At 48.2% G+C, this 57,257-nt stretch carries 55 protein-coding genes (2 of these 55 cut by a window edge); 25 read left to right on the forward strand and 30 right to left on the reverse strand.

Going from position 1 to position 57,257, the window contains the following annotated elements; translation table 11 throughout:
* Positions 1-244 carry the 3' portion of a Ppx/GppA phosphatase family protein gene (locus DEU29_RS06485; protein WP_133539442.1) on the forward strand. The gene continues 683 nt to the left of window position 1, outside the view, so only the last 244 of its 927 coding nucleotides appear in the window; its start codon lies beyond the left edge, outside the window; its stop codon occupies positions 242-244.
* Between the two features lie 5 nt (positions 245-249).
* Here DEU29_RS06485 and hemB read toward each other — a convergent pair whose 3' ends face one another.
* The 12 genes from hemB to DEU29_RS06545 form a co-directional block, all read right to left on the reverse strand.
* Positions 250-1,251, reverse strand: a complete 1,002-nt coding sequence (gene hemB / locus DEU29_RS06490; protein WP_133539443.1) for a porphobilinogen synthase — start codon at positions 1,249-1,251, stop codon at positions 250-252.
* 32 nt (positions 1,252-1,283) lie between these two features.
* Positions 1,284-3,053, reverse strand: a complete 1,770-nt coding sequence (locus DEU29_RS06495) for a sensor domain-containing diguanylate cyclase (RefSeq protein WP_133539444.1) — start codon at positions 3,051-3,053, stop codon at positions 1,284-1,286.
* Complete coding sequence (locus DEU29_RS06500) at positions 3,050-3,841, reverse strand: TatD family hydrolase (RefSeq protein ID WP_133539445.1); 792 nt, start codon at positions 3,839-3,841, stop codon at positions 3,050-3,052. Before DEU29_RS06500 ends, DEU29_RS06495 begins: the two co-directional genes overlap by 4 nt.
* Before the next feature lie 9 nt (positions 3,842-3,850).
* On the reverse strand, positions 3,851-4,573 hold the full coding sequence (gene tatC, locus DEU29_RS06505) for a twin-arginine translocase subunit TatC (protein ID WP_133539446.1): 723 nt from the start codon (positions 4,571-4,573) through the stop codon (positions 3,851-3,853).
* On the reverse strand, positions 4,570-4,929 hold the full coding sequence (gene tatB, locus DEU29_RS06510; RefSeq protein WP_133539447.1) for a Sec-independent protein translocase protein TatB: 360 nt from the start codon (positions 4,927-4,929) through the stop codon (positions 4,570-4,572). The genes tatC and tatB overlap by 4 nt, the downstream gene beginning before the upstream one ends.
* A 2-nt stretch (positions 4,930-4,931) precedes the next feature.
* Positions 4,932-5,192, reverse strand: coding sequence for a Sec-independent protein translocase subunit TatA (gene tatA / locus DEU29_RS06515; RefSeq protein ID WP_133539448.1), 261 nt, complete (start codon positions 5,190-5,192; stop codon positions 4,932-4,934).
* A 16-nt stretch (positions 5,193-5,208) separates the two neighbouring features.
* Positions 5,209-6,861 (reverse strand): ubiquinone biosynthesis regulatory protein kinase UbiB, encoded by a 1,653-nt coding sequence (gene ubiB, locus DEU29_RS06520; protein ID WP_133539449.1) that lies wholly within the window; start codon positions 6,859-6,861, stop codon positions 5,209-5,211.
* Positions 6,861-7,463 carry a ubiquinone biosynthesis accessory factor UbiJ gene (locus tag DEU29_RS06525; protein ID WP_133539450.1) on the reverse strand — a complete coding sequence of 201 codons (603 nt, stop codon included), beginning with the start codon at positions 7,461-7,463 and terminating at the stop codon, positions 6,861-6,863. The genes ubiB and DEU29_RS06525 overlap by 1 nt, the downstream gene beginning before the upstream one ends.
* Complete coding sequence (gene ubiE / locus DEU29_RS06530) at positions 7,463-8,236, reverse strand: bifunctional demethylmenaquinone methyltransferase/2-methoxy-6-polyprenyl-1,4-benzoquinol methylase UbiE (RefSeq protein WP_133539451.1); 774 nt, start codon at positions 8,234-8,236, stop codon at positions 7,463-7,465. Before ubiE ends, DEU29_RS06525 begins: the two co-directional genes overlap by 1 nt.
* 78 nt (positions 8,237-8,314) lie before the next feature.
* A complete protein-coding gene (gene recG, locus DEU29_RS06535; protein WP_133539452.1) occupies positions 8,315-10,399 on the reverse strand; it encodes an ATP-dependent DNA helicase RecG in 2,085 nt (694 codons plus the stop codon).
* Positions 10,400-10,405: 6 nt separating this feature from the next.
* Positions 10,406-11,089: a tRNA (guanosine(18)-2'-O)-methyltransferase TrmH gene (trmH, locus tag DEU29_RS06540; RefSeq protein ID WP_133539453.1), complete on the reverse strand. Its 684-nt coding sequence runs from the start codon at positions 11,087-11,089 to the stop codon at positions 10,406-10,408.
* 36 nt (positions 11,090-11,125) lie between these two features.
* Positions 11,126-12,655 carry a bifunctional GNAT family N-acetyltransferase/carbon-nitrogen hydrolase family protein gene (locus DEU29_RS06545; protein ID WP_133539454.1) on the reverse strand — a complete coding sequence of 510 codons (1,530 nt, stop codon included), beginning with the start codon at positions 12,653-12,655 and terminating at the stop codon, positions 11,126-11,128.
* A 122-nt stretch (positions 12,656-12,777) separates the two neighbouring features.
* Here DEU29_RS06545 and DEU29_RS06550 point away from each other — a divergent pair, with 122 nt between their 5' ends.
* Complete coding sequence (locus DEU29_RS06550; RefSeq protein ID WP_133539455.1) at positions 12,778-14,127, forward strand: Na+/H+ antiporter NhaC family protein; 1,350 nt, start codon at positions 12,778-12,780, stop codon at positions 14,125-14,127.
* 38 nt (positions 14,128-14,165) lie between these two features.
* Here DEU29_RS06550 and DEU29_RS06555 read toward each other — a convergent pair whose 3' ends face one another.
* From DEU29_RS06555 to gmk, 4 genes are all read right to left on the reverse strand, one after another.
* Positions 14,166-14,558 (reverse strand): RidA family protein, encoded by a 393-nt coding sequence (locus tag DEU29_RS06555; RefSeq protein ID WP_133539456.1) that lies wholly within the window; start codon positions 14,556-14,558, stop codon positions 14,166-14,168.
* Between the two features lie 2 nt (positions 14,559-14,560).
* Positions 14,561-16,666, reverse strand: a complete 2,106-nt coding sequence (gene spoT, locus DEU29_RS06560) for a bifunctional GTP diphosphokinase/guanosine-3',5'-bis pyrophosphate 3'-pyrophosphohydrolase (protein ID WP_133539457.1) — start codon at positions 16,664-16,666, stop codon at positions 14,561-14,563.
* A 130-nt stretch (positions 16,667-16,796) separates the two neighbouring features.
* Positions 16,797-17,069: a DNA-directed RNA polymerase subunit omega gene (gene rpoZ / locus DEU29_RS06565; protein ID WP_133539458.1), complete on the reverse strand. Its 273-nt coding sequence runs from the start codon at positions 17,067-17,069 to the stop codon at positions 16,797-16,799.
* 68 nt (positions 17,070-17,137) lie between these two features.
* Positions 17,138-17,764 (reverse strand): guanylate kinase, encoded by a 627-nt coding sequence (gene gmk / locus DEU29_RS06570; protein ID WP_133539459.1) that lies wholly within the window; start codon positions 17,762-17,764, stop codon positions 17,138-17,140.
* A gap of 166 nt (positions 17,765-17,930) precedes the next feature.
* Here gmk and DEU29_RS06575 point away from each other — a divergent pair, with 166 nt between their 5' ends.
* Positions 17,931-19,133, forward strand: a complete 1,203-nt coding sequence (locus tag DEU29_RS06575) for a cyanate transporter (protein ID WP_133539460.1) — start codon at positions 17,931-17,933, stop codon at positions 19,131-19,133.
* On the opposite strand, the gene DEU29_RS06580 is transcribed toward DEU29_RS06575, so the two are convergent.
* Positions 19,130-19,726: a TetR/AcrR family transcriptional regulator gene (locus DEU29_RS06580; RefSeq protein WP_133539461.1), complete on the reverse strand. Its 597-nt coding sequence runs from the start codon at positions 19,724-19,726 to the stop codon at positions 19,130-19,132. The two genes, DEU29_RS06575 and DEU29_RS06580, sit on opposite strands and share 4 nt — an antisense overlap.
* A gap of 154 nt (positions 19,727-19,880) precedes the next feature.
* Between DEU29_RS06580 and DEU29_RS06585 the strand changes: the two genes are divergently transcribed.
* From DEU29_RS06585 to DEU29_RS06600, 4 genes are all read left to right on the forward strand, one after another.
* On the forward strand, positions 19,881-21,920 hold the full coding sequence (locus DEU29_RS06585) for a BCCT family transporter (protein WP_133539462.1): 2,040 nt from the start codon (positions 19,881-19,883) through the stop codon (positions 21,918-21,920).
* A 93-nt stretch (positions 21,921-22,013) separates the two neighbouring features.
* Positions 22,014-23,156: an exonuclease SbcCD subunit D gene (locus DEU29_RS06590; RefSeq protein WP_133539463.1), complete on the forward strand. Its 1,143-nt coding sequence runs from the start codon at positions 22,014-22,016 to the stop codon at positions 23,154-23,156.
* A complete protein-coding gene (locus tag DEU29_RS06595; protein WP_133539464.1) occupies positions 23,153-26,221 on the forward strand; it encodes an AAA family ATPase in 3,069 nt (1,022 codons plus the stop codon). The genes DEU29_RS06590 and DEU29_RS06595 overlap by 4 nt, the downstream gene beginning before the upstream one ends.
* Positions 26,222-26,224: 3 nt before the next feature.
* Positions 26,225-27,115 (forward strand): MaoC family dehydratase, encoded by an 891-nt coding sequence (locus DEU29_RS06600; protein ID WP_133539465.1) that lies wholly within the window; start codon positions 26,225-26,227, stop codon positions 27,113-27,115.
* Here the strand turns inward: DEU29_RS06600 and DEU29_RS06605 are convergent.
* The 4 genes from DEU29_RS06605 to DEU29_RS06620 are packed head-to-tail and all read right to left on the reverse strand — an operon-like array spanning position 27,112 to position 30,313.
* Positions 27,112-28,380, reverse strand: coding sequence for a metal-dependent hydrolase family protein (locus DEU29_RS06605; RefSeq protein ID WP_133539466.1), 1,269 nt, complete (start codon positions 28,378-28,380; stop codon positions 27,112-27,114). The two genes, DEU29_RS06600 and DEU29_RS06605, sit on opposite strands and share 4 nt — an antisense overlap.
* 17 nt (positions 28,381-28,397) lie before the next feature.
* A complete protein-coding gene (locus DEU29_RS06610) occupies positions 28,398-28,838 on the reverse strand; it encodes an Rrf2 family transcriptional regulator (RefSeq protein WP_133539467.1) in 441 nt (146 codons plus the stop codon).
* Positions 28,839-28,859: 21 nt separating this feature from the next.
* Positions 28,860-29,792, reverse strand: coding sequence for an META domain-containing protein (locus DEU29_RS06615; protein ID WP_133539468.1), 933 nt, complete (start codon positions 29,790-29,792; stop codon positions 28,860-28,862).
* Positions 29,793-29,794: 2 nt separating this feature from the next.
* A complete protein-coding gene (locus DEU29_RS06620; protein ID WP_133539469.1) occupies positions 29,795-30,313 on the reverse strand; it encodes a GAF domain-containing protein in 519 nt (172 codons plus the stop codon).
* Positions 30,314-30,476: 163 nt separating this feature from the next.
* On the opposite strand from DEU29_RS06620, the gene DEU29_RS06625 reads away from it, so the two are divergent.
* Positions 30,477-32,621 (forward strand): TonB-dependent receptor family protein, encoded by a 2,145-nt coding sequence (locus DEU29_RS06625; protein WP_133539470.1) that lies wholly within the window; start codon positions 30,477-30,479, stop codon positions 32,619-32,621.
* A 69-nt stretch (positions 32,622-32,690) separates the two neighbouring features.
* Here the strand turns inward: DEU29_RS06625 and DEU29_RS06630 are convergent, their stop codons facing one another.
* A complete protein-coding gene (locus tag DEU29_RS06630) occupies positions 32,691-33,620 on the reverse strand; it encodes an ATP-grasp domain-containing protein (RefSeq protein ID WP_133539471.1) in 930 nt (309 codons plus the stop codon).
* 75 nt (positions 33,621-33,695) lie between these two features.
* On the opposite strand from DEU29_RS06630, the gene DEU29_RS06635 reads away from it, so the two are divergent.
* The 10 genes from DEU29_RS06635 (at position 33,696) to DEU29_RS06680 (ending at position 45,501) form a co-directional block, all read left to right on the forward strand.
* Positions 33,696-35,060 (forward strand): SLC13 family permease, encoded by a 1,365-nt coding sequence (locus DEU29_RS06635; RefSeq protein WP_133539472.1) that lies wholly within the window; start codon positions 33,696-33,698, stop codon positions 35,058-35,060.
* Between the two features lie 65 nt (positions 35,061-35,125).
* Complete coding sequence (locus DEU29_RS06640) at positions 35,126-35,464, forward strand: zinc ribbon domain-containing protein YjdM (protein ID WP_133539473.1); 339 nt, start codon at positions 35,126-35,128, stop codon at positions 35,462-35,464.
* Between the two features lie 22 nt (positions 35,465-35,486).
* Positions 35,487-36,689 (forward strand): ectonucleotide pyrophosphatase/phosphodiesterase, encoded by a 1,203-nt coding sequence (locus tag DEU29_RS06645; RefSeq protein ID WP_133539474.1) that lies wholly within the window; start codon positions 35,487-35,489, stop codon positions 36,687-36,689.
* Positions 36,690-36,785: 96 nt separating this feature from the next.
* Positions 36,786-37,994: a poly-gamma-glutamate synthase PgsB gene (gene pgsB, locus DEU29_RS06650; protein ID WP_243734503.1), complete on the forward strand. Its 1,209-nt coding sequence runs from the start codon at positions 36,786-36,788 to the stop codon at positions 37,992-37,994.
* Entirely contained in the window at positions 37,991-38,566 is a 576-nt protein-coding gene (pgsC, locus tag DEU29_RS06655; protein WP_133539475.1) for a poly-gamma-glutamate biosynthesis protein PgsC, read from the forward strand. Before pgsB ends, pgsC begins: the two co-directional genes overlap by 4 nt.
* 14 nt (positions 38,567-38,580) lie before the next feature.
* Positions 38,581-39,732, forward strand: a complete 1,152-nt coding sequence (gene pgsW / locus DEU29_RS06660; protein ID WP_133539476.1) for a poly-gamma-glutamate system protein — start codon at positions 38,581-38,583, stop codon at positions 39,730-39,732.
* Positions 39,733-39,842: 110 nt separating this feature from the next.
* Positions 39,843-40,610 (forward strand): SDR family NAD(P)-dependent oxidoreductase, encoded by a 768-nt coding sequence (locus tag DEU29_RS06665; RefSeq protein WP_133539477.1) that lies wholly within the window; start codon positions 39,843-39,845, stop codon positions 40,608-40,610.
* On the forward strand, positions 40,607-41,662 hold the full coding sequence (locus DEU29_RS06670) for an HlyD family secretion protein (protein WP_133539478.1): 1,056 nt from the start codon (positions 40,607-40,609) through the stop codon (positions 41,660-41,662). The genes DEU29_RS06665 and DEU29_RS06670 overlap by 4 nt, the downstream gene beginning before the upstream one ends.
* The gene (gene rbbA / locus DEU29_RS06675) at positions 41,662-44,385 is read left to right on the forward strand and encodes a ribosome-associated ATPase/putative transporter RbbA (protein WP_133539479.1); all 2,724 of its coding nucleotides are present in this window, start codon (positions 41,662-41,664) and stop codon (positions 44,383-44,385) included. The genes DEU29_RS06670 and rbbA overlap by 1 nt, the downstream gene beginning before the upstream one ends.
* Complete coding sequence (locus DEU29_RS06680) at positions 44,386-45,501, forward strand: ABC transporter permease (RefSeq protein ID WP_133539480.1); 1,116 nt, start codon at positions 44,386-44,388, stop codon at positions 45,499-45,501.
* Between the two features lie 2 nt (positions 45,502-45,503).
* On the opposite strand, the gene DEU29_RS06685 is transcribed toward DEU29_RS06680, so the two are convergent.
* Complete coding sequence (locus DEU29_RS06685) at positions 45,504-46,397, reverse strand: TIGR00730 family Rossman fold protein (RefSeq protein ID WP_133539481.1); 894 nt, start codon at positions 46,395-46,397, stop codon at positions 45,504-45,506.
* A gap of 147 nt (positions 46,398-46,544) precedes the next feature.
* On the opposite strand from DEU29_RS06685, the gene DEU29_RS06690 reads away from it, so the two are divergent.
* Entirely contained in the window at positions 46,545-47,855 is a 1,311-nt protein-coding gene (locus DEU29_RS06690; protein WP_133539482.1) for a methyl-accepting chemotaxis protein, read from the forward strand.
* Between the two features lie 3 nt (positions 47,856-47,858).
* Here the strand turns inward: DEU29_RS06690 and DEU29_RS06695 are convergent, their stop codons facing one another.
* Entirely contained in the window at positions 47,859-48,308 is a 450-nt protein-coding gene (locus DEU29_RS06695; RefSeq protein WP_432206873.1) for a secondary thiamine-phosphate synthase enzyme YjbQ, read from the reverse strand.
* 49 nt (positions 48,309-48,357) lie between these two features.
* On the opposite strand from DEU29_RS06695, the gene DEU29_RS06700 reads away from it, so the two are divergent.
* On the forward strand, positions 48,358-48,792 hold the full coding sequence (locus DEU29_RS06700; RefSeq protein WP_133539484.1) for a nuclear transport factor 2 family protein: 435 nt from the start codon (positions 48,358-48,360) through the stop codon (positions 48,790-48,792).
* Here DEU29_RS06700 and DEU29_RS06705 read toward each other — a convergent pair.
* Positions 48,789-49,238, reverse strand: coding sequence for a GNAT family N-acetyltransferase (locus DEU29_RS06705; protein ID WP_133539485.1), 450 nt, complete (start codon positions 49,236-49,238; stop codon positions 48,789-48,791). The genes DEU29_RS06700 and DEU29_RS06705 overlap by 4 nt on opposite strands.
* A gap of 65 nt (positions 49,239-49,303) precedes the next feature.
* Here DEU29_RS06705 and DEU29_RS06710 point away from each other — a divergent pair, with 65 nt between their 5' ends.
* Complete coding sequence (locus tag DEU29_RS06710) at positions 49,304-50,320, forward strand: GGDEF domain-containing protein (protein ID WP_133539486.1); 1,017 nt, start codon at positions 49,304-49,306, stop codon at positions 50,318-50,320.
* On the opposite strand, the gene DEU29_RS06715 is transcribed toward DEU29_RS06710, so the two are convergent.
* On the reverse strand, positions 50,301-50,558 hold the full coding sequence (locus DEU29_RS06715; protein ID WP_133539487.1) for a YkoF family thiamine/hydroxymethylpyrimidine-binding protein: 258 nt from the start codon (positions 50,556-50,558) through the stop codon (positions 50,301-50,303). The two genes, DEU29_RS06710 and DEU29_RS06715, sit on opposite strands and share 20 nt — an antisense overlap.
* Before the next feature lie 73 nt (positions 50,559-50,631).
* Between DEU29_RS06715 and DEU29_RS06720 the strand changes: the two genes are divergently transcribed.
* Positions 50,632-51,669: an MFS transporter gene (locus DEU29_RS06720; RefSeq protein WP_133539488.1), complete on the forward strand. Its 1,038-nt coding sequence runs from the start codon at positions 50,632-50,634 to the stop codon at positions 51,667-51,669.
* A 111-nt stretch (positions 51,670-51,780) separates the two neighbouring features.
* Positions 51,781-52,410 carry a uracil phosphoribosyltransferase gene (upp, locus tag DEU29_RS06725; protein ID WP_133539489.1) on the forward strand — a complete coding sequence of 210 codons (630 nt, stop codon included), beginning with the start codon at positions 51,781-51,783 and terminating at the stop codon, positions 52,408-52,410.
* Here the strand turns inward: upp and DEU29_RS06730 are convergent.
* The gene (locus DEU29_RS06730) at positions 52,407-53,084 is read right to left on the reverse strand and encodes a DNA-3-methyladenine glycosylase I (protein ID WP_133539490.1); all 678 of its coding nucleotides are present in this window, start codon (positions 53,082-53,084) and stop codon (positions 52,407-52,409) included. The genes upp and DEU29_RS06730 overlap by 4 nt on opposite strands.
* A 113-nt stretch (positions 53,085-53,197) precedes the next feature.
* On the opposite strand from DEU29_RS06730, the gene DEU29_RS06735 reads away from it, so the two are divergent.
* Positions 53,198-53,476 carry a peptidylprolyl isomerase gene (locus DEU29_RS06735; protein ID WP_133539491.1) on the forward strand — a complete coding sequence of 93 codons (279 nt, stop codon included), beginning with the start codon at positions 53,198-53,200 and terminating at the stop codon, positions 53,474-53,476.
* A gap of 6 nt (positions 53,477-53,482) precedes the next feature.
* Here DEU29_RS06735 and DEU29_RS06740 read toward each other — a convergent pair whose 3' ends face one another.
* A complete protein-coding gene (locus DEU29_RS06740) occupies positions 53,483-53,926 on the reverse strand; it encodes a YaiI/YqxD family protein (RefSeq protein ID WP_133539503.1) in 444 nt (147 codons plus the stop codon).
* A 62-nt stretch (positions 53,927-53,988) separates the two neighbouring features.
* Between DEU29_RS06740 and DEU29_RS06745 the strand changes: the two genes are divergently transcribed.
* On the forward strand, positions 53,989-54,879 hold the full coding sequence (locus tag DEU29_RS06745; RefSeq protein ID WP_243734504.1) for a sensor domain-containing diguanylate cyclase: 891 nt from the start codon (positions 53,989-53,991) through the stop codon (positions 54,877-54,879).
* A 23-nt stretch (positions 54,880-54,902) separates the two neighbouring features.
* On the opposite strand, the gene DEU29_RS06750 is transcribed toward DEU29_RS06745, so the two are convergent.
* A complete protein-coding gene (locus DEU29_RS06750; protein WP_133539492.1) occupies positions 54,903-56,771 on the reverse strand; it encodes a DUF885 domain-containing protein in 1,869 nt (622 codons plus the stop codon).
* Positions 56,772-56,870: 99 nt separating this feature from the next.
* Positions 56,871-57,257, reverse strand: partial view of a nuclear transport factor 2 family protein gene (locus DEU29_RS06755; RefSeq protein ID WP_133539493.1) — the 3' portion only. The gene runs 36 nt beyond the window's last position; the window shows 387 of its 423 coding nt (coding positions 37-423); its start codon lies off the right edge, out of view — the gene reads right to left on this strand; its stop codon occupies positions 56,871-56,873.

Consider the following 57,257-nt stretch of genomic DNA (forward strand, 5'->3'; position numbering starts at 1 on the left):
GGAAAATCATGCCCAATTAACGACCGATTGGTTGGCTGTACTGATAGAACGATGTGTTGCCGCAGGCCACGTACAAAAACTAGACTTTGCCGGCCTTCGCGATGACCGCCGCGCAATTTTGTGCGGCGGTTTGGCTATCTTAATGGGAATACTAACCGAATTACAAATAAGCCATTTTGGAGTCACCAACGGTGCTCTTCGCGAGGGCCTCCTGGCCGAGCTTGTGGCCACCGAAACAGCCTAGTTTAATTACTTTTTCGCCATTTTTTTAGCAACTGTCTTAGCAAAGTACGTCAAAATACCATCGGCTCCGGCACGCTTGAATGCCAGCAGACTTTCCTCTATCACGTCCTCACCGAGCCAACCATTTTGAATGGCAGCATTCAACATCGCATACTCGCCACTCACCTGATAAGCAAACGTAGGCACACCAAAACGGTCTTTTACTTCCCGAACAACGTCTAAATAGGGCATTCCCGGCTTTACCATCACCATATCTGCACCTTCCTGGATGTCGAGACCAACTTCACGTATAGCCTCTAGCCGGTTGGCAGGGTCCATTTGGTAGGTTTTTTTATCAGCGCCCTTTAAATTCCCCGAAGAGCCGACCGCATCCCGGAATGGCCCGTAAAACGCGCTGGCATATTTAGCGGAGTAGGCCATTATCGCGGTATTAACAAAGCCATTTTCTTCTAATGCCTCACGAATGCAAGCGATACGACCGTCCATCATGTCGGACGGTGCAACAACATCAGCTCCGACACGCGCATGCGATAACGCCTGCTTTACCAACACCTCCGTGGTGATGTCATTTTGCACGTAGCCCTGTTCATCGATAATGCCGTCCTGCCCGTGAGTAGTAAAAGGGTCCAGCGCCACATCGGTCATTACACCGAGCTCGGGAAAAGCGGCTTTTATTGCTTTAACCGCACGTTGTGCCAGCCCATTATCATCATAGGCTGCTTCGGCCATCAATGACTTGGCGGACCCTGGCGTGACCGGAAATATCGCCACCATCGGAATTCCCAGTTCGACTAACTCTTCACATTCCTTAACCAGCAAATCGATACTTAGTCGCTCGACACCGGGCATTGACGCAACCGTTTCACGTTGCTGTTGCCCTTCTAAGACGAACATTGGATAGATAAAATCATTGACGCTAAGTGCATGTTCAGCGACTAGGCGTCGACGGAAATCACTGGCCCGATTGCGGCGCATACGACTGAAAGGGAAATGGCCTAATTCGGTCATAACAACAAACTCCTTAACATAAAATTGACCGGCTACACCGTAACGACTTGATCGCGACCTTCGCGTTTAGCACGATACAGCGCTTCGTCTGCCGCCTTAAACAAGTGTTCGGTGGATTGTCCTGACTGACTATTCAACTCTGCCACGCCAACGCTAATGGTAATGTGACGGGGGCCTGAGTCGGTATTGAATGGCTGGCTTCTTACTTGCGTGACAAGACGGTCAGCGAACGCTTCGGCTTGTGCCTGTGAGCAATCGGCCAAAATAACCGCAAACTCCTCGCCACCATACCGACAAACAATATCGCCGGGGCGCTTTGCACTATCTTTTAGTCTATCAGCCATGCCTTTCAGAATTTGGTCACCAATAAAATGACCATGGGTATCATTCACTTTCTTAAAGTGATCAATATCGACCATCAACAGGCTGAGTGGTCGCTTACTGCGGTAGGCGCGCCGATATTCTTTCTCTATCTGCTGACTAAAATAACGGCGATTATAAAGACCGGTTAACGAGTCTTCATAATTGCGTTTTTCAAGCTCAGCATTTACATCCTGTAACTCACGTAACGCAATTTGCAACTCAAAGGTTCGCTCTTCTACGCTCCCTTCCAGCTCCTCGTTGTAGCGTTGTTGGGCCTCAAGTTTCTCGCGTCGCTGCTCGTTATATCTAACAGCCAACACCCAGGAAAGTAATAATATCTCGATGCCGGAGCCCAACATGATGGCATGTCGTTGAATAAACATGCTATCAATCACTCCCAGGTATCCCAGCGACTTGGCCATTACAGATAGCAGTAAAGTGCCCCAGGCAATGGTGAACATGCGCGCGTAGACAAAGCCCTTACGCCACAAGTAAGCTCCTACAATCAACAAATACAGACAGCCTGGTGCGGCCAACGTAAGTAATACGTGGATACTGATTCGATAGCTCGCGAAAATACCTACTAACAAGGTAAAAAAGGACAAACCAGCCATAATAAACAGACCCCGGGCCAGGGTACGACGGTACTGTTTTAAACGCAGCAGCTGATAGGCAAAAAGTGCGGCTGTTAAAAGAGTTAAACTACCAAAAATTGGGATGCCTTTGTCCTGCAGAAACAGCGATTCCGGCCACAGGTAACGAAAGCCTAAGCCGTCCAGCGACAACATCAACCCGCCAAAAAACAGGGTGTACAAAGAGTAGAGACCAAACTCCGGCTCTCGTGACGCAACAAACCCGAACAGGTTATAAACAGCCATACATAACAGGACACCAAAATAGATGCCTTCAGCTAATCTTTTTTGCATTTGCGTATCAAAAAACTGGGTTTCGCTGCGCATTGATAATGGCAGTCGCATAGAGCTTTCTGTACGCGCACTAAAGTACATAACACCAGCTTGACCAGCCGGAATTGGCACGGAAAACTCAGAAGTTAAAATCGGCCGTTGGTAATAAGGTTGGCGGTCGCCTAGCTTATAGGTCGTTATGTCGTTAGCTTTTACCCAGTACAGGTTAAGATAATCGATTAACGGATAACCTACGTGAAGTACTCGGTCGTAGCTTGCGCTGTCAATCGAGAGCCTGAACCAATATTCGTCCTTGGTATAACCAAAAGAGGCCCGCTGACTTTGTAATGGTTCCCACGTCACCGAGTCGTTATCATAAACATCCGCCAAGGTTAGCTGCTGTTCGCTGCTCAGATACCAGATATCAAGTTCATTGCCTGCCTGTGGCGCCTCGGCTTGAGCATTAACGCCAAACCAAAGCGTAAGCAGCAACACTAATCCGACGCCAAATATGCCATATAACCAACGCATCATCCGCTTGCCTCCGACAACGCAAACAGGCGACACGCATTATCAGTAGTTAATTTAGCTACTTCTTCCTGCTTTAAGTTTAAGTGCTGAGCCAGCGCACAGCCAACTTCCGGCAGCCATTGTGGTTCGTTAAGTTTAGGTCGGGGACGTAACGTACGAGGCAACAAGAAGGGCGCATCAGTTTCAATCAATAACTGATCTTGGGGCAGCAGTGGTAATGCCGCTACTAGCGCCTGGTTGCGGCGATCATCACACAACCAACCTGTTATTCCAAACCAGTGTCCTCTTGCTTTGTAGGCTTTAGCATCCTCCGGCCCCCCGGTAAAACAGTGAGAGATACATTCAGTCGATGCTGAGCACAATTTATCAAGCAATTGGATCTGCTTTTCACGCGCATCGCGCTCATGCAGGTACAAAGGTAAGCCAAGCCGATTAGCCAGCTGAATTTGTTCGCTAAACACCTTAATCTGTTGTTCTGGCGGCGAATAATTTCGGTTAAAGTCCAGGCCGCACTCACCAATAGCGACTACTGCAGGATGTTTTGCAAGTTCCGTCAAACGCTCAAGGTAGTTTGCACTGACCCCGGCTGCGTCATGAGGATGCACACCTACAGTAGTTACCAGCTGCTCAGGGTGTCGTTCGCATAGTGTAATGGCTGCCTGCGCTTCGCTTTCGTTAGTCGCGATAATAAGTTGCCGCGTTACACCTGCCGCCCGGGCACGCTCCATCACGCCGTCTAAATTGGTTAGCAGGCGTGTATTGGTTAAGTTAACTCCAGCATCAAACCACATCAGTGTTTATTATTCTTGTTCCTTTTTGGGTTGATACCACCGTCCTATGACCAGCCCCAATTCAAATAATAGCCACATTGGAATCGCTAACAATGTTTGCGAAATAATATCAGGGGGAGTCAGCAACATGCCCAACGTGAATGCCCCAACAATAATGTACGGGCGCTTTTTACTGAGTGACTCCGGCGTACTCACCCCACTCCATATCAATAATACAATAGCGACTGGTGTTTCAAAGGCAATACCAAAAGCAATAAATATAGCTAAAACAAAATCAAGATAACGCGAAATATCGGTGGCTATAGCCACGTCAGCCGGGGCAACACTGGTAAAAAATCCCATCGCAAGCGGCAAAACGACAAAGTACGCGAACGCAATACCGGCGTAAAATAGCATGGTACTGCTCGCCAATAAGGGCACCACTAAGCGTTTTTCTGAACGATAAAGCCCAGGTGCAATAAAGGCCCAGATTTGCCAAAGCAAAAAGGGAATAGCGAGAGCAACCGCAATCACAAAAGTTAGCTTAAACGGCGTAAAGAAAGGCGCTGCCACGTCAGTGGCAATCATTTGTGTGCCGGCAGGCAGGTGTGCAATTAGCGGGTCAGCTAATAATCGGTACAGGTCATTGGCAAAATAAGCCAATGCGGCGAATACGATGACAATGACAACAATAGCCCGCAATAGCCGGTTTCGTAATTCCAGTAAATGATCTAGCAGTGGCGAATCGCTCATACATCCGAACCACGCTTACCGTCAGTTGAATCGTCAGAACAAGTAGACGCCTCATCGTCGGTGCGCTGATAAGGCCTTTGCACGCTATCTGCCGCGCTTTGTAACTCTACAATTGAGCGCTGTAACTCCGGGCTTAAATCGCTAAAATCGCTGGCCTCTGCCTTTTTGAGGTTTTCGTGCAACTCTTTAATGCGCAACTCGTGGTCAAGCTCATTTTGCATTCGCTGCCCATAGCTACGGATACCGGAAAGCGTTCGCTGAGCGCTGCGAAGCGCAGAGGGCAATCGTTCGGGGCCGAGCACCAATAGGCCGACTATCGCTATTAACAACAGTTCCCAGAAGCCGATATCAAACATGGTTACTTCCGCGAGGAATCAGTTTCTGATCGGTCAGATTCAGTTTTATGTGATTCGTTTTTTTGCTCAGATAGCTGGCTATCAGGCTTGCCTTCTTTATCTGATTCCGCCTCATCCGCTTTATCACTGTCACCCATCGAGTTTTTAAACCCTTTAACGGCACTACCCATATCACTACCTAAGTTGCGCAAACGTTTGGTGCCGAAAAGCAGTACCACAATGACCAATAGAATAAGCAGTTGCCAAATACTAATGCCGCCCATAATTCACCTATCTTGATTAAAGATTGTTAGCGCGGGGTCGCGACCGCCACGCCAAAGATCCCAGTATAACAGTAATCACACCGAAAGTGATCGGCCACAGAGGGGTGCTACTTTCTGTTACCAGCCATGCTGTACTTACCACACCGCTAGCTGCTAACAGAGACCAGAAGGAGCTGCGTGACGCCTGCTGCTGATGCATCAACTGCTGTTGATGTTGGCGCTCGAGCTGACGCTGAATATGTTGCTGAGAATTCAGGTTTTCATAGAGCAAATTAGGCAACTCCGGCAACTTCTCAGCCCAGTAGGGGGCGTTCTCTTTGACCGAACGAACCACAGCCCGCCATCCAAGCTGCTCGTTCATCCAACGCTCTAAAAATGGCTTGGCAGTTTTCCATAAATCCAGCTCCGGATAAAGCTGACGGCCTAACCCCTCGATGTACAATAAGGTTTTTTGCAATAACACCAGTTGCGGCTGTACTTCCATTTCAAATCGTCTGGCCGTATTAAATAAATTAATCAATACATGTCCGAACGAAATTTCGGCTAACGGCTTCTCGAAGATAGGCTCACAAACGGTACGTATGGCGGACTCGAATTCTTCAATATTGGTGTGCCGTGGCACCCAGCCTGAATCTACATGCAGCTCCGCAACTTTACGATAGTCACGATTAAAAAAGGCCAAAAAGTTTTCCGCAAGATAGCGTTTGTCTTCACGGTTTAAGGTGCCAACAATGCCAAAGTCAATGCCGATGTAGCGTGGGTTTAACGGTTCATCCTTGGCAACAAAAATGTTGCCCGGGTGCATATCTGCGTGAAAGAAACTGTCCCGAAACACTTGCGTGAAAAACACTTCGACGCCACGTTCGGCAAGCTTCTTCATATCTACGCCACGGGCTTGCAACACCTCAACATCACTAACGGGTATGCCATCAATTCGTTCCATCACCATCACGTTATGACGGCTGTAATCACTGTAAACAGTCGGAATATAAAGTAGTTCTGACTCTTCAAAATTACGTTTTAACTGAATTGCATTAGCTGCTTCACGCAATAAATCCAACTCATCGAGTAATGTTTTACGGTACTCCTTTACCACTTCTCTGGGCTTTAGCCGGCGTCCATCGGGTAAGTGATGCGCCATCACTGTTGCCAGGGTTTCCATTAATTCTAAATCGGCGTCGATAGTACGGCGAATATCAGGGCGGATGACTTTTACAACGATGTCCTTAACATCGTTCTCACCCAGCCGGATTTGTCCGGTATGAACTTGCGCAATCGAGGCCGACGCCAACGGCTGTGTATCGAAATTTTCAAACAACTCGGCGATATCGTTAATACCCAAGGATTTCTCAATAATCGCCTTGGCCGCATTACCATCGAACGGCGCCACACGATCCTGCAAATAGGCGAGTTCTAATGCGATATCGGGCGGCAGCAGGTCACGCCGGGTTGACAACATTTGTCCAAATTTAACCCACACCGGTCCGAGAGATTCCAACGCCAGCCTGAGCCGTACACCCGCAGGTTTGTCTTTATGCCGGTTAGGCATCCAGAACAACACATGACGGCCTAAACGCAAAGACCATGGCAGCCATTTAGCCGGAATCAGATCATCTAAACCATAGTTCAATAAGGTCTTTGTTATCGCGTAAAGTCGCCGACTGCGCATTACTGCTCCTGTTTTACCTGACGTTCCAGGCGTTCAATGGTCGCCCTGAGTTGTTGTAACTGTTGCTTAAACTGTTCAAATTCAATCCGTGCCGGAAGTAGCCGTTTTTCTTCAATCACAACCCCGTTTATCCAGCGACGATGAGACTTACTGGCCTCTTTCATATGTCGCTGTCCGGACCGCCACAAATTACTTAACCATTGCGCAGGCAGCACACCGAGCTTCGCTTCCAATTCCGATTCCCAGTCAATATCTAACCCTTTAACCAGCATTACTAATTGCTGCGCCAGCATCGGGTCACCTTCAATATCTAACTGCCCGGCTTTGATTAAACGCGTTAAATTAGCGTTATCAGTAAGCTCTGGTAATACGCCTAATTCCGTTTGTATCCAACAGTCTGCATCGCCCTCTGTAGAGGTACTTAGGCGTATGGCTTGTTGTTCAACTGTTACGGTAACAACAAACGGCAACTCTTTAATATCAAACCGTAAAACCTTTCCGGCAAGCTTCTGTAGTCGCTCCGGCGAGTTTGCATCACGCGACAATAACTCGTTGACCAGAGTCTCCAATACCAACCAGGGAATTAACGAAAGTGATTTCATTAAAACTTGTATCCTCGGTGCAGAGCAACAATGCCGCCGGTTAAGTTTTGGTAGTCGACGTTATCGTAACCTGCTTCGTGCATCATAGTTTTTAACGTTTCTTGATCCGGATGCATACGAATTGACTCAGCCAAATATTGATAACTATCCGCATCGTTGGCCACTAACTGCCCCATTTTGGGCAGTACATTAAACGAATAAAAGTCGTAGACCTGTTCAAGTGCCGGCGTTATCGGTTTGGAGAATTCTAATACCAATAAACGCCCACCCGGTTTCAGTACTCTGAACATCGAACGTAAGGCGGCAGGTTTATCCGTGACATTGCGCAAACCAAAAGCAATGGTAATGATGTCAAAACTATTATCGTCAAAGGGCAGTTGCTCAGCATCCGCCTGAACGTAACGAATATTACCGACATGACCTTTGTCACGCAGCTTGTCCCGGCCGACTTTGAGCATGGCATCGTTAATATCGGCCAGCACGACCTCCCCTTGCGGGCCAACCCGACGTGCGAATTGCGCGGTTAAATCACCGGTACCGCCAGCTATATCAAGTACCTTCATGCCTTGGCGAACACCGCTACAATCTATGGTGTAACGTTTCCAGAGTCGGTGAATACCCATCGACATCAGGTCATTCATTACGTCATATTTGGCCGCAACAGAATTAAAAACATTTGCCACCAGCCCCTTCTTCCGCTCGCGCGCGACCTGCTGGTAGCCAAAGTCAATCGAGTCTCTTTGTTGGTCTTGCTTATCTTGTTTATCGTTCATACAAACACCTTGAACCTATTTCCTTTAGTGTACTTGATGCGACCGGTTTGTGCGATATCAGCCACTGGCAATTGTGTCTTACACATGTGCATATTCATCGCGCCGCGGCAGCCATCGCTCGATTAAGGCGGAGGCAGTCGCCGGATAATCGCGCAGTAATTGCTCTGCTAACTGTTGCGCAGAAGGCACCAAGTCTGCGTCACGTTCTAAATCAGCAACTTTTAATTGTGTTAACCCCGTTTGTCGCTGCCCTAATAGCTCACCGGGACCTCTTATTTCTAAGTCCCGTTGCGCTATTACAAAGCCATCGTTACTTTCTCTTAATACGCTTAAACGCTCAGTTGCGGTTTTTGATAACGGACTTTTATAGAGCAATACGCAGTGGCTGGCGACTGAGCCACGCCCAACTCGCCCCCGTAACTGGTGTAATTGTGCCAAGCCCAGGCGTTCGGGATTTTCAATAATCATTAGCGAGGCATTGGGCACGTCAACCCCCACCTCAATAACCGTAGTTGCAACTAAAAGATCAAGTTCTCCGGCTTTAAATGCCTGCATCACCTGTTCTTTTTCTTCAGCTTTTAAACGCCCGTGAACAAGCCCTACCTTTAATTCAGGTAATGCCTGCTGCAACTCACGAGCGGTTTCTTCTGCGGCCTGACACTCAAGCACTTCTGAATCTTCAATTAGCGTGCACACCCAATAAGCCTGTCGTTGTTCCGTTATGCATACCTCTCTAACACGCGCTATCACTTGGTCACGGCGTGTATCGGGGATTGCCACCGTAGTCACCGGTGTGCGCCCCGGTGGCAACTCGTCAATCACCGAGGTTGCTAAATCAGCATATGCTGTCATTGCTAAGGTGCGCGGTATTGGTGTTGCCGTCATGATTAACTGATGCGGCTGAAAACCCGCTTTAACGCCCTTCTGTCGCAGTTGCAGCCGCTGGTGCACGCCGAAACGATGTTGCTCATCAATAATGACTAACGCGAGCCGTTGATAATGCACGTCGTCCTGGAACAAGGCATGAGTACCAACTAACATCGCAACCTCTCCGTCAGCGACCTGCTGCAACAACTGTTGCCGCGCTTTGCCTTTGGTGCGCCCGCTTAACCAGCCAACACCAATACCCAACGGCTCCAGCCATTGGGAAAACGACAATGCATGTTGCTCCGATAACAGTTCTGTTGGCGCCATCAAGGCAACCTGATAACCGGCTTCTATTGCGGCCAGCGCTGCCAGCGCTGCAACCAGCGTTTTCCCTGAGCCGACATCGCCCTGTACCAGACGCATCATGGGCACACTTTTTTGCAGGTCGTTTGCTATTTCTGCAACCACACGTTGCTGCGCCTGCGTCGGTTTAAATGGCAAAGTCGCTAAAAATTGTTGCGCGAGTTCGCCGTTAGCACGAATCGCGATGCCGCCCTCACTTTGGCGTTGCTGTCGCAATTGCAGCAAGCTAATTTGATGCGCTAACAACTCTTCAACCGCCAGCCGCTGTTGAGCCGGGTGCTGACCAAGTTCCAGTTGTTGTAGCGATGTTCCAACAGGCGGGTGATGCAAGGTTTTTATCGCATCCACTAACGACAATTGATGTGGCTGCAAAGACGCCGGTAGTAGCTCCTCAACCGCGGCTGCAGTCAGATAGGACAACGCCTGCTCAATAATTTTACGTAACGCAGCCGGATAAACACCCTCCGTTGTCGGATAGACCGGCGTATAAGTCTTATCCAGCTTCACCTGCTGATTTGCTTCCAGCAACTGATAATCAGGATGAATAAGCTCAGCACCGGCCATGCCGTGCCTGACTTCACCAAACACTAACAATCGGGTGCCCGCGCTAAACTGTTTTAATTGCGCTGCGCTGAACTGGAAAAAGCGCAAAGTGATAGAGCCGCTGTCATCTTTAGCTCTGACCAGCAGCATGCGTTTGCGGCCATATTTAATCTCTGCATGCTGCACGTCGACCACAAGGTTTGCAGATTGCCCCGGTCGCAGTTGCGCTATCATTGCGATCCGTGTTCTGTCTTCATAACGTAACGGCAGATGAAAAAGCGCATCCTGTACGCTTTCCAGTCCCAATTTTTTTAGCTTTTGAGCAACTTTTTCACCTACCCCTTTCAGGGTCGTCAACGGGATTCGGGTAAGCGGCTGTGCAGTGGACATTGTCGACTATTTCGCTGTTCTCATGGCTTGCCACCAATCGTCACCGGCAACAATTTGGCCAGCTTCGTCAAGCTCAGGATAATCGATACCTTTGCGACGACAGGCCTTCGCATAAATGGGGTGGCCGCCCTCAAATAAAATACGCTGCCGTTCAGCGATATCCAGCTGATTATGCCCATATCGACCAGCAGCCTGACGCTGGCGTTGTGCTTCGTACAGCATCACCGCAGCCGCCACCGAAACATTTAATGATTGCGCCATACCGACCATCGGGATCATCACTTGATGGTCTGCAAGCGCCAGTGCCTCTTCGGTGACACCATGTTTTTCCTGGCCCATCAAAATGGCAGTTGGCTGAGTGTAATCAACGTCACGAAAATCAATCGCCTGCTCAGACAAGTTGGTTACAACCACCTGCATGCCCTGCTGCCGAACCGCCTTTATTGCATCTGCAACCTGATCATAATGCGAAACACCGACCCAGTTTTGGCTACCCAGCGCTAATCCGGCCGACATTTTGCGTTTTGATGACTCCCAAACAGCGTGCATTTTGTGCACGCCAACCGCATCGGCAGTGCGAATAACCGCTGACACATTGTGACTTTTATGAACATTTTCCATCACTACAGTCAGGTCTGGCTGACGCAAATTCAGCATTTCATTAATGCGCTTAAAGCGCTCCGGACTCATTCCTTAACCCTCACTTATCCTTATAAAATCACATCATTAACTACGATGTTTGCGGGAGACTTCGTAAATATCGGTACGTCGGTCTTTTAAGTTAGTGACCGAACCCTCGTGGTGAAGATAACGAAGTTCGTCTAAATTAAGGTCTGAAAACATCAGCATCTCGGTATTGGGTGTTGTTTCCGACATTATCGCGTCGTGCGGGAAGGCGAAGTCCGACGGCGAAAATACCGCTGATTGCGCATACTGAACATCGAGGCTCTCGACTTCGGGCAGGTTGCCTACGCTGCCACAAATAACCACATAACATTCGTTTTCGACTGCACGTGCCTGAGCACAATGGCGAACACGTAAATAGGCATTGCGAGTATCAGTCCAAAACGGCACAAACAATATCTCCAGCCCTTCTTCCGCCATGATTCGACCAAGCTCCGGGAACTCAACATCATAACAAATCAGAATACCAATGCTCCCGGCGTCGGTATCAAACACCTTAACCTCATTGCCACCCTCAATAACCCAGTCACGCTTCTCGTGCGGCGTAATATGAAGCTTGCGTTGTTCTTCAACCGAGCCATCGCGGCGGCAAAGGTAGGAAACATTATAAATACTGTCGCCTTCCTGCAACGGCATTGAGCCAGTAATAATATTGACGTTATAGCTCACCGCCATTTGCGACATTTCGCTTTTAAAACGCTCAGTGTATCCGGCAAGGAACCGTATCGCACTCATTTGCTGGCTCTGATCCGTCAATCCCATCAACGGGGTATTAAAAAACTCAGGCAGCACCGCAAAGTCACTTTGGTAATTAGAGAGCGCGTCAATAAAATACTCGACCTGCTGTAACAATTCATCGACAGACTCTACCGATCGCATTTGCCACTGCACAGCTCCCACGCGGACGTTTTGAATACGCGTAGTTAAAATGCTGGTAGAAGGGTCGTAGAGGAAGTTGTTCCACTCTAACAAAGTCGCGAAACCGCGAGATTTTTGATCTTCCGGCAGATACTTACCCAGCAGGCGTTTAACCGTAAAGTCGTTGGCTAACTGGAAGGTTAATATCGGATCATAAATTTCGCGGCGCTGAACCTTATCTAAATATTGACTCGGGGTCAGCTCCTCAGAATATTTGTGATAGTTGACAATACGACCACCAGCGAGAATCGCACGCAGGTTGGCCTGGCGGCACAGCTCTTTACGCGCATCATATAACCGACGTCCCAGCCGATAACCACGATAATCCGGGTGGATCAGCACATCCAGCCCATAAAGTGCATCACCTTTTTTATCGTTGAGAATCGCCTCGCGATGACCAATTAAATCGTCATAGGTGTGCGGGTTAGAAAATTTGTTGTAGGCCACCTTAACAGTAAGGGCGACACCAACAATTTTGCCGTTATCCTCAAGGCAAAACTGCCCCTCCGAGAAGTCTTTTATCAGCTTCTCGATTGTAAACTGGCTCCAGGCACCACCAATATCGGTATAGATGGCATCCATTAACTCTTTTAATTGTGGGTAATCTTCTAAGCGAAGGTTGCGTAACTGTAGGTGGAGATCATCCGGACTCATAACTGCCCCAAAACGGTAAAACCATGTTATAGGTAGTTTACACGTAAATTGATCAGGGTTGCACTAGAGGGATTAGCTGTATAAACTTCTGGACGTCTAAATAAAAATATAAAGGAAGTGGTATGAATTCATCCGCCGCCGTTCAGCCCCCGAGCGCCAAGGCACTGTTGCCGCTGGCGTTGTTTTTGGCTTTGTTTTTGGGAACTGGTATTTATTTTCAAACAGAAGGTGTTGAGTACGCCTTCTATCAGCTACCTAGTCCAGTTGCGATTCTACCGGCTATTGCGCTGGGCATATTGCTGAGCAGGCAAGCGTTTGAAGAGCGTATCGCAACCTTTGTGGCCGGCGTCGGCGATAGCAACATCATTACCATGTGTATGATTTACCTGCTGGCGGGCGCATTTTCCACTGTCGCCGAAGCAACCGGTGGCGTCGACGCGATGGTGGCACTGGGCTTACAAATTATTCCGGCTTCGTTTTTGATTCCCGGGCTGTTTTTGATCGCCGGGGTGATATCTACCGCCATGGGTACTTCCATGGGAACATTGGCAGCACTAGCCCCGGTTGTACTAGGAATTGGCGAGGCAACCGACATCAGCCTGCCGTTACTTGCAGGTGTATTAGTTAGCGGGGCCATGTTTGGTGACAACTTATCCATTATCTCTGATACCACCATCGCAGCTACCCGCACCCAGGGCTGCAGTATGCGAGATAAATTCCGTGCCAACTTAAAAATTGCTATCCCCGCAGCTGTCATTACGGTGCTTTGGTTAATCAGTTACGACACCAGCAATGTGCCCCTTCAGATTCCTGACGCAAACCTTTGGCTTTGCCTACCGTATTTCGCGATTATCGTGTTGGCCGTGATGGGCTTGAATGTATTTGCCGTGTTAGGGCTTGGAATCGTGTTAGCCGCGGGTTTTGGTATGGTAACTGTCGACTACCAATGGGTGAAGTTTAGCCAGGATATCTACGATGGCTTTAGCAGTATGCAAGAAATTTTCTTACTATCGCTACTCATCGGCGGCCTTTCAGGCCTTATCCGACAACAAGGCGGCTTGGCATTTTTAGCCAAAGTAGTAGAGGCCGTCTCCAGCCGTGTTAGTAAAAACAAACAACGTTCGTCAGCATTCGGTATTGCGGGTTTAACCTCACTCACCAACCTTTGTGTGGCCAATAATACCGTCAGTATTCTGCTGGCCGGCGAAGTCAGCAAACGACTGGCTAAACAAGGGAACTTAGCCGCCCGGCAAAGTGCCAGCTTATTAGATATCTTTGCCTGCACGGTTCAGGGCGCGTTGCCATACGGTGCCCAGGCTCTGTTAATGGGAGCCAGCTTTGGTATATCACCGCTCTCAGTCAGTCTTCACACCGGTTACTGCTTTATTCTGGGCAGTGTCGCGTTGCTGATGATCCTGTGGCGACGGCCACTTGAAGATCGTCATCCGGAAACAGAAGAAGCGGCTGTTTAGCCGCTTCTTTGTCACTCGTTAAATTAAGCGAAAGCGCGTTAGTTGGTGCTTGGCAACTCTAAAATGCCATCAATTTCGATTTGCGCACCTTTCGGCAACTGCTTAACACCAATCGCTGCACGAGCAGGATAAGGCGTTTTAAAATGTTTTGCCATCACCTCGTTCACGATGGCAAATTCGGCCAAATCAGTCAGATAGATCTGTACCTTAACCATATCCTGTAATTCGCCACCGGCAGCTTCACATACCGCAGTGAGATTTTTAAAAACCTGTTCGGCTTGTTGGGCGAAATCTTCACTGACTAACTCCATCGTCTCCGGAACCAGTGGAATCTGACCAGAAAGATAAACAGTAGTGCCAATTTTAACGGCTTGTGAATAGGTCCCGATGGCCGCTGGTGCTTTATCCGTTGCAATAATAACTTTAGACATGATTACTTCCTTAAGCGCGTCACGCGCTGAACATCAGGCATTTTCCGAATGTGTCGGATAACGTCCGCTAGGTGTTTACGATTACGGATAGTTAATGCCACATCAATAAAATAAATATTCGCATCGATCTCTTCGGTTCTAAGGCCGTCAATATTACAGCCCGTTGTCGCAATCGCCGAAGTCAGTTTTGCCAAAGCGCCCTGGTGATTGACGATTTCGATACGAATTTCCGAAATAAACTCTGCATCGGGTTTATTATCCCACTCGACCGGGAAGTATCGACCCGGCTCATCCTCGTGCCCACGTACGTTTTTACACTCACGGCGGTGAATCACGAGCCCTTTGCCCGGACTTACGTGAGCAAGGATGTCATCGCCCGGGATCGGCCGACAGCATTTGGCAAAGCTCACCAACAATCCCTCGGCGCCTTTGATAGATAAGCTACGTTGCGACGGCAACTCGTCTTTTAACGTTTGCAGCTCCCCTAACAGACGCTTTGCAATAGCAACCGACATCATATTACCCAAACCAATTTGTTTGAGTAGCTCGTTTTTACTTTCAACCTTGGTTTCTGTCAGTACGCGCGTAAACTCGCTTTCCGGGATATCTTCATAGCTAATTGGCCCTAGGGCTGAACGCAGTAAGCGCTCACCTAACTGTTGCGCCTCTGAAGACTCCTGACCCTTGAGATACTGTCGAATCTTAGCGCGTGCTTTGCCAGTGACAACAAAATTGAGCCAGGCGATGTTCGGACGCGAACCGTTGGCGGTTTTTATTTCGACAGTCTGCCCGGTTTCAAGCGGTTTACTCAGCGAATACGTGCGGTGATTTACCCTTGCACCAATACAAGTATTACCGACATCGGTATGCACAGCGTAGGCAAAGTCGACTGCCGTAGCGCCTTGCGGTAATTCAATAATCCGGCCATCCGGTGTAAATACATAAATCTCGTCAGGGAATAAGTCGGATTTAACGTTTTCGATAAACTCAAACGAACTACCAGCGCTTTGCTGCAGTTCCAATAAACTCTGCATCCATTTACGTGCGCGAACCTGCGCTGTCGTGCCGGCATCATCGGTATTTTTATAGAGCCAATGCGCGGCCACACCGCGATCAGCCATCAAATCCATCTCTTCGGTTCTAATCTGGATCTCAACCGGCACTCCGTGAGGGCCTTTCAGCGATGTATGCAATGACTGGTAGCCGTTTGACTTTGGAATCGCGATATAATCTTTAAAGCGTGTTTCGATAGGCTTGTAGAGGTTATGCAGCGCGCCGAGTACCCGGTAGCAGGTGTCTACACTATCGACTATCACCCGAAACGCATAAATATCCATGACTTGATTAAAGCGCAGCTCTTTGGTTTGCATCTTTCGGTAGATGCTGTGCAAATGCTTTTCGCGCCCTTGCACCCGCGCTTCAATGTGATTACCGTCCAGGCGCGATGAAATCTCACTTTGCACACGCTCCATAAACTCACGGCGATTGCCGCGAGCCTTTTTAACTTCAGATTCTAACAGCCGCGCACGCCAGGGATACAGGGCCCAAAAACCCAATTGCTCCAGCTCGTTTTTAATATCATGAATACCCAGGCGGTGGGCTAACGGCGCATAAATTTCTAGTGTTTCGCGCGCTATTCGTCTGCGTTTATCGGGACGCAAATGCTGAATAGTACGCATATTGTGGGTGCGGTCGGCAAGCTTGATCAGAATAACGCGAATATCCTGAGTCATTGCCATGATCATCTTGCGGTAGTTCTCGGCCTGAGCCTCTTCTTTTGAATCGAACTGCAGCTTATCTAGTTTTGATACGCCTTCGACCAAGTTCGCAACGGTCGCACCAAACAACTCCGCGAGATCCTCACGGCGAGTCTCTGTGTCCTCGATGACATCATGCAACAGCGCCGCCATGATGGTCTCGTAATCAAGGCGCATATCAGCTAGTAGACTCGCAACCGCTACAGGGTGAGTGATATAGGGCTCACCACTACTACGTTTCTGGCTGCTGTGTGCATCATTGGCTACCACAAAAGCCTGTTGCACCTGCTCCACTTGTTCCGCGGGCAAGTAGTCACTAATTTGCGTTTTTAAGCCTTCAAATAGGTACACCGACTATCTCCGCGACAGAATATGCTTTTGCGTGAACTGATGGGTCTGTTTCTAAACAGAATACGAGCATTCCAACAAAAAAGCCAACGACCGTTGAGTCGTTGGCTTATATCATGCTTGGGTAAATAGTTTATTCTACGCCGCGCAAAGCATTTACGGCTTGCATTTCCTCAGCATCGGCCTGCTGCTGAGCTTGACGATCTTCAGCGTCAAGGCGGTCGTTATCAATCAAGCCTTGCTCGATCTCACGCAAAGCGATTACCGTTGGCTTCTCGTTTTTTACTTCTACCAAGGGTTCTTTGCCCTGTACTGCCAACTGGCGCGCACGACGAGCTGCTAATAAAATTAAATCAAAGCGGTTGCCAACGCGATCTACGGCATCTTCAACGGTTACGCGAGCCATGGTTTACTCCCCATAAAGCCTGAGTGATATTTTCCGAAAGGCTAATTATTATACGGAAAACGTCGCAATTAGCCAAGTAATTCCTTAAGAGTTTCGCCATACCGGACTTGCTGTAATGGCATGCGGCAACGTTGAGCCATAACAATGTGCTCTAATTGCGTCAAGGTATCGTCAAAATCGTCATTAACCAAAAGGTAGTCAAATTCGTGGTAGTGAGACATTTCGGCTTGTGCTTTCGCCATTCGCTTGGCAATAACTTCATCACTGTCCTGACCACGTTGACGTAAACGCTGCTCAAGAATTTCCAGGCTCGGCGGTACAATAAAAACAGACCGCGTTTGTGGATGATGCTCCCGCACTTGCTGCGCACCCTGCCAGTCGATATCTAAAAATACGTCGATACCTGCCGCCAAAGATTGTTCGACGACTTTCCTGGATGTGCCATAGTAGTTATCGAAAACCCTGGCCCATTCGTAAAATTCACCACGGTCAATGCGTTGTTCAAATTCCGGCACCGTTAAAAAGTGATAATGAACACCGTTTTCCTCACCCGGGCGCGGCGCGCGCGTCGTTGACGATACCGATACTTGCATCGACCTATCCGAATGCTTTTCTAGCAGTGCCTTTATCAGGCTTGATTTGCCGGCACCACTTGGTGCTGCAATGATGAACAGGTTGCCGCTATGCGTCGCCATGCTGGTTGCCATATGCACAATATTTCATTGTTAATAGTGGCGTAAGAGAATACCACGGTTGGGCTGGGTTGGTAAAAACTGAATTTATCCTGTCATCGCAAATATTCACAGCAACGACAAAACACAGTAAAGTGTTCGGTTCAGGCTAATTAAAGGAATAAATGCAGTGCCAAAGACCACCAAAAGCAACCTCAACACGTCTCCAAAAGCTTTATTATTTGGTTTGCTATTGCTGGTTCTGCTGGGCCTTAACCTGCGCCCATTATTAACATCTGTGGGACCGTTAACCGACGAATTAATTAACTTAACGGACGCGTCATACAGCAGCATCTCATTACTCACTACGCTGCCTATCCTAATGATTGGTTTGTTGGCACTGTTTGCCGGGCGGCTGACAATGACGCTTGGCTATAAACGCGGGATTAGCTTTGGCTTACTGATTCTGGCGGTCGGGTTGGCCATTCGCGTTTATCCCCCCACAACCGTATTACTATTGGGCAGTGCACTGATTGGCGGTTTTGGCATTGCGTTACTGCATATCATTATCCCCGAGCTAACAAAGCACCAATACCGCAACCGGCTGGGCCTGGTAACCGGCCTTTGGTCAGCAGCGTTAATGGGCGGCGCCGCGTTGGGCGCAGTACTCACACCGATGCTGGCAGACGCTTTGGCCGAGCGTTATTATGCCCTCGCCGCATGGTCGATCTTCGCCATCCTTACCCTGCTGGTATGGCTATTACCACAGAATCAGGTCCCCGCAGCGGATATTCCGCCAAGGCATTTACTGCTTAAAGCATTTAAATACCCACGCGCATGGTTTTTAGGTGCTTACTTTGCACTTGTAAATGCCGGTTATGCCGGTTTCATTGCCTGGATAGCACCGTTTTATGGTGAGTTCGGATGGCCTGCGCAACAAGCAGGTAACCTGCTCGCACTCTTTTCGCTCGTTCAAGTAGCAGGCGCACTCATTTTACCCGCGTTATCGCGCGGCTATGACCGTCGACTTTGGCTGGTGATTGCGGTAGTGACACAAATGATTGGCTTCGCCGGACTCAGCTTTGCTCCGGAAGTATCACCCTGGTTATGGTCAGGTCTGTGTGGCTTTGGCCTCGGCGGCGCATTCCCTTTGTGTATTGTAATGGCGCTTGATCACTTAGACAATCCGGTACAGGCAGGGCGTCTAGTGTCGTTCATGCAGGGTATTGGTTTTATATTTGCCAGCCTAATGCCGCTGCTAACCGGCTGGTTTAGAGACATGAGCGGCGACTACACGCTCGGCTGGCAACTTCATATTGTCGTAGGCGTGGTTATTTTGCTTTGCACGTTGCGCTTTAATCCGGCACGTTACAAACAACTTTTCACAGATTAACTTTGGTGGGCAGGCAATAACTGCGCATTAATATCTTCTGCCAACTGCTGTAGCTCTTCTACCGGAAGGTCACGCTGAGCCATCACGCTAAGGCCAATAATGCTTGATTGGTAAAGGCGTGCCAGACGTTCTGGCTGTGCGTGGGGCGATAATTCACCGGCGGCAATTACATGGCGGAACTTCTGCACAAACATCTGTTGCAGCTCGCTCATGTAATCTTTTACCACTTGGTTATCCATATTTTTGCTATTGCTGAGTTCCAGCAGTGTTTTTATGAGCATACAGGCTTTACTCGGGATGCCGGATTGCGTTTGTTCAACCATCGATAAAGTCAAATTAGTCACCCCGTCGAGTTCGCGCTCTCCGGTTGCCAGGGTGCTGGCAAAACTTTCCTTGATCGATTCACCATAACTCGCCAGCGCTTCTCTGAATAACCGCTCTTTACTTTCAAATGCAGCATAAATACTCCCCGGGCGCATATCCAGAGCGTGCTCGATATCCTTCATTGAGGTGACATGGTAGCCCTGACGCCAGAATAAACTCATTGCATTAGTAAGTGCGGTATCACGATCAAACTGTGGCGTTCTTGCCATTATGGTTCCCTGAACTGAACAAAATGTTCCCAAGAGTATAGACAAGCATTAGATACCTTAAAAGTGGATATTTATAAAAAGTGACCCTTTGTGCTTTTTCTTTAGTACGTTATAACTATTAATTAGGAAATAACCAAAATAACAGGAGTGTTAAATGGCTACCGATAAAAAACCATGGCATCACGCCATTTTGTTTCCGGTATTTCTACCCGCGATTTTTGTTATCGCCTTATTGGTCATTGGTACCTTAAGCGCACCCGAGCAGGCAGGTAAACTGTTCGATAGCACACTAGCCGGCATTACTGAGCATTTCGGCTGGTTTTATATGTTGGCGGTCGCGCTGTTTTTAATCTTTATCGTTGGTGTAGGGATTTCTAAATGGGGCCGTATCAAACTGGGTCCTGACCACTGCGAACCGGAATATAGTTTTACCTCTTGGTTTGCCATGCTGTTCTCGGCTGGATACGGCATTGCACTGCTGTTTTTCGGTGTTGCTGAGCCCGTACTGCATTATGCTGATCCGCCGGCCGGGGCTGCTGAAACAGTCAACTCAGCGAAACAAGCAATGCAGATCGCCTACTTCCACTGGGGTTTTCATATTTGGGCAATTTATGGCCTGGTTGGGCTTGTTTTGGCGTATTTTTCTTTCCGCCATGGTTTGCCGCTTTCAATGCGCTCCACGCTATACCCACTGATTGGCGAAAAAATTAACGGACCTGCTGGACATGCGGTCGACACCTTTGCCATCTTAGGAACTATGTTTGGTATTGCCACAACCCTGGGGCTCTCGGTTATCCAGATTAACACCGGCCTAAACTACTTATGGGAAGACATTCCCATTGGCTCTACAGTACAGATTATTGCTATAGCAGTTATTACTCTGGCAGCCATTGCATCGGTCGTTGCCGGTATGGACAAAGGGATTAAGAGACTATCCTTAATCAATATGTCGCTGGTTTTATTCCTGTTGCTATTCGTATTTTTCGCCGGTCCAACGGTGCATATTCTGGAGACCTTTTTACAGAATACCGGCGCCTACCTAAGTGGTATTGTCGAGCGCACGTTTAATCTGCAAGCGTACACGCGCAGTGACTGGATTGGTAACTGGACGCTATTTATTTTCGGTTGGACTATAGCGTGGGCCCCGTTTGTTGGTTTGTTTATAGCCAAAATTTCTCGTGGCCGCACGATTCGCCAGTACGTATTCGGCGTGATGCTGGTACCGTCAATATTTACCTTTTTCTGGTTTGCCGTGTTTGGCGACACAGCCCTCAACATGATTATGAACGAAGGCTACACGGCGCTAATTAGCGAAGTTCAGAATAATCAGGCAATTGCCTTATTCAAGCTCTACGAGAACTTGCCATTAACCAGTATCATCAGCTTTATCACGGTGCTATTGATCATTACTTTCTTTGTCACCTCGTCTGACTCTGGTTCACTGGTTATCGACTCGTTATCGTCAGGCGGCATGCTGGAAACACCCGTTTGGCAGCGTGTTTTCTGGGCGTCAACAGAAGGTATAGTAGCTGCGGTTCTACTCTTAGCCGGGGGTCTTAGCGCCCTACAAACCGCCGCTATCACCAGTGCCTTACCGTTTGCCGTAGTCATTCTCATCGCCGCCGTTGGCATGTGGCGAGCGTTAATCATCGAAGGACATCAATATACGAGCCTCAAAAGCCACCGCCAATTTCATCGCAGAGGGGTTAATGAAGGCCCTGATTACTGGAAAAAACGCCTATCCGGTCTGGTAGATTTTCCGAAAAAAGAACCGGTATTGTCGTTTATCTATGGCGCTGCTGAAGAGTCACTCAAACAAGTTAGAGATGAACTGAAAAGCCAGGATTGGCCAGCCGAGTTTGCCGAAGACAAAGAGCACAATCGTATTATGCTGACAGTTGAGCGCGATAAGGAGCTCGACTTTGCCTACGAAGTACGACTACGTGACTACTTGTTACCGGAGTTTGCTCTTACTAACGATAAGCACCGCGAAGTCTATTATCGTGCCGAAGTATTTCTGCGTCAGGGTGGCCAGTCCTACGACCTATACGGCTGGGAGAAGGCGGATATTATCAACGATGTAATCAATCAGTTTGAAAACTATCTGCACTTCCGTCACCACAGTCCTGGCGTACTGCCATGGGAGATGGAAAAACACGATGATGATCTGCAAGACACGGAAACGCAGAAGTAACTACACAAAAATGCAATAATTAATGAGCCGCCTTCGGGCGGCTTTTTTTATCCTGTATAGTAAGATACAAACGACTAATTAAGTTAGGCAGTAATGCGAATATTACACACTTCGGACTGGCATTTAGGCCGTATTTTCCATCAGTTTTCATTAATTGACGAGCAACGCCACGCGTTGCTTCAGATTATCGAAGCCATTGAAGTGCATAAGCCGGAGGTGGTGATCATAGCCGGCGATATTTATGACCGTTCGATACCGCCGGCCAGCGCTATTGGGCTTTTTAATGAATTTGTCGACCAATGTATCGGTACTCTCAAGGTGCCTATTATCGCTATATCCGGAAATCACGATGGTGCTGAGCGGCTTGGCTTCGCAGCCAACCAGCTTAAGCACTCGGGTCTCCACTTGGTCACGTCTTTAGACCAAATGCAGAAGCCGATTACCTTAGCCGATGAGTATGGAGACGTCGATTTTTGGGCAGTGCCGTTTCACGATCCTGCGCAGGTTGCCGATTTTACCGGCTCGCCGCAAACAGACTTTAATCAAGCCCACTGTTCACTCATCGAGCAGCTACCGATTAATAAAAAGTACCGTAACGTGATGATTAGCCACTGCTATTTAGATGGCGCCAACGAGTCTGAGTCAGAGCGTCCACTAACCATAGGTGGCGCGGATCGGGTGGACTGGAAAATTTTCAAACCATTCTGCTATACCGCGTTGGGTCATTTGCACCAGCCTCAATATAAAGGACAGGAATCCATCCGTTATAGTGGCTCCTTACTCAAGTACAGCTTTTCAGAGCAACACCATAATAAATCTTTTACCATGGTCGATATTGGCCCGGATGGCAGCAATAAAATTACACTACTACCTTTAAAACAACGTCGTGATCTCCGTGTTATTCGAGGCACCCTCGAAGAACTCGTTAACGCCGCCAAAGACGATGTTAACCATGAAGATTTCATTCAGGCGGTATTAACAGACTCGCAAGCGTTGCTCAATCCTATGGCGCGCTTAAGAGAGCACTACCCCAATATTCTCGAGTTGAAAAAAGAACGCTTTGAAACGCGAACAGGGCAGGATTATGCCCGCTCCAGTGAGCAGCTCAAACGCACCGATTTGGATATATTTAACGACTTTTTTGAACAGGTTCACGAGCAAAAATTGACCGAGCAACAAACTAAGCTGTTGCAAAAAACGCTGGCAGCGATTAACGAACAGGAGAGTTCGTCATGAAGCCCGTGTTATTGTCGATGCAGGCATTTGGCCCGTTTGCACAGCGGGAAACTATCGATTTTGCAGAACTTGGTGAGCATCCGCTATTCTTGATCAATGGCCCGACCGGTGCCGGAAAAACTACCTTGCTGGACGCTATCAGTTATGCCTTATTTGGTAAAACTACCGGCGCCGAGCGGCAAGGTGAGCAGATGCGCTGCCACCACGCAGCTGCCTCAACTGCCACCGAAGTCGATTTTATTTTTAGCCTTGGCAACGACCTGTACCGGGTTAAGCGTTTGCCGGCCCAACAACGACCGAAGTTGCGGGGAGCCGGGCTAAAAGATGATGTAGCAAATGCTTCGCTGTGGCACATTAAGCCGGGAATAGCAGCTAGGCTCGATCTCGACCAAGATGACATGACGTTACTAGCGAGTCGTAAGGTTAAGCAGGTGACGCAAGAGGTCGAGCGTTTAATTGGTCTACAAGCGGACCAATTTCGTCAGGTTGTGGTGCTACCGCAAGGCAAATTTCGTGAACTACTAACCGCCGATGCCGGCCAGCGCGAAGAAATCTTTGCACAACTTTTCCAAACTCACCGGTACTTGTTAATTGAGGAGAAATTAAAGGATGCCGCGCGCGATCTTAAACAACAAGTACAAGAACACGAGAGCAATTTAAAAGCACTATTACGTAACGGTAATATTGAGAGTGAGCAACAACTCATCGATAAAATTTCTGAACAAGCAGCGGCGCTGGATATTGCGCTCAATAATAAAGACAGCGCCGCAGAACAACTGCAAAAACAACGTGAACTCTTTCAACAAGCAGTGCAGTTGCAACAGCAGTTTGAACAAAAAACTCAGTTACAGCAGCAGTTATCACAACTTAATAAAGATGCTGAACAAATAAACGAAAAACAAGCGCAATTAAAACGTGCTCGCGCCGCACAAGCGGTCACTCCTACAGCGCAACGATTTGATTGGCTCAAAGCAGAGCAAACTCGTATTGCTCAGCAACTGCAAGCCAATGAAAAACGGCATGCGGCACTGGTAACGGACAAGCAACATGCTGAAAAACAATACCAACAAGCGGCAACAGAGGATGCGGAGGGCAAACAGTTACAACGTCGAATTGAGCAATTATCCAGCTGGCGGCCTAAGCTTGAATCATTAAAAGCGCTGCAGCGGCAATATGCTGAAGTCACTGAGTCACGCAACGCGCAACAAGGCGAGATTAACCAGCGGTATCGCGCTAAAGAAACCTTAAACGAACAATTAACTACTGATAGCCAAGCTCGCCAGGCGCTTTCTGAAACACTGTCTAAGCATCAGAATATCGAGTCCCAACGCCAACAGCTTAGCTATGCCAAAAAGCAGCAACAAAACTCCGTTAATCTTAAGCAACAACAGCAACAACTTAACGACCAACAACACGCCATAAAAGAGCAGCTGGATACCCAACAGCAACAGACGAAACAGTCTGAACAGCATGCCCAGGCGCTGGAGCATACCTGGTATCAACAGCAAGCAATCAGTTTGGCCGAGACACTCAAGCCCCGACAACCGTGTCCCGTTTGTGGATCCAGACAACATCCGTCACCCGCGAGTTCAGGTGATGAGCCCTTGGTTACTCATGAGCAAGTTGTAAACGCCCGCCGGCAACATCAGCAGCAATTACAGGCACAGCAAAAGCTTGAACGTAGTCTATTGCAAAACCGCCAAGCATCAGAATTCGTGCAAATACAAATCGAGGAACTGGGTAACGTAAAGACGGAAGCAGAACTTACCAGCGCGCAGCAAGCACTTGAGCTAACAACAGAACAACAGGAACAACAAAGAGCTCACTATCAGACGTTGGAACATCGCATCACCGAGAACCGAGAGCAGCTTGACTCGATCGCACTAGAATTGAAGCAACTCACCGATAAATTAAAGGAAACCGACATAAATCAAACGAAGATTGGTGAGCGGCTTAGTAGCCTGGAGCAGGAGATCCCTGAAGAGTTCCGCTCTCCTGAACAAGTAGAGCGCACCCTAAAGGAACTACACAACGAACTGCTACAAAAACAGACTGCGTATCAGAAGGCCTCCGAGCGACGCCAGCAAGTTTTAGAGCAACTCTCAGCAGTCACGGCAAAACATGACGACCTGACACAACAACAACACGAAAACAGTGAGGAAACCCTTGCAGCCGAAAAAGAACTGTCGCAACAGCTCGACGAGCGGGAATTTAAGTCTCTTGATGAATACAAAGATGCGATAATGCCCGATCAACGCTACCAACAAACTGAACAGGAAATTCAACTCTTTCAGCAACAGCGCGCCAAAATTTCAAGCTTACTTGAGGAGCTTGACGCGACCCTGGGTAAACAACAGCAACCTGATTTGGACACTGCCAAACAACAGTTACAACACCATGAGCAGCAATACCAGCAAACAAACGAAGTTTGGCTGAACACACGTGACCGCCTGCGTGAACTGGAGACGCTGTTAAATCATGTTAATAACAGTAAAAAACATGCAGAAGCGCTTCATAAGCAGTATGCTGTTCAGGGAACTTTAGCTGACGTCGCCAATGGCCAAAATGCACAACGCTTAAGTTTACACCGGTTTGTTTTGAGTGTACTGCTTGACGACGTGTTGACCGTCGCCTCACAACGGTTGGAAAAAATGACTCATGGCCGTTATCAACTGTCACGCGAAAGTCAGGTTGCTGATGCTCGCTCGGCCGGCGGATTAACAATTCTGGTAGAAGATGCCTATACCGGCCAGCAGCGTAGCACCAAAACCTTATCCGGTGGCGAAGGGTTTATGGCTGCGCTCGCATTAGCGTTAGGATTATCGGATGTTGTACAAAGTTACGCTGGCGGCATTAAGCTCGATACATTGTTTGTAGACGAAGGCTTTGGCAGTCTCGACGAAGAGGCGCTTGATATGGCAATTGATACACTCGCAGAATTACGAGCGAGTGGTCGGACTATTGGAATTATCTCGCATGTGAGAGAATTAAAGGATCGGTTGCATGATCGTATTGATGTAATTCGCGAACGCAACGGTAGCAGGATAGAATTGAGGACAAATTAGCGGATGGATACGGTTAGTTCACAGGCTCAACGATTACCGGCTATGCCCGGGATGCTGGCCAAATCGTTACTCACATTAAATCGTGTTGATGATACTGCAGCAGACAAAAGCGAACTACATGACAAGTTTGCTATCGAAGCCGTTAGTGCAAAGCAACGTCAAGGCTTCCACGATATTTTTGGCGGCTTTAACAGTGATGTTCCGTTATCGCTTTTTTATTGCATGGCCCAACGCACTCACTTGGCACAAATGCTTGATCAGCGTTTTCCCTGGCCGGCTCCCGGCCTCGTTCATGTTAATAACAATCTTGAACAACACGCCACCATAGACGCCACACAAGGTTTTTCTATTGACGCGCACGTTGGCATTCCTGCCAGGGGCCCCGATGTGTCGCCGCGTCGCCTACGCCCCCAGTTTACGGTTAAGTTTTATCAAGACGATAACCTCGTTGTAACCTGTAAGAGTACCTACCAGGTAATGAAAGGTCAGGCATCAGAGCGTTCAGGTAAAAAAGCAACAAAAGTTTTCGAGCCTGCTGAGGGCTGGGTTAATCACTGCCACTGGCAGCTCGGGTCTAGCATGGGGCGGCGCTACGCTCGTATATCCGGTGACTTTAACCCAATTCACCTGCATACCTTAACCTCTCGCTGGTTTGGCTTTAAAAAACCTATTATTCATGGCATGTACATGATGGCGCGAGCTCAGGCTGAAATAGAGAAGGTAAGTGGTAAAAGCGCACAACGGATTGACGTAACCTTTAAACGCCCGGTAGTACTACCTGCTCGTGTTCAGTTATGGCTGAACAAAGAAGCCGGCCAGCACCGCTATGAGGTTCGCAGCGCTGACCACTCTCAAGTGCAACTTGATGGAACAGTAAAGTTAAGCGCTGACTAGCGCTTAATAATACGTCCGTCTTTCATCACAAAATCAATACTCTGTAACTGCTTGATATCCTCAAGCGGGTTACCATCAACGGCAACGATATCGGCATACTTGCCTGCAGCAATCACTCCTAATTTATCGTTTTTAAGAATTCCTGCTGCCACCGTTGTCGCTGCCTGTATCGCTTCTGCTGCCGGCATTCCGGCTTCCACCATATATTGGAATTCCAACGCATTATCACCGTGAGCAGACACACCACTATCGGTGCCAAACGCAACATTCACGCCTGCGCGATACGCTTTAGCGAAGGTATCTTGAATTAGCGGCCCGATTTCGGCTGCCTTTGGGCGAACAACATCAGGGAAGTAACCATCAATTTTTGCTTTTTCGGCAACAAACTTACCGGCCAGGATTGTCGGCACTAAATAAGTCCCGTTCTCTTTCATTGCCGCGATCACTTCGTCATCCATGTAAGTACCGTGCTCAACAGTTTTTACACCCGCTTTAACCGCACGCAACATACCTTCTTTACCATGAGCGTGAGCCGCTACGTGAAAGTTATAGTCGTCAGCAATTTCAATTAACGTTTTCAATTCATCTTGAGTGAACTGCGGGTTTTCACCACTAGCTGCCATACTCAGCACGCCACCCGTTGCGGTTATCTTGATAAAGTCTGCGCCCTCTTTATAGTGTTGGCGTACCGCTTCTTTAGCGTCTTCAGGGCTGTTTATTACACCTTCGGTAGGTCCGGGACGGCCCATCAATTCGTCTTTAACACCATTTGTTGGATCAGCATGCCCACCCGTTGTTGCCAGTGATTTACCAGCGGTATAAATACGTGGCCCTTGCACAGTGCCCGCATTAATAGCATCACGTAGCGCAATGGTTACGTTATACGAATCACCGGGGTTACGCACTGTGGTAAAGCCGGCTTCAAGGGTTTTCATACCGTAATTTTGCGCAATAAGCGCCAGGTCCGCCGCACCTTGCGTAAACCGATTTAAATAAGACTGAGGCCCAGACTGCCCATCCAGGTGCACGTGCAGGTCAATCAACCCGGGTAAGCACGTCATATCACTTAAGTCGACCATATCTGCATCCGTGGGCGCAGACCGCGTCACTGTTTTAATCTCGCCAGCTTCAACTTCAATATAATGCTCGCCACGTAATTCACCGGCTTCACTATCAAACACATTACCGCAATGTAACCAGTCCGCAGCACTAGCTTGCGATGCTGTTAACGCCAGGGTGACTCCCAGTGCTATCTTTTTAATCATTATTATTCTCCTAGGTGCTACTCGCTTTTTAATTCAGTTTGCCAGAGAATCTGAATATCCTCAGGCTTTTTAACTAACGAGGCTATGGTGTACTGGGACAAGTGCCGGTAAAACACCTCTTTACCTTCGTTAATGATGTGTTTTAGCTCACAGACAGGAAAAATTGCACATTGGGGGTTATGGCAATCTATCCAGTATTCATCGCCCTCTAGACGTCGTATTAAATGGTCAAGGCGAATTTCGTCAGCCGGCATTGCTATCTGAAAGCCGCCATTTTTACCACGGCGGGTCTCAATAAAGCCTTCTTTGCCCAGTTGGTGGATAACCTTGTTTAAATGATTGCGCGGTGCGCTGAAAGTTTTACTCAGCTCATCAATAGTTACCAACCGAGTTTGCTGCTTTGCCGCCAGGTATATCAACACTCGCAGGCCATAGTCTGTGTACTTCTTTAATTGCACATTAAACCTCGTGGTCAGCTGTTAATATTTAGGCGCGAAAGTAAGTTGCTGACCGCTATTCACCTTCAACACTAGCTTATCTTCTTTTATGTCAATTTTTGACGTATTGTTCAAGTTCTCGATGAATTTTTGTGCAAACGTCATCGAGGCTTGCGAACACATTCGTTTGGTTGCGCCCTGAACATTTAAGCGCGGAATTTCTCCGTCAACGCTATAATGACCAAAAAACCGATTACAACCGTCCGTTCCCACCAAACGCCCCTCGGTTAAGAACTGCAGCGATGGCTTATCCAGCATGCTGCCTGAAGAGCCCGTCATTGCAGACAGCTGCCAGGGTTGTCCCTGAATGAGTTGCGTTGTTTCGCCGCCGCAACCTCTGTATTCATTGCCCTGTAAGACAAGTTTTACTGAGTACGGAGATGCTTTCCCACTCATAGAGTCATAGCAAATACTAGTGTTAATCCGTAACTGACCGACCTCTTCACCGGCAGCACGTAACGCAATTAACCAGTCGTTATCGTCATCATACGCAGTCGGACTCGCTGCGAATTCCAACTCTTGTTCGGGAGTAGTGTAACTAACGTGGTCGCGGTTAAGGGTAAGCAGCCAAAATGGTTCGTTACCGCTGAACGCCACGTTATTAGGCAGCTTGCCCTGTTCAATACATAGCGGCAGGTTTTCGTCGTGCCAGGTGACCGTTGCCTCGGAGCCTTTGCTCCAGTAACTCGTTCTTCCATCGTTGCTCTTGAAGTGCGCTCCCGACGCTGCAACAACCTGTTGTAACTGCTGTTGCTGCCCACGCATTGCAAGTGTGACTGTTTCGTTAGCGAATGTGGCCGTCACATCCTGGATGCCACACTGGTAAACAATTTCTTTAGCATGGTCAGAAACACTACTGCAGGCCAATATTACTGAAGTTGCTGACAGGATTAACAGGTTGCGATATACATTCATGCTCAAAATGGACCTTTATTTGTGGTGTGCTTTAGTGCATGCAACTCAATGAGTTTTTCCGTTTGGTGCGCTAACAGGTCAAGAATTGAACGTTCTCTTTCGCTTAGCTCTCGCGGACGCGTATCCATAATACATAGACTACCCAGCACTTCGTCGCCGACCGGACATAAGGGCGAGCCCGCATAAAAACGAATGAAAGGCTCTTCGGTTACCAAAGGATTATCGAAAAACCGATCATCAAGCATGGCATCCTCAATCACCATAGTCTGAGGGTCCTCGACGATATGCGCACAAAAAGAAACGTCCCGGTTGGTTTCGCACACGCCCAACCCAATACGTGACTTGAACCACTGACGATCCTCGTCCAACAGCGACACCGCTACCATAGGCACGTCAAATAGTTGTTTAGTTAGCATAACTAAATTATCAAAATCTGAGCTTTGTTCGCTATCTAAAATAGACAAACTATTCAGTATCGCTAATCGTGATGCCTCATTGGCTGGCTTGGCTGCTGGTTTCACGTCTACTCCTCTCAGTAATTTTGAAGTGTCATTCTACGTCCTTACTAACGGATTAAAAGACATTTAGAAAAATGCATTATGCTATTGCGAATTATTCTCATTGTGATTATTATTCCCATCGAAAAATAAAAACACTTTTTAAAAGCTGTAAACAGGGGTAACGATGAATAAATCACTGCTATCAACTGCTGTAGCCGCTGCGCTGCTTATGTCATCACAGACGCTGGCTAGCACAGCACCGGAAGTTGAGACCAACATCGAGCAAATTAAAATTATTGGTACTAAACAAGACTCTCGAGCGACTGCTGGCTCCAGCGCAGTTATTGATGAAGAGCAAATGCGTATCGAAGTACCAAGCGATATTAATCAGCTAATGAAAACCATTCCCGGCGTTTATGTTCGCGAAGAAGATGGTCAGGGGTTGCGCCCAAATATCGGTATCCGCGCTGCCAGCGCTGGCCGTGTAAGTAAAGTCACCCTATTAGAAGACGGTATTATGATGGCGCCAGCGCCATACTCTAACCCCGCCGCCTATTACTTCCCTACAACGCTGCGAATGTCGGCAGTTGAGGTCTTAAAAGGTGCGCCTCTGTTACGTTATGGCCCCCAAACCACAGGTGGCGTCTTAAATCTTGTTAGCACCCCTATCCCTGAGCAATTTAGCGGGCAAGTACTAACAGAGTTCGGTGAGTATGCCAGTAGTGACATTCATGCCCATGTTGGCGGCACCGAAGGCGACTTTGGCTTCCTGCTGGAAACGGTGCAACGCAATAGTGACGGTTTTAAAACAATTGACCGTTCCGAACGAGATGCCGGTTTTGCTATTCAAGACTATGTTGCAAAATTACAATGGCAAGGCGATCGTAGCAGTCTGCTTGCCAAGCTGCAGTATTCGGAAGAAGAAAGTAACGAAACCTACCTCGGCCTGACCGACGCTGATTTTAGTGCCGATCCAAACCGTCGTTATGGCTTATCCGAAATTGATCAGATGGACAATAAGCATGAGGGCTACAGTGTCCATTATCGTTTTGAAGCAACAGAAAGTCTAAGCGTTAGTGCAATCGGTTATTACAACGATTACAAACGTAATTGGTTTAAGTTAGACGGCGGCAATAGTTACATTAATGCTGCCAATGCTGGTGATACTGAAGCGCTTGCGATTCTGCGCGGTGACCGCGACGAAGTCGGGCTCGAATACAAAAATAATAACCGTGCCTACGAATCTAAAGGCATTGAGCTAAATATAAACTGGCAATGGCAAAACCATGACATTGAGGCAGGATTGCGCGACCACAGCGACGAAATGGATCGCTATCAACCCGTTGCAGTTTATGATCAAGTTAACGGCAGTCTGGTTTACCAGGACATGATTGCTCCGACTGGCGGTAATAACCGCCTGGAAGGTGCTGATGCGACAGCGTTTTGGTTAACAGACCAATGGCAAGTTAGCGACGCACTAACGGTTAATTTGGCACTGCGCCACGAAGACGTAGAATCTTACCGTTTGCAATATGCGGATCCATCGCGCACAGCACTCGATAGCACGCGTGGCAATAGCAGCGATGAATGGTTACCGGGCGTATCTTTCACTTATCAGCTAAACCAGCAGTGGCAGATGCTCGCTGGTGCTCATCGGGGCTTTTCGCCACTCGGTGGTGGCGCGAGCGAAAATCAACGCCCCGAAACCAGCGACAACTATGAATTCGGTGCGCGCTATAGCGATGGTTCTTTCTTTGCCGAAGCCATTGCTTTTTACAGCGACTTTAACGACACCACACAACAATGCTCCATTGCCAACCCTTGCGACAACGGCGCTGAATCAGGCTCTTACGTGCTGGGCGAATCAACCGTGGCAGGCCTGGAATTGCAAGCAAGTCAGTTGTTTGAATTTGGTCAGTTCGCTATGCCCGTCGATTTCACTTATACCTACACTCAAGGTGAAATTAAGGGTGATAGCCTTGTAACTGGCTTAATGGATGGCGACGAGCTGAACGACATTCCACAAAACACGTTCAGCGTCCGCGTTACACTAGATAACAATGAAGGCTGGACCAACTATGTTGTCGCTAAGTATATCGACGAAATGTGTGTATCAGTCGGCTGCAACCGTAACGACAGTGCCTTTGCTCGTACTGATTCGTTATTTGTCACCGACATCGTCAGCCGTTACGAAGTCAATCCGAACATGGCAGTTTACCTGAAAGTCGAAAATCTCTTTGACCAACAGAAAATTGTTGCTCGCTCACCACACGGTGCGCGTCCGAATAAGCCGCAAACCGCGTCATTAGGTGTCGAGTACTCGTTCTAAAGTACAGGTTTTAAAATGCCGACCTCTCCCTGGCATGTTGAGCTGGCCCCGAGTTAGGGCCAGCTTTTTTTAACCTGCAAGACTAATCAAATAATCAGCCAGGGCACCCATTCCCGTTGCCTTAACCTTCGCACGTTGTTCTGCAGGCTGGTTGTAGTTGGTGTTAGTATTCACGTCATAAACGTATAATTCACCCTGCTCGTTTTCGATAAACTCGATACCAGCGACATCAATATCATTGCTACGCAGAAAGTTTTCCAGTGAGCGAATGATTTCATGTTCGTTAAAACGCCTGCTAATAGTAAATTTATGCGAAGTCTGGTCAGTGGGACAGATTTGATCCTCGATGGAACAATTATCGGCCGGGCACAATTCAAAACCGTCTTCGGTATTTACCTCGACCGCATAAACAAAGCGCTGGCCAACAAATTCTGCTCGGGTTATATGCGGCTTTTTAGGCTGAATATACTCCTGCAATAACCAGGTTCCGTCTAATGGTTCTTGGTAATCGCCACTAGCAACAAAAGACTCTAGTGCAGTTAGCGATTCAAACCGCTGCACACCCAACCCCTTGCCGCCACGGTTAGGCTTGAGAATCAACGGCCATTTAGCGAATTTTTCGGCCGCTCCTGCTAGCTTCTCTTTACCCACCACAGCTTGGGTTTTAGGTACCTGCAAACCAGCTCTCTGTAACGCGGCATACTGAGATAATTTGCAGATCTCCAACGCTAGCACCTGACTGCCGTTCACCACGGTGCGATTCTGACTTTCCAGCCAGGTCAATACCAGCTTGGTTAGCTCAGGCGCATATCGATGGCCCCGCGTGTGCGATGATGCGCTCATACGGTTGTAATAGACTGCGTCTGCAGGGGTGTCGGTAAAGGGCACCACACCCTCATCCAAAAACCACTCTTTTGCCTCGACGCCCCGTTCTTTAAATGCTTCGCGCAACGGTGCCAGCCATTCTTCATTTTCATGAAGAACTACAATTTCTCTCATGAATGCCTCTAAAGGTTTATTTTTAACTGCATTACATTACACTCGAGACCTTAACTACGATCAATAGTGAATCGAATGAAGCATATTCTATTAGCACCTATCAGTGCTTTACTAAGCCTTTTATTTGCTACGCAAATGGGCATGCCTCTGGCCGCCGCATCAGCGCTGGCGGTTATTATTTGGGTTGCCTGGTGGTGGATTAGCGAATGTATTCCCTTACCGGTTACCTCACTGCTGCCTTTTATCTTGTTACCGCTCGGCAATATTTTAACCCCCGCTGCAGCAGCTCAAGCCCTGGGTGATAACATCATTTTGTTATTTATGGGCGCCTTTATGTTGGCAAAAGCGGTAGAGGCCAGTGGCGTTCACAAACGCATAGCATTGGGTCTGGTGGCGCGTATGGGCACCGGAAACGGTCGTAAAATTATTATTTCGTTTATGGTCGCTACCGCGTTTTTGTCCATGTGGATTTCTAATACGGCTAGTGTTCTCGCTTTGCTCCCTGTGGCCTTGGCACTTATCGATGCCACTGACGATAAAAACTTCCAGCGGGCGCTGCTGCTAGGGCTGGCGTACGCCGGCTCGCTGGGTGGAATCGCAACCTTAGTCGGCACGCCCCCAAATTTAATTTTCGCCTCAATTTATCAAAATATTACTGGTCAGGAATTTGGCTTCACACGCTGGCTGGGAATAGGCTTACCACTGGTCATACTCGGCTTGCCCGTAATTGCACTGTGGCTAACCCGCAACGTCAAACTCGCAGAGCCACTGCAGTTACCACAAAACACCGCCATGACAAGCTACGAAAAACGCGTTCTCGCTGTATTTGGCGTGGTTGTTTTTCTCTGGGTGACCCGCACTAGCCCGTTTGGCGGCTGGACCGGACTCATGGGTTTGGGTAGCTTAAATGACGCAACCGTCGCCTTAGCCGGCGTCGTCGCAATGTTTGTAATACCCTCGGGACATAATGACAGCGAAAAACTACTTGATTGGAATCTTGCCAAAGACATTCCGTGGGGCATTTTATTGCTATTTGCCGGTGGCATCTGCCTCGCAAAAGGAGTCATGCAAAGTGGTTTAGGTGACATTATTGGCAGCTCGCTAACGGCGCTGGGAGGATTACCGGTTTGGCTACTTGTTTTTGTATTGGCTATTGTGGTGTCCTTTGTTACCGAGGTCACCTCGAATACCGCTACTGCAACTCTACTAATGCCTATTTTAGCGGCTACCGCCTCCGCCATTAACTTACCGATTGAACTACTCATGATCCCGGCGGTTATTGCCTGTAGCTGCGCCTTTTGTATGCCCGTCGCCACGCCCCCCAATTCCATCGTATTTGCCTCGAATCGTATTACCATTAAAGAGATGGCACGGGAGGGCTTCATACTCAATGTGTTGCTGGCTCTGGTTACCACGATCGTTGTTATGATCTTTGTCTAGCCCACTGCACTGTGGGCTGTTTTTGGGTATACTCGCAACCACTTCTCTATTGTTAAGGATACCTAATGAGCGACTTCCCCGCCTGCCCAGAATGTAAATCGACCTTTACCTATCATGATGGCACGCTACTTGTCTGTCCCGAATGTGGCCATGAATGGTCTGAAAATGAGCCTGCAGAAACCGATACAAAACCTGAATTCCGTGATGCCAATGGTAGCCCACTTAATGATGGCGACACGGTCACTGTCATCAAAGATCTAAAAATTAAAGGCTCTTCTTCGGTCGTGAAAGTGGGAACCAAAGTTAAAAATATTCGTCTGGTGGATGGCGATCATGATATCGACTGCAAAATTGACGGCATTGGTGCAATGAAACTGAAATCTGAATTTGTTAAAAAGGTTTAACGCTTAAAAAACAGGTCATCCTATGAAACGCTTTTTGCTTAGCCTTTGCCTATTCTTCAGCTTAACCGCCCTAGCTGAAGAGCAGACCGTTGTATTAATCTCAATTGACGGATTTCGCCACGATTACATCGAAAAACACGATGCAAAAAATATCAGAGCCATTGCCGAAGCGGGCGTTAGAGCAGAGGGACTCATTCCGGTTTATCCATCTAAAACATTCCCTAACCATTTATCGATTGTTACCGGCCAATATCCCGCTAATCACGGCATTGTCGACAACAATTTTTACGATAAAGAACGCCAGCAACGCTACAGAATGGGGGATGGTGTCGAGGACAGCACCTGGTTAACGACGCTACCTATTTGGAACCTGGCAGAGTTTCAGGGTGTAAAAGCGGCAACCTTTTTTTGGCCCGAATCTGAGGCAAGAATCAATGGCCGTACAGCAAGTTATTACTACAATTACAGCACCCCAACACCTAACCGCCAACGGGTCGAACAAATTATTGATTGGTTAAAACTGCCCGCGGCAGCGCGTCCTCGTATTGTTACCGGTTACTTTTCGGTCGTCGATACCATGGGGCATCGCTTCGGCCCCGATGCGCATCAGGTCAAAGGAGCGGTGCAGCATGTCGACCAACTGATCGGCGAGCTATGGCAGCGGTTAAACAATGAGGTTGATGTACCCGTTAACTTAATTTTAGTCTCTGATCATGGCATGACCCCTATCAAAGCCGACCAAATGATTGATGAAGATTCGTTACCGGTGGATAAGTCACTATTTGAAACCGTCAACTCACAAACGCGCTTTATGCTCTACGCCAAAGAAGGCACCACTGAAGCGCAAATCGCGGCGCAACGCGAGCGCTTGCTCAAACTGCCTAATAAAACGTTTAGCATTGAGTCAAACCAAGTCTTGTCATCGTTAGGCGTTAAGCCCGGTCCGCGTAAAGCAGACATCATATTAGCAGCCGAAGCCCCGGTTACTTTTACCGGGCGCCCACCAGAAAGCCGGAAAGATGGGGGCACACACGGCTTTTACGGTAATCGCGATATGGATGGCATTTTTATTACCGCCGGCCCAGCGATCAATGCCAACGCCGAACTTGATCGGTTTAGCAATATACACATTTACCCGTTTATGGCAGAGCTACTGGGTCTAGAATTAATGACAGAAATTGATGGCGATAGCGAGGTATTGGCGCCGTTAATCAACAACAATTAAAGCTAAGGCTAATTGTAAAGATCCCTAAATTCATTGGTCTTTTTCTTAAATTTTCGCTATTAACTTAACATACAAGTTTGTATGTTAAGGAGAGCGATGATGGAAGTCCCTGCATTGCTGGCCATCGTCATGGGTCTCTGGGTTGCGCTGATATTGGCTGGCGGACTCGAGGCGTTAAAACACCGATGGCTGGTTAACCGCATTCCGGTGCGGGTTCACGTTAACGGCACGCGCGGAAAAACCAGCGTCACCCGCCTGATCGCCGCAGGCCTGCGAGCTGGCGGCAAGCGCGTCTGCGCGAAAACTACTGGCTCTGCGGCCGCCGTTACCGACCCGGACGGGCGCGAATTCCCCATATACCGCATTAGCGGTGCCAATATCATCGAGCAAATGCGAACGCTCAAGCGTATGGCAAAACTAAAACCAGAAATTGTCGTCATGGAGTGTATGGCGTTGCAACCGCAATATCAGTCGCTTAGCGAATTGCGTATGGTACGTTCGAACGTCGGTGTCATTACTAATGCGCGCCCTGATCATTTGGATGTGATGGGGCCTGGCGAAGAAGACGTCGCTCTGGCTTTAGCCGGTAGCACCCCAGTCAAAGGCGATCTGTTTACCGCTGAGCGTGACCTACTGCAAACCTTTGATCATTCATGCAAAGACCGTAACTCCACGTTGCATGGCGTCACCTTGGATGAAGTCGAGGCGATATCCGACGACACCATGAGCAAATTCCAATACGCCGAGCATAAGGAGAACGTTGCACTCGCACTCAAAATTTGTCAGCACCTGGGGGTAGAACGGGCAGCAGCGCTTGAGGGAATGACAGCCTTAGAACCTGAGGCCGGAGCGATGCAGGTTCTGCACATCAACTATTTTAAACGTGAAATCGTTTTTGTTAACGGATTTGCCGCAAATGACCCTGAATCGACCGGCAAGATTTGGGAAAACATGGTGGAAAAGTTCGGCGCTGAACGACGCAAAATTATGTTGATTAACTGCCGCGCTGACCGACCTCATCGCTCTCAGCAAATGGCCGAGGAAGCGGGTCAATGGACCACTCCCGATAAAGTTATTTTAATGGGCTCCGGCTGCTTTGTGTTTGTGCGTAACGCCGTTAAGCACGGCCTAGATCCCGAGAAACTATTAGTCCTGGAAGGCGGTGATACGGTTGATATTACTGAAACCATTCTAGAAGAATCCGCTAGCAACGCGCTGGTTGTCGGTATGTGTAATATTCATGGTGGCGGTGAAGAAGTTGCGCGCTTCTTTCAAAACCGTGCTGTCAAAGAGGAAGACTTATGATTGCACTCAATATTTTAGCCGTTGCTATTGGCGTCGGCCTGTTTTTTACGTTGCTGTTAACACACACGCTTGGCTTAGCCGCAGGCGGTCTGGTTGTACCGGGCTATGTCGCCCTACAACTGACCGATCCTTTAAGCCTGGCGATAACGCTGCTAGCCGCATTGATCACCTACTTAATCGTCAAAGTTATCGCTAGCTTTGCCATTATTTATGGTCGCCGCCAAACCATTATTATGATTTTGACAGGCTATCTTATTGCCGGTCTCTTTGATTTGTTTATAGGCAACCTGGTTAATTGGGCTGACTTACAAATGATTGCCGGCGGTGACGATTCGCAGGCACGTGTCGGCATGCTGGAGTCGACAGTCATGATGTCGGTTATGGAAAGCAGCATCATCGGTTACATCATTCCCGGATTAATCGCCATTTGGTTTGAGCGGCAAGGTGTACTGCAAACATTATGCGGACTGGCTGTAACTGCTGTGCTGGTGCGCTTAGCGTTAATTGTCATCATGCCAGAGTCACTAAAAATGTATGAAGCTAGCCAAGCTTTTCAAATGCCCGGTTGGTAACAGGAGACCCTATAATGAGTAGTTTTACTAAAATTTATTGGCGCTCTTCAGGTGTACCGACCTGGGGACTGGTTTTTTTAATCGTGATTGCCATTATTGTGATGATTGCGGCCGAAAAAATGAAACAGCGGGATCCCGTGGTAGAAGCAAACTATGCCACCATGGTTAACGCCGCCAAAATCATGCGTGAAGGCATGAACGTACTGCAACCATTGCGTGCGCAGATCGCACCTATTAACCCCGAATTTGATCCGCAACGCTCTGGCCTTGTTGGCCTGGAAAATAGCATTGTCACAACTAATCAGGGTGGGCGCGAATCCAAGCAGACCACTATTAATCCTAATTGGGCAGCTGTTGCGGTAAAACTGCTCGCTGATGCAGGCGTGAAGGAAGGCGATTTAGTCGCGGTGACCATTTCCGGCTCATTCCCTGCCATCAACTTAGCCATATACTCTGCTCTTGAGGCTATGGAAGCCGATGCCGTCATTGTCGCTTCTGCATCATCATCTCAGTGGGGCGCTAACGTACCTAATTTCTTATGGTTAGATATGGAACGCGAACTGCGCGAAGCCGGCGTAATCAGCTTACATGCGGAGTATTCATCAATCGGCGGTATAGAAGACCGCGGCGTTGGCATAGCCGACGAGGGCATAGCTTCAATTAGGCGTACGATCGAGCGCGCCGACGTCAAATTTATAGACCCCGCTAACTATCAAGAAGCCGTGGCTGACCGTATTGCAATTTTCCGCGAATACTCGGCTGAAAGAAACTACGCTGCTTACGTTAACGTTGGTGGTGGCGCTACCTCGGTGGGTCCTGCAGGCATCGACGATTTCTTTAAATCAGGTCTGCAAGAGGATGCGCCTGCCAGAGCCTTCGCTGTAGAAACGGTGATGGGTTACTTCCTTAAAGAAGACGTGCCTGGCATTCATTTTATTGGTATCAAAACCATGGCAGAACGCCATGGTCTGCCGCTGATGCCACAACAAGCTGTACCGGTAGGCAACGGTGGAGTCTATTCTGCAACGACCTACAACCGCTGGCTCGCACTCGGCTTAGCCATTGGCTTGTTTGGTTTAACTTGGCTGATAGTACGCTCAGCTCGTATCACCAGCCTATGGCAACGCTCAGGGCATAGTGGTAAAGGCACCAAGCCGATGGTTTAAACCGTAATCAGTAGATAAAAATCAATTAAAGGCCCTATTTTCGATAAGGCATTTGCATATTGGCTCAATATCGCTAACACTAACACAGAGTTAGTTAGCAGGAGTTCGTCATGGAACAACGTTTACAAGATAAAGTAGCCATCATTACGGGTGGTGCCGCAGGCATTGGTAAAGCGACCGCTGAACTGTTCGTAAAACATGGCGCCAAAGTCATGTTAGTTGATATTAACGCCGATGAACTGCAACAAACAGCCGCTGCATTTAATCAAGCTGAGGTAAAATGGATTGCGGCAGACGTGGCCGATGAAGCCGCAGTTAAGGATTATGTTGCGCAAACCGTCGCTCACTTTGGGCGGGTCGATATATTTTTCAATAACGCCGGTATCGAGGGCAAAATGGGGCCCATTGCGGAACAGTCGTTAGACAATTTTGATCGTGTCATGGCGGTGAACGTTCGAGGGGCTTTTCTAGGATTAAAATACGTACTGCAGGAGATGCAAAAGCAAGGTTCAGGCAGTGTCATTAACATGTCCTCTGTGGCAGGTTTAGATGGCACCGCCACGGCGGCGCCTTATGTCACTTCAAAACACGCCGTTACCGGCTTAACTAAATGTGCCGCACTAGATGTCGCCGCACAAAATATTCGCGTTAACTCGGTTCACCCTTCACCCATCAATACGCGTATGATGCGCTCCATTGAAGAATTATTTAGCCCCGGCCATGGTGACGAAGCCAAACAAAAGCTGGAACGCGGCATTCCTATGCAACGCTATGGGGAGTCAGCAGAAGTGGCTAACCTGGTACTGTTTTTAGCCAGTGATGAAAGTAGCTTTATTACCGGCTGCCAGTACCGTGTCGACGGTGGTATGGGGGCATGAACAAACGCAATAGTGTGATCGCCGTTGTTGTTATCGTCCTGGCATTTTTTATTTACCTGAGTGTGAACCAGGACGAGCCCGAATACACTGAGATTGTTAGCGGTAACGGCCGTATCGAAGCGGTCGAGATCAACATTGCTACCAAAATTGCCGGACGCCTGGAGCAGGTGTGGGTGAATGACGGTGATTTTGTGTTAAGTGGTGATAAATTAGCACAACTCGATACCTCGTCACTGCAAGCCGAATTGCACCAAGCTCAGGCACAACAAAAACAAGCTAACACGGCAATCACCACCGCTGAAAGCCAGATCAATCAACGTCAGGCAGAGCAACAGGCGACCGTCGCATTAGTCAAACAACGGCAAGCCGAACTAGAGCTGGCTGAAAAGCGTTTACAACGGATCCGCTCATTAGCTGAGCAAGGGTCTGTATCAACCCAAGACTTAGACGATGCACGCGCCGCGGTCGTAAGCTCTGAATCCGCTGTTGCTGCGGCCAAATCGCAACTGGCAGCCAGTGAGGCCGCCATTCAAACGGCCCGCTCACAACTGGCTAACACCGAAGCGGCGGCGGAGGCTGCTGCCGCCACACTAGAACGGGTGCAAACCCAGATCGATGACAGCCTGTTATTAGCGCCCCGGGATGGCCGCGTACAATATATTATTGCTCGCCCCGGCGAAGTCGTTGCCGCCGGTGGTCGCGTCATCAATATGGTGGATGTCAGCGACGTCTATATGACCCTATTTTTGCCGACCACTGCGATCGGTAAAATTTCGCTGGGTAGCGAAGCGAGGATCGTCCTTGATGCACTGCCCGAGGTAAACATTCCAGCCCAAGTTAGCTTTATTTCTGATGTTGCACAGTTTACGCCAAAAACCGTAGAAACTCGCGAGGAGCGAGAAAAGCTCATGTTCCGGGTGCGTGTTAGTATTAACAAGGCGTTACTACAGCAACACTTAGAGCAGGTGAAAACCGGTTTGCCCGGTGTCGCCTATATTAAGTTTGATTCGCGCTCCGCCTGGCCGAAAGCACTGCAAACGGAGCTTAATTGATGACCGCAGAGGGTGCTCATGTCAGTGCCGTTAATTGTGCAAACGTCTCGCATCTCTATGGCAAGAAGCAGGCATTAGCTGATATTTCGGTGTCTATTCCTGACGGTAAGCTTTGCGGCATTATAGGACCCGATGGCGTTGGTAAATCAACCTTTTTATCCTTAGTCGCTGGTGCCAGAAAGCTGCAACAGGGTAGCCTTAACGTGCTCGGCTATGACATCGCCAGCGAACATGAACGCAAACAATTGCAACGGCAAATTGCCTATATGCCGCAAGGACTCGGTAAAAACCTTTATCCTACGTTGTCGGTGCTGGAGAACTTAAATTTTTTTGCCAAATTGTTTGCGCTGCCGCCCCAACAAAGTCGGCAACGCATCAAGTTTTTGTTAAACGCCACCGGTTTGTGGGATTTCCGCCATCGCCCCAGCGGCAAGTTATCCGGCGGGATGAAACAAAAGCTAGGACTTTGTTGTGCGTTAATCCATAACCCTAAGCTGCTGCTGTTAGACGAGCCTACCACAGGCGTTGATCCACTCTCACGCCGACAGTTCTGGCAGCTGATCCAATCAATTCGACAGCAGCAACCGGAAATAAGTATTATCGTTGCCACGGCTTACATGGACGAGGCGAACTCGTTTGATTGGCTAGCGACGATTAATCAAGGCAAATTACTCGCCTGCGGCACACCCAACGAACTCCTACAACAGACTCACACCAGCAATCTAAACCAAGCCTTTACACAACTGCTGGGTATAGCCACAGAGCAAGCAGAACCCAGTCAATCTGTAAGACCCGCTACAGCAACAAAAGAGATTGCAATCGAAGCCCATGATTTAACGTTAAAATTCGGCGATTTTACCGCCGTCAAATCAGCGAGCTTCACGATCAGAAAAGGCGAGATTTTTGGCTTTTTAGGCTCTAACGGCTGTGGCAAAACAACCACCATGAAAATGCTGACAGGCCTGCTGCAGCCGACCTCAGGCAATGCTCAACTATTTGATCAGCCGCTGACGGATTATGGCATCGATACGCGCCGGCGTATTGGTTATATGACACAGAACTTTTCATTGTATGAAGAGCTGACCGTTGCCCAAAACTTACGACTGCACGGCAAGCTGTTTGATTTGTCAGCTCAACAATTAGAACAACGCATAGCTACACTAACCGAACAGCTTGGCCTGACAGAGTTACTGCCCTTATTAGCCAAGCAGTTACCCGTAGGTGAGCGCCAGCGTTTATCGCTAGCAGTGGCACTTATTCACCAACCCGATATTTTGATCTTAGACGAACCCACCTCTGGTGTGGATCCTGTCGCGCGGGAACAGTTCTGGCAAATTTTGCAGTCTTTAGCAGATGAGCAAGGCGTTACTATCTTTGTTTCAACCCACTTTATGAACGAAGCTGAGCACTGTCACCGCATTTCCTTAATGCACGCCGGTGAGGTCTTGATTACCGACACGCCAGAACAGATCATCCAACAAAGCCAGCAAGATAATTTAGAGTCCGCCTTTATTTATTACTTGCAACAAGTCAGCGACAGTCACGCGACAACGCAGTTAACTGAAATACAGCAGCAACCGGTTAAGCAACAGCGTGGTTTCAGTCTGCGTCGACTACTCAGTATCAGCCACCGCGAAACCCTCGAGTTAGTGCGTGATCCTATTCGCTTGGCCATGGCCCTGATAGGTAGCGTTATTTTAATGTTTGTGTTGGGCTACGGTATCAATATGGATGTTGATGAGATTGACTTCGCCGTACTCGACCGCGATCAGACTAACACCAGCCGCGACTATGTTAATAATCTGGCTGGTTCCCGCTACTTTAAGCTGCATGCGGATATCAGTCACTATCAAGCACTGGATGAGCGTATGCGAAACGGTGAAATCAGTCTGGCGCTGGAGTTGCCACCTAACTTTGCCCGCGATTTACAACGCAAGGATCCGCTTAGCATCGGTGTTTGGCTCGATGGCGCCATGCCAATGCGCGCCGAAACAGCACAAGGCTATGTTCAAGGTATGCACAACGAATGGCTAAGCCTGCAATTACAGTCATTAAGTCAATCGCGGCCTTTAGGTCCTGCTATTAATATCGAAAGTCGTTACCGTTACAACCCCGACATTGAAAGCTTAGCCGCAATGGTACCAGCCGTTATTCCGTTGTTACTCATGTTATTTCCGGCCATATTAACGTCGTTATCCGTGGTACGCGAAAAGGAGCTCGGTTCTATCACCAACTTTTACGTGACGCCAACCAAAAAAAGTGAGTTTTTTCTGGGTAAGCAATTACCCTATATCATACTCGGTCTGATTAACTTCTTAATTTTGGTTGCCCAAGCCACCCTCATTTTTGACGTTGAACTGAAAGGCAGCTTCGTAGCACTGTCACTAGCCACCGTACTTTACGTGATTGTCGCAACCGCACTTGGGCTCATCATGTCAGCCTTTTTAAACAGTCAAATAGCCGCCCTGTTTGGCACAGCGTTAGCGACTATTCTTCCGGCATCACAATTTTCCGGCATGATCACACCGGTCACGTCATTAGAGGGATTAGCTAAATTTATTGGCGAGATCTATCCTACCTCGTATTACATGATCAGCAGTCGTGGCGCGTTCTCAAAAGCGTTGGGAATGGCGGAGCTACTGCCGATGATCACCGGGCTAGCTGTTGCTGCAATGGTCTTCACACTCCTCGGTATCGCTTTGGTTAAGAAGCAGGACGGCTAAATGCGTAATCTAAAAGTTGTTTTTAATTTAGGTATTAAAGAGCTCGTTAGCCTATCGCGCGACCCGATGCTGCTGCTGTTTATCGTGTTAGCCTTTACGGTTTTCGTGTACACAGCCGCTTCTGCGACTCCACAGACGTTACATAAGACACCTATCGCCGTTATTGATAACGATCGCTCACCCCTATCCCAACAAATTATCAGCGCCTTTATTGAACCTTATTTTTTATCCCCTCAACGCGTCACCGCACAACAAGCCGATAGCGAAATGGATCAAGGCCGTTTTACCTTTATTGTGACCATACCATCAAATTTACAACGCGATGTGCTTGCTAACCAACAGCCCGAAATTCAAGTGCTAGTCGATGCTACAAGAATGTCACAAGCTTTTACTGGCAACGGTTACATACAAGCGATTATTCAATCGGAAGTAGCGCGCTTCACGCAGCAATCTAACGCCATACCCATTGATATTTCGATGCGGACGATGTTTAACGAACAACTCGACAGCGGCTGGTTCAGTGCGGTTATGGAGTTAATCAACCAGATCACCATGCTCTCTATCATTTTGACAGGGGCGGCATTACTCAGAGAGCGTGAGCATGGCACTATCGAACATTTGATGGTCATGCCAATCACACCGTTACACATCATGTTAAGCAAAGTCTGGTCTATGGGGGTAGTGGTATTGCTTGCCGCAAGTTTCTCACTACTTATGGTCATTCAACAGGCACTTGCTATTCCGGTTCAAGGCTCACCCAGCTTGTTTTTATTAGGGACGGCACTGCATTTATTCGCAACCACCTCGATTGGTATATTTATGGGTACCTTTGCCCGCACCATGCCGCAATTTGGCTTGCTGTTTTTGTTAGTTATTTTACCCATGCAGATTTTATCGGGGGGCATGACGCCTTTTGATAGTATGCCGACGCCAGTACAATGGATAATGTCCCTGGCGCCGACATCACATTACACTGCGTTTGGCCAAAGCCTACTGTTTCGTGGGGCAGGCTTTAGCGTAGTTTGGCCGCAATTAGCTGCTTTGCTGGCCATTGGATTGGCATTTTTCGTTATTTCTTGGCGTAATTTTCAACAACGCTTGGCCGCTATGGCTTAGTTTTAAATGGCTTTACCATTTTTGAGGTCATAACACTGGCAGATGGCCTGCCAGGCTTCCTCAGGAGTATCAACCACGGTAAACAAATCAAGATCGGTTTGTTCGATCGTTCCCTCGTCAACCATCAGTTCAAAATCAATCAATTGAGACCAGAACGCTTTACCTACCAATACGATAGGCACCGGTTCTGACTTCTGAGTTTGCACCAAGGTCAGCGTTTCGAACAACTCGTCTAAGGTGCCAAAACCGCCCGGAAAGGCAACTAGTGCTCTGGCTCGCTGCACAAAGTGCATTTTACGAATCGCAAAATAATGAAACTGAAAGCAATAGTCCGGGGTGATATAAGGATTGGGCCGTTGCTCTTTAGGCAACACGATATTTAAGCCAATACTCTCGCCCCCAGCATCCATTGCTCCCCGGTTTGCGGCTTCCATTACACCTGGTCCACCACCGCTAACGATCATTAAGTTTTCATCGGGTCGTCGTAAACTATGTTCGGTGGCGATACGGGCAAAGTCTCGGGCTTGTTGATAGTAGTGACTATTTTTCAATGCCCGTTTAGCCCGTTTTAGCTGGCCTTTTAGGCTATCATCTTGCGGTGCCTTATTAAGTTCAGCCTCCGCAATTCTTAGATCATGTTCTGCTTGCTCCGGCGATAAAAAGCGGGCGCTACCAAAAACCACAATCGTCGCTTCTACGTTATGCTCTTCTAATACGATTTGAGGTTTCAAGTATTCCAGCTGCAAACGAACCGCACGCAAGTCATCCCGCAATAAAAAATCATCATCAGCAAAGGCTAATTTATAAGACCCTTGGCCTTCTATTTTTGCTACGGCGGCATCAGACTCTTTAGCAGAAGTTAGCCGGCGCCGATGGAGTTCATCCTTTTCGCTCATATCTTCATCTCATGTTTAAGTTTTTTGTGAATTATGTCGATAGTGTAATCACAAAATAGCGTTTAAGCGATGATAATTTAACTTGGCATTGTACGCTTTTATGTCACAATAACCCTGTAATCTTTAAGGATAAAAGGCGTCTTAACTATGTTGTTAACTCAGAGAAAGGCACAAGCCTACCTCGAAGCATATAGTCGTGGCGAGCTGGCAGCCCATGAGGCGCCAGATTGGATGTCACCGCTATTTAATCTGCCCAAATCATCGACCGATATTTATGGCATTGCGGATAGTAGTATTGATTCGATTCGCAATATCGTCCGTTTTGGTCGCGAAGGGCTCACCTTTCAAGAACAGATAAACGGCATAGAAGCGGATGCAGAACAACTCGCAACGGCGGTTGAAGAAATGTCATCCTCCGCAACGCAGGTTGCTGCTTATGCAGAGCAAGTCTTAACGGCAGCGCAACAGTCTGCCAGCGATGCTGACGACGGCCTACAAAAACTTAAAACATTAGTGACTCATATGAGTGATGTTGAATCATCCATCGCTCAGGTAACGGAACACACACGCGCATTTGTCAGCCAAACTGAGCGCATTACCCACCTCACCAAAACGGTTAATGATATTGCCGACCAAACTAACTTGCTAGCGCTTAATGCCGCCATTGAGGCTGCCCGAGCGGGCGAAGCGGGTCGTGGGTTTTCAGTGGTCGCTGATGCGGTACGTGAGTTGGCTAACCGCAGCTCGGAGGCCGCTACCGAAATTGATTCCATTGTTAATGACGTGGTTAAGGGCGCACGGGATATCGAGTCGGTCATTGAAACCAGTAATGATGCGTTAACCGAATCACGTGAGGATCGTTTGCAGGTCTGTGATATTTTAGAACGAGCACGCGATTCCGCTGAGCAAAACCTATCAGCAACCACAGAGGTTTCAACGGCAACTCGCGAACAATCCAACGTTGCCGGAGACATGGCTAAACGCTTGCAACATGTTTCTGACTCAGTTAAAACAGCCAGCTTATCCTTTAATGATATTGCTAAAGTGATGCGTCACTTACGCGAGAATCAACTAGAAGAGCTACAATATCTCCCCGATGACGAGCCCGGCATGCTGCTACGGCTGGCAAAGTCGGACCATATCGTTTGGGTGGATAAAGTCATTCGCTACGCCTTGTTTGGCCAAACTTCATTAACCGAGTCCGAGCTGAAAGATCATACCCAATGTCGGTTAGGTAAGTTCCTGGATTCAGAGCGTGGACAAACTCTATTAGCAAATAAAGCGAATTTCTCTGAACTTTATAACGACATCCATCCGAAGGTACACCAGCTCGGTCGCAATATTTTTGCCAAAGCCAAACAAGGTGCTAGCCATGATCAGCTCGAACCCATGGTCGAAGAACTTATAGCGACCTCCGACCGCGTGGTTGGCTTACTCGACGAGTTCATTTCAGACTAGCAATCATTCACCCTGTAGCGTGAGCACCAACGTGCGCGAGCCGGCGTGATCGCGGTGTTCACAGCAATAAACGCCTTGCCAGGTTCCCATACTTAGCTGCCCGTTGGTTACCGGGATTGTCACACTACTGCCAAGTAGACTTGATTTTATATGGGCAGGCATATCATCGGGCCCCTCAAGCGTATGCTGATAATACGGCTGATTCTCCGGCACCATGTGATTAAAATGACTTTCAAAATCAGCTCTTACCGTTGGGTCAGCATTTTCATTAATGGTTAATGACGCAGAGGTGTGCTTTATAAATACATGCAAAATCCCACACTCAACCGGCGGCAGTTGTTGTAACGCCTTGTCGATATCTTGCGTAATCAAATGAAAGCCACGGCTTTTCGGTGTCAATGTTATTTCGGTTTGCTTATACACGATTGCCTCCTGCCTTATTGCTTTTTGCATGCGTCAGTGACACGCTTAAGCTTCTTAGCTTATCAAAGGTACAATTCTCATGCGCATGTTAATACCGCTGGTTTTGTTAGTGATATCTTTCAGCACTAACGCACAAAGCGATCTCAAAGCCGAACTGACGGAAACCATTGAAACGTTTTTATATGGTGCCAGCATCAATGATCCACAGGCACATGCCGAATTCTGGGCGGATGGTCTGACGTATACCAGTTCGCGCGGCACCCGCTACGGCAAAGACTCTCTGATGCAAGGTTTACAGGACGTTGAGCCGTATGACCCGGAGCAAGTCAATACCTGGTATGGCGCAGAAAATATTGAGGTTAAGTCGTTAACCGATGCGGTCATTGTAAACTTTACCCTGACTTCAGCCACTGACGGGACGGTCACTGATCGCTTTTACAATACCGGCGTATTTGTTAAGCGTGACGGTCGCTGGCAAGCACTCAATTGGAATGCCACGGTTGCCAAAGATTAGCCTGGACGGTCGTATTGCATTGACACCATGCCGCGGGTATCGCCGACTTCCCGAAAGCCGAGATCGCTGTATAGCCGGCGCGCCGGAATATTTTCAGGGTAGACATTTAGCGTGATGTAATCGACATCATCCTGAGCCAATGCCTGTTGCATAAGTTCAGTGACAAAGCGGCGGCCTAATCCCTGTCCACGGCAGGCCGCATTAACAATAAGGCAGGCGATATGACGAGCACCGGGTTGCTTCTGGTAACATTGTCCAAAGCCCTGCAGTTGCTGCTGATCATAAAAAGCAAACGTCGCGCGCTCATCGGCCTTTATCTGCATCCAGATGGTATCGACTTGGCTACCAAAAGCGATTTTATCACCGAACCAAAGTTTAAATTCATCGGCGTCAGCGGGCCAGGTTAATGCCGTTTGTAGATCGGCTTTCGTAGCGATTTTGATCACAGTTAAACCTATTGGTATGTTTTGAGCGTAAGTTAATCACAGCATAACGGAAAATAAAACGCAGCATGAGTGATTCTTTAGACCAGTCCTTTAAAACACTTAAGCAAACCATCCCCTTATTGCTTAAGCATAAAATTCCGGCGATACCAACTAACTACGCGTTGTGGTACGCCTACGTTGAAAATCAAAATAATGAACTGCACGAAGAAATCGAGCGCGCGTTAGCAGACGGTCGGCCGTTTTCCGACATCTACACTCAAGAGCTTTATCGCAAGCATATTGCCGATAAAGAAGAATTGAGTGCCTGGCAATTACGACAGAGCGTTGAAGCCATGCTAACCGAATTTTCGCAAACGGTGCTTGATACGCAAAACAATACTGAGGGTTTCAAGGCCTCGATGGATACCTGCCTGGATGACTTAAACAAAGTCGAAAAAGAGGGCTGGTCTATGGACGAAGTAATGAAGCTTGTCCGCACCATGGTGAAAGAAACCCAACTTATTCGCAATTCAACATTAGATTTCGCCACGGCCTTAAAAACGGCTGAAAAAGAGGTTTCGCAACTAAAAAGAGAACTTGAGAAGAGTCAAAAAGACGCCTTTTATGATGCCCTCACCGGGCTTTACAATCGACGTTATCTGGACAGCGAAATACAGGCTATAGACGTATCACAATCACCCTGTTTGATTATGATAGACGTGGATTATTTTAAAGCGATTAACGATAAATACGGACACCAAATGGGTGACCGAGTATTAAAAGCCATTGCCAAACGATTGCAGGAAAAATGTAAAGCCAACGCCATACCCTTTCGTTTTGGCGGTGAAGAGTTCGCTGTGCTTATGCGCGACACGTCATTGGCGGAGGCGATTCACCAAGCTGAGGTTATTCGTCGCGCGCTCGAAAAAGTCACTGTCTATGATCGCCGGACTAATCGCAGCATTGACGGGGTTACGGCCTCATTTGGGGTCGCTAAACTCGATCACGGTATGCGTCGCAGTGATTTACTGGAAACAGCGGATCGCCGCTTGTATGAAGCCAAGCGGCTGGGTCGCAACCGCGTTATGCCGATGCAGGGCTAAGATCACCGTGTAAGAACTTACACACGAAAACAACTTTACCGTAACGCTCGAACGACCACTTAATGCATCGTTGCAGTGCGGCCATGACCTCATCGTAGTCGCCAAAAACTTGCGTACTTAGCGTATTGGTTATTATTTTTAACTGCTCAGACTTATTCAGCTCATCGATAAAGCCCTTTATGGGGCCAATATAGTCGTCCGCTAACGGGTACTTGCTAATTTCAACGGTCAGTTTCATGATAGTTGCTCCTTATGTTGCGGTTTTTGCAACCTAAATTACCAGACCATTGATACTAACACGAGGTTTCTGAATGACATCGGATGTTCGCTTGCGTATCGCTTTGCCGGTTATCATTTTAGCCCAGCTATTTGGCACCTCGTTGTGGTTTAGTATCAATGGCGTTTGGCTCAGCCTTTCATCTGAACAAGGATTTACCAAAGCAGATCTCGGTGCCTTTACGCTTGCCGTTCAGTTAGGGTTTATTATCGGCACCTTGTCATTAGCACTAACCGGTTTAGCTGACCGCTACAAAGCCAGCATGATTTTTTGCATTTCCAGTGTATTCGGTGCACTGGTAAACACGCTATTTATCTTAGCCGTCGACCACTTCATGCTGGCCTGGTTACTACGTTTACTGACGGGACTGTGCCTTGCGGGAATTTACCCCATGGGCATGAAGTTGGTTATATCCTGGGTGCCCAAATACGCGGGTTCAGCGTTATCCTGGTTGCTTGCTATGCTTACTTTAGGAACCGTGCTACCCCACTTAATGCGCGGCTTCACCTTGGGGCTGGGCTGGCAAGCTCCGCTATTCACCGCATCCGTTCTTGCGGTACTGGGCGGTATTACCGTCGGCGCTTTAGGTTGTGGCCCACATTTACCGGCAACAGCCAAGCGCGCAGCGTTAAGTCAGGGGTTATCCGCATTAAAAATTCCAAACTTCCGGTCGGTTGCCGGAGGTTGGTTGAGTCGAGCAATTGGTGGCTTCGCTGTGGCCCGATTCGCGTTGATAAGCTCGGGATTGCTGTGCCTGATATACCCACTGCTCACTTTTTTGCCCCCCTTTGTACTTCTCGTCGTATTAATGTTGTGGGGTATAACAGTTATTGCTGACTCACCTCAATTTTCGGCGTTGGCAGCACAAGTGGCACCAGCGGATAATGTTGGAAGTTCACTAGCCGTTATGAATGCCGTTGGTTTTGCGCTGACCATTCCTGCTATCTGGTTGGTCAGCTATAGCTGGCCAGTGCTTAACGAATGGGTTAGCTGGCTATTATTGCCCGGCCCACTACTGGGATTATTGGCCCTGTCCAAATTTAATAAAGAGAATCGCCATGACAACACGTAAACCTGAAGATAAACGCGTTTATAAACATGGATATACAACCATTGCGGGTGTACTAATTGCACTGATTTTACTTATACTGATTGCAAAATTTGGTTAACAAGGATAGCAACGATGGGATTACAAGTAATAAAGCACCCGCTGGTGCAGCATAAACTCGGTTTAATGCGAAAATCGGGAATTTCGACTAAAAGCTTTCGGGAACTCTCTAACGAAATAGGCAGTCTCTTAACCTACGAAGCCACCAGCGACTTTTTACTCGAAACCACGACTATTGATGGCTGGAGCGGGGAGGCCATAGAGGTTGAACAACTGAAAGGAAAAAAAGTCACGGTCGTGCCTATTTTAAGGGCAGGCATCGGCATGCTGGATGGCGTTCTCGACTTAATTCCGAGCGCTAAAGTGAGTGTGGTTGGACTCTATCGCAATGAAGAAACGCTGGAACCGGTGAGTTATTTTGATAAGTTCGTGGGTAGCTTAGAGGAGCGCATTTCTTTGGTTATTGATCCCATGCTGGCTACCGGCGGCAGCATGATAGCAACCCTGGATATGCTAAAAGCCAGAGGCTGTAAAGACGTCCGCGTACTGGTGTTAGTCGCTGCTCCCGAAGGCGTAGAAGCGGTTTTAGCGAAACACCCTGACGTGCGTATATTTACAGCTGCGCTGGACGAAAAGCTCAACGAAAACGGTTACATTATTCCCGGCTTAGGCGATGCCGGTGACAAAATTTTTGGTACGCGTTAGCCAACACTATATGACAAGATGCGGGAAATATGGCTACGCGGTAGCCCTGTTTCCTGATGCCAATAGTTAATGGTTGCTTGAATTTGCGTTAGTCCTTTTTTACTGGTTGGTGAAGCATCCAGCAATTTAAAATTCCGCAGCGCAGTCAACACGTCACTCGAACAAACGAATCCGTCCCAGCCCAGCAAACGCAATAGATACTGACCGGTATTACCGCCCAGGCGAGCACCGTTTTTCTTTAAGAACAGCAATAACCCAACTTGGTCATCATGCGGCCAGTTAGCCAGAAATTGACCAAAACTGCCGTAGTCTTCCTCAATTTCAACGATCATTCGGGCGTTGACGGGCACCGTCAAAATCTTCTGGTAATTACGCACAATACGCTCGTCTTGCGCCAGCTCTTCTAATCTCTCCGGTGGCACTTGCTGCCAGTAAAGCGGCACAAAACCGCTGAAGGCTTCCTCAAACTGCGGCCACTTACGGTCGATGATCTGCCAGACAAAGCCTGCCCGAAAAATACAGCGGGTCATTAACGAAAGGACTCTATCATCAGTAACCTTTGCTAGTTCTGTATCGCTTACTACCTCGGGTAACATGGCACGCATTGCTGCTTCTCCGCCCTTGCGTTCGCAGGCGCGCTCATAAAATACTGAAAAGTCGATAATGTCAGTCATTCTGGTTTACTCCAGCCTCGCTATTCGGCTCCCATTTTGAGCCAAATAATGATTCTATTCGGCTCACGATGCAAATTTAGGTAAAATACAATTAATAAATAGAGGAGTCCGACATGGCACGAGCACACGCAGTACACATTTTGGTTAAAACCAAAGAAGAAGCTGAAGATTTAAAGAAGCAACTGGCTAGCGGTGCCAAGTTCGCAGACTTAGCGCGCAAGCATTCACTTTGCCCGTCGGGTAAAAAGGGCGGCGACTTGGGAGAATTCCGCCGCGGTGAAATGGTGCCAGCGTTCGACAAAGTGGTATTTGGAAAGCCCACGCTGGAAGTGCATGGCCCGGTGAAAACCGCGTTTGGCTGGCATTTAATTAAAACGCTGTCGCGCAGTTAGCACAGACTAAGCGCGCGCCAGAATTTTATCCAATTCGTTCGCAAAAGCCATGCGGTCACGCTGATGCAAAGGCGGCGGACCACCTGTGTGTTCGCCGCTACTACGCATGGTATCCATAAAGTCACGCATATTAAGACGTGAGCCAATATTACTTTTTGTAAAAAGCTCACCACGCGGGCTAAGCGCCTGTCCCCCTTTTTTAATGACATCAGCAGCCAGCGGTATATCAGCTGTAATAACTAAATCACCCGGCTGGCACTGTTCGGCAATGGCATCATCGGCAACGTCAAATCCAGCTGACACTTGCATCGTCCGAATAAATTTAGACGGCGGTACCCGCAGTGGCTGATTCGCCACTAATACCAGCGGCAGCTGCTTGCGTTCTGCTGCACGATACAAAATATCCTTTATAACCGTTGGGCAGGCATCGGCATCAACCCAAATTGTCATTGACTTCATGTGGTTACCATCTAAATTAAAGGCAACCGCTATAATAGCAGACAAGCCTACTAATGATTAAACAAACCGCGTTTGCCGATATTGCTGACTACATGGATCTGTTGCTCGACGCTATCTGCGTAGTCGATAAGAGCAATACCTTTCGCTATGTCAGCCCGGGTGCAAAAAGAGTCTTCGGTTATTCACCACACGAAATGGTCGGCCGTTCTATGTTCGACTTTGTACACCCTGATGATGAAAATACAACCGGGCAGGTGGCAGAAAAAGTTAATACGGGTGATGAAATACTGCACTTCGAAAACCGTTACATTCGAAAAGATGGTTCTACCGCGCATATTTTATGGTCCGCGCGCTGGTCAGATCGAGATCAAATGCGGGTGGGGGTCGCTCGCGATGTAACCAAACAAAAACAGCTGGAAGCCGAGCGTGAAGAACTGATCAAACGATTGGAGCAGATGGCGCTGACTGACGCCCTGACCGGTCTGCCAAACCGTGTTCTATTCTATGACCGGGTGAAGACAGCGACGGCCAGGGCACAACGAGATGGTGTCGAAATAGGCCTTTTGTACCTGGATTTAGATCATTTCAAACACATCAACGACACATACGGCCACGCTACCGGCGATAGTCTGCTTAAAGCCGCGGGAGAACGCATTCTGGGTGCAATTAGAGCCACGGACAGCGCCGCACGAATAGGTGGCGACGAATTTGTGGTGCTGGTCGATGCCATAGATACTCCGAATGCGTTGTCAGCTGTCGCAGAGAAAATATGCCATGCCATGTCTAAGCCACTAAAGTTACCTCACGGAGAAGAACACATCACTGCCAGTATCGGAACGGCAAGATGGCCAGAAAACGGCTCGACTATTGAAGAATTACTACAGTATGCTGATCACGCGATGTATCGAGCCAAACGAAGCGGCGGCAACCGCGTTGCTACATAAGCAGCAACGCGGTTTAGTGACGCCTACGCGCCTTTTGTTTCGCTAATGTAGTCGTTAACGAACTGTTCCAGGATATTTAGCGGAACCGGACCACTGCCCAGCACTACGTCATGGAACTCGCGAATATCGAACTTATCACCTAATTCTGACTTCGCTTTTTCACGCAGTTCCAGAATTTTGTTCATACCAATTTTGTAGGCCGTTGCCTGACCTGGCATAACAATATGACGCTCGACCATTTTTACTGCATCAGACTTGGCATTTGGAGTATTAGTCACATAGAAATCGATGCCTTCTTCACGCGTCCATTTTTTGTCATGGATGCCGGTATCAACCACCAGGCGGACCGCACGCCATAGCTCCATCGCTAAGCGACCAAAATCAGAATAAGGGTCTTTATAGAGACCAATCTCTTTAGGTAGCTTCTCGGTATATAAACCCCAGCCCTCACTATAGGCAGTATAGCGACCAAAGCGGCGGAACTTAGGAATACCTTCAAGCTCTTGCTGAATCGCAATTTGCATATGGTGGCCGGGAATACCCTCGTGATAAGCCAGCGCTTCCATCTGGTATGTCGGCATCGCTTCCATGTCGTAAAGGTTGGCGTAGTAAGTACCCGGTCGTGTTCCATCCATTGACGGTTGTTGATAAAAGGCCTTACCCGCTGACTTTTCACGGAAAGGTTCAACGGCTTTAACAATTAAGTCAGCTTTTGGCTTGGTAATAAAGAGATCATCCAGGCGTTCCCGCATATCATCTATAATAGCCGTTGCTTCATCTAAGTATTGCTGACGGCCTTCTTCCGTATTCGGATAGATAAACTCCTCGTTATTACGCATATGCACGAAGAACTCTTGCAGCGTGCCTGTAAAGCCAACCTTTTTCATGATGGCGCGCATTTCATTGTGGATGCGCTCCATTTCGCTTAAGCCTATTTCGTGGATTTCTTCTGCTGTTAAGTCAGTCGTAGTCGTACGTTGTAGCGCGTTATTATAGAACGCCTCACCGTCCGGGAACTTCCAGGCGCCGTCTTTGGTCGTGGCTTGTTCAGCAATGCCCTCGACGGCAGTAATTAAGCCTTGGTAAGCCGGTTTAACTGATTCAAGCATAGCCTTCTCGGCCGCCGCTAACAGCTCTTCACGCTGGCTTTCTTCAAGCTCTAGCTGCTCGACTTTACTGGTAAAGTCGTCCCACAGTGCACTTGGCTCACCATCGTCAAACGGCGCACCAGTAATAATATTTTTACTGTCACTAATGACGTATGGATAGACAAATTTGGGTGCCATGATGCCTTTTTCGGCTCGTAACTCCAGGTTTTCTGCAAGCTGTTCAAATAATCCCGGCAAGCCATTTAACCGCGCAATATAATCTTCGGCATCGTCGACACTCCCAATACCATGTTGGTTAATCAGCAACGATGCTACTCGCGAGTGCAGACCAAACATTTGATTAACCGGATAATTATGATGGCGCCATTTAAAGTCAGCGATATCATTTTCTAGACTCTGTTTCATCAGCATCCAGCTGATTTTGGTCTGCTCATTAAGCTTTGATTCGTCAATCGACTTAACTTGTTCCAGATGTTTTTTCTGTAAAGCCAGTTCTTCCTGCTCAGCAGCCGGTGAAATATCGTCCCATTTATCCTGATCTTCCTTGATACCCAAATAAGACTGATACATCGGACTGCGCATGACATTTTCCATAAAAATGTCTTCAAACAGCTGGTTAGCCTTTTCTGACTCGGTTTGCTCTGACTGTTGGTTGGTGTTTTCAGCGCTTGCCGTTTGCGTTTCTGCAGCTTTATTTGTTGTGCTGTCTTTTGCCGCATCTGAACATGCAGTTGTCATTAGCACCAGCGATACCGCCAGCGCAATTTTTTTATATTCAAACATGATCGTTCTCTCCTATTGTTTTGTTTATCTTGATAACGGTTGCGGCGCAGGATGTCAATTCGTGCGCGGTGGTAAGGTCTGTTACTAAGGTCAGCCGGCCTATTCAGCAGGGAAATAGTAAACGCGGTGGATTAGGTTATTAGAGAATTCATAAACGGCCAGGCTTTTCTGCGAACGGAGCTCGCCGTTCCCGCGCCAGCTGGCCTCCTCCACAACGCTGATGCGACTGCCTAACACAGTGAAGTCTTCTAATTGGCTTTGGCACGATGGACAAGACTTAAAGTAACCGCTCATCGCCTTAACCAAGCTTTCTTTACCACTGGTTTCAACCGTGATCTTGTCACCATTTACCGATAGCCACTGCACGTTCTCAGTCACATATTGCGCCATTTTCTCTGCATCATGGGCATTGAATGCCGCAACAAATCGTTCAACCTGCTGCAGGCGACTCGCCTCTGCCAAACTAGGCGCAGATAAAATAAAAAA

Origin of the sequence: Idiomarina aquatica (assembly GCF_004362895.1) — a bacterium.
Classification (GTDB): Bacteria; Pseudomonadota; Gammaproteobacteria; order Enterobacterales; family Alteromonadaceae; genus Idiomarina.

Excerpts from the sequence above, each read along its gene's own strand:
- DEU29_RS06690 (WP_133539482.1), top strand. The coding sequence starts at position 46,545 with ATGTTGTTAACTCAGAGAAAGGCACAAGCCTACCTCGAAGCATATAGT.
- upp (WP_133539489.1), top strand. The coding sequence starts at position 51,781 with ATGGGATTACAAGTAATAAAGCACCCGCTGGTGCAGCATAAACTCGGT.
- pgsB (WP_243734503.1), top strand. The coding sequence starts at position 36,786 with ATGATGGAAGTCCCTGCATTGCTGGCCATCGTCATGGGTCTCTGGGTT.
- DEU29_RS06740 (WP_133539503.1), bottom strand. The coding sequence starts at position 53,926 with ATGACAATTTGGGTTGATGCCGATGCCTGCCCAACGGTTATAAAGGAT.
- DEU29_RS06600 (WP_133539465.1), top strand. The coding sequence starts at position 26,225 with ATGGATACGGTTAGTTCACAGGCTCAACGATTACCGGCTATGCCCGGG.
- hemB (WP_133539443.1), bottom strand. The coding sequence starts at position 1,251 with ATGACCGAATTAGGCCATTTCCCTTTCAGTCGTATGCGCCGCAATCGG.
- DEU29_RS06550 (WP_133539455.1), top strand. The coding sequence starts at position 12,778 with ATGAATTCATCCGCCGCCGTTCAGCCCCCGAGCGCCAAGGCACTGTTG.
- DEU29_RS06495 (WP_133539444.1), bottom strand. The coding sequence starts at position 3,053 with ATGATGCGTTGGTTATATGGCATATTTGGCGTCGGATTAGTGTTGCTG.
- pgsW (WP_133539476.1), top strand. The coding sequence starts at position 38,581 with ATGAGTAGTTTTACTAAAATTTATTGGCGCTCTTCAGGTGTACCGACC.
- DEU29_RS06720 (WP_133539488.1), top strand. The coding sequence starts at position 50,632 with ATGACATCGGATGTTCGCTTGCGTATCGCTTTGCCGGTTATCATTTTA.
- DEU29_RS06695 (WP_432206873.1), bottom strand. The coding sequence starts at position 48,308 with ATGCAAAAAGCAATAAGGCAGGAGGCAATCGTGTATAAGCAAACCGAA.
- DEU29_RS06730 (WP_133539490.1), bottom strand. The coding sequence starts at position 53,084 with ATGACTGACATTATCGACTTTTCAGTATTTTATGAGCGCGCCTGCGAA.
- DEU29_RS06625 (WP_133539470.1), top strand. The coding sequence starts at position 30,477 with ATGAATAAATCACTGCTATCAACTGCTGTAGCCGCTGCGCTGCTTATG.
- DEU29_RS06615 (WP_133539468.1), bottom strand. The coding sequence starts at position 29,792 with ATGAATGTATATCGCAACCTGTTAATCCTGTCAGCAACTTCAGTAATA.
- DEU29_RS06555 (WP_133539456.1), bottom strand. The coding sequence starts at position 14,558 with ATGTCTAAAGTTATTATTGCAACGGATAAAGCACCAGCGGCCATCGGG.
- DEU29_RS06590 (WP_133539463.1), top strand. The coding sequence starts at position 22,014 with ATGCGAATATTACACACTTCGGACTGGCATTTAGGCCGTATTTTCCAT.
- ubiB (WP_133539449.1), bottom strand. The coding sequence starts at position 6,861 with ATGCGCAGTCGGCGACTTTACGCGATAACAAAGACCTTATTGAACTAT.
- DEU29_RS06715 (WP_133539487.1), bottom strand. The coding sequence starts at position 50,558 with ATGAAACTGACCGTTGAAATTAGCAAGTACCCGTTAGCGGACGACTAT.
- DEU29_RS06630 (WP_133539471.1), bottom strand. The coding sequence starts at position 33,620 with ATGAGAGAAATTGTAGTTCTTCATGAAAATGAAGAATGGCTGGCACCG.
- DEU29_RS06595 (WP_133539464.1), top strand. The coding sequence starts at position 23,153 with ATGAAGCCCGTGTTATTGTCGATGCAGGCATTTGGCCCGTTTGCACAG.
- rpoZ (WP_133539458.1), bottom strand. The coding sequence starts at position 17,069 with ATGGCTCGCGTAACCGTTGAAGATGCCGTAGATCGCGTTGGCAACCGC.
- DEU29_RS06580 (WP_133539461.1), bottom strand. The coding sequence starts at position 19,726 with ATGGCAAGAACGCCACAGTTTGATCGTGATACCGCACTTACTAATGCA.
- tatA (WP_133539448.1), bottom strand. The coding sequence starts at position 5,192 with ATGGGCGGCATTAGTATTTGGCAACTGCTTATTCTATTGGTCATTGTG.
- gmk (WP_133539459.1), bottom strand. The coding sequence starts at position 17,764 with ATGGCGACGCATAGCGGCAACCTGTTCATCATTGCAGCACCAAGTGGT.
- DEU29_RS06645 (WP_133539474.1), top strand. The coding sequence starts at position 35,487 with ATGAAACGCTTTTTGCTTAGCCTTTGCCTATTCTTCAGCTTAACCGCC.
- DEU29_RS06680 (WP_133539480.1), top strand. The coding sequence starts at position 44,386 with ATGCGTAATCTAAAAGTTGTTTTTAATTTAGGTATTAAAGAGCTCGTT.
- DEU29_RS06710 (WP_133539486.1), top strand. The coding sequence starts at position 49,304 with ATGAGTGATTCTTTAGACCAGTCCTTTAAAACACTTAAGCAAACCATC.
- DEU29_RS06750 (WP_133539492.1), bottom strand. The coding sequence starts at position 56,771 with ATGTTTGAATATAAAAAAATTGCGCTGGCGGTATCGCTGGTGCTAATG.
- tatC (WP_133539446.1), bottom strand. The coding sequence starts at position 4,573 with ATGAGCGATTCGCCACTGCTAGATCATTTACTGGAATTACGAAACCGG.
- recG (WP_133539452.1), bottom strand. The coding sequence starts at position 10,399 with ATGTCCACTGCACAGCCGCTTACCCGAATCCCGTTGACGACCCTGAAA.
- DEU29_RS06745 (WP_243734504.1), top strand. The coding sequence starts at position 53,989 with ATGATTAAACAAACCGCGTTTGCCGATATTGCTGACTACATGGATCTG.
- ubiE (WP_133539451.1), bottom strand. The coding sequence starts at position 8,236 with ATGAACGATAAACAAGATAAGCAAGACCAACAAAGAGACTCGATTGAC.
- DEU29_RS06735 (WP_133539491.1), top strand. The coding sequence starts at position 53,198 with ATGGCACGAGCACACGCAGTACACATTTTGGTTAAAACCAAAGAAGAA.
- DEU29_RS06585 (WP_133539462.1), top strand. The coding sequence starts at position 19,881 with ATGGCTACCGATAAAAAACCATGGCATCACGCCATTTTGTTTCCGGTA.
- DEU29_RS06665 (WP_133539477.1), top strand. The coding sequence starts at position 39,843 with ATGGAACAACGTTTACAAGATAAAGTAGCCATCATTACGGGTGGTGCC.
- DEU29_RS06700 (WP_133539484.1), top strand. The coding sequence starts at position 48,358 with ATGCGCATGTTAATACCGCTGGTTTTGTTAGTGATATCTTTCAGCACT.
- tatB (WP_133539447.1), bottom strand. The coding sequence starts at position 4,929 with ATGTTTGATATCGGCTTCTGGGAACTGTTGTTAATAGCGATAGTCGGC.
- DEU29_RS06605 (WP_133539466.1), bottom strand. The coding sequence starts at position 28,380 with ATGATTAAAAAGATAGCACTGGGAGTCACCCTGGCGTTAACAGCATCG.
- DEU29_RS06670 (WP_133539478.1), top strand. The coding sequence starts at position 40,607 with ATGAACAAACGCAATAGTGTGATCGCCGTTGTTGTTATCGTCCTGGCA.
- DEU29_RS06545 (WP_133539454.1), bottom strand. The coding sequence starts at position 12,655 with ATGAGTCCGGATGATCTCCACCTACAGTTACGCAACCTTCGCTTAGAA.
- DEU29_RS06500 (WP_133539445.1), bottom strand. The coding sequence starts at position 3,841 with ATGTGGTTTGATGCTGGAGTTAACTTAACCAATACACGCCTGCTAACC.
- DEU29_RS06685 (WP_133539481.1), bottom strand. The coding sequence starts at position 46,397 with ATGAGCGAAAAGGATGAACTCCATCGGCGCCGGCTAACTTCTGCTAAA.
- DEU29_RS06640 (WP_133539473.1), top strand. The coding sequence starts at position 35,126 with ATGAGCGACTTCCCCGCCTGCCCAGAATGTAAATCGACCTTTACCTAT.
- DEU29_RS06635 (WP_133539472.1), top strand. The coding sequence starts at position 33,696 with ATGAAGCATATTCTATTAGCACCTATCAGTGCTTTACTAAGCCTTTTA.
- trmH (WP_133539453.1), bottom strand. The coding sequence starts at position 11,089 with ATGAGTCCGGAGCGCTTTAAGCGCATTAATGAAATGCTGAATTTGCGT.
- DEU29_RS06525 (WP_133539450.1), bottom strand. The coding sequence starts at position 7,463 with ATGAAATCACTTTCGTTAATTCCCTGGTTGGTATTGGAGACTCTGGTC.
- pgsC (WP_133539475.1), top strand. The coding sequence starts at position 37,991 with ATGATTGCACTCAATATTTTAGCCGTTGCTATTGGCGTCGGCCTGTTT.
- rbbA (WP_133539479.1), top strand. The coding sequence starts at position 41,662 with ATGACCGCAGAGGGTGCTCATGTCAGTGCCGTTAATTGTGCAAACGTC.